We start from the raw sequence: 55,880 nt of genomic DNA, 5'->3' as shown, positions 1-55,880 counted from the left end.
TGACCAGGAGCTGCCATGAGCGCTGTGACCCCCGCTGGAGGCGAATTCAGGGCGGGCCTCCCCCTGTCTTCCGCCGGGGGGACCCCCACCTGGCCCGCCGTCCTGGACGGGCTGCTGACCGGCCGCGACCAGAGCGCGGAGGACACCGCCTGGGCGATGGACCGGATCCTGCGGGGCGAGGCCACCGACGCCCAGATCGCCGGCTTCGCGGTCGCGCTGCGCGCCAAGGGCGAGACCGTCGAGGAGATCACCGGCCTCGTCCGGACGATGTACGAGCACGCCAACCTCATCGAGGTCCCCGGCCCGTCCGTGGACATCGTCGGCACGGGCGGAGACGGCGCCAAGACCGTCAACATCTCCACCATGTCCGCGATCGTGGTGGCCGGCACAGGCGCCAAGGTCGTGAAGCACGGCAACCGGGCCGCGTCCAGCGCGAGCGGCGCCTCGGACGTCCTGGAGAAGCTCGGCGTCAATCTGGAGCTGACCCCGCGGCGGGTCGCCGAGGTCGCCGAGGAGGCCGGGATCACCTTCTGCTTCGCGGTGAAGTTCCACCCGGCGCTGCGCCATGTGGCCGCGGCCCGCAAGGAGCTCGGCATCCGGACCACCTTCAACTTCCTCGGTCCGCTCACCAATCCCGCCCGCGTCAGGGCCCAGGCGACCGGCGTGGCCGACGCCCGGATGGCCCCGATCATGGCCGGGGTGCTCGCCGAGCGCGGCTCCTCCGCGCTCGTCTTCCGCGGCGACGACGGTCTTGACGAGTTGACGACCACCGCCACCTCGCGGGTGTGGGTGGTACGCGACGGGGCGGTGCGCGAGGAGGCGTTCGACCCGCGGGACGTCGGCATCGACCTCGTACCCGTGGAGGCGCTGCGCGGCGCCGACGCCTCGTACAACGCCGATGTGGCCCGCCGGCTGCTCGCGGGCGAGACCGGTCCGGTACGGGACGCCGTCCTGCTCAACTCGGCGGCGGCGCTCACGGCGCTGGAGCCGGGCGAGGGCACCCTGGCGGAGCAACTGCGCGCGGGAATCGCGAAGGCGGCCGAGTCGATCGACTCGGGAGCCGCCCGCAGGGCGCTGGAGCGCTGGATCGCCGCCAGCAACGCGTGAGAGGAGGAGAGGGCCCCGCCGCGGCGGGGCCCTTTTCCGTTCCGGAATCCGGACACGGGTTGCGCCGCGGCGATCACGTGGCATAGCTTCTCTGCCAGGTCATGAGTGACAGCTACGAAGCCCCGGCTTGCTGTCCGGCAACCCTCCGTCCGTGGCGGGGTGCCCCGGGTGAAGACCAGGCCGTAGGCAGCGAGGTCTACGGCAAGCGCGGACCCCTCGAAACCTTGGGGTCCTGGTCCTCAGGGAGCCTCTTGTGAGCAAGCGAATGCGATAGGGCCTTCTCGCCCCTTCTTCGCGCACCCTTTCTTCTCTTCCCCAGCGCTGCCGCGTATCCGCCGGCGCGGGAATTCGCCTGCCTTGTACGGGAGTTCGCCATGTCTGCCACCACCGCTGCCGCCGACCAGTCCGTTTGTGCCCCTCTGCCCGTTCTGGGACGGGACGTCACCGTGCCGCTCGTCACCGGGGGCGAGGTCGCCTACGCCGCACTGGACTACGCCGCCAGCGCGCCGGCCCTGCAGCGGGTGTGGGACGACGTCGCCGCCTACGCGCCCTACTACGGCAGCGTGCACCGGGGCGCCGGGTACCTCTCGCAGCTCTCAACCGACCTGTTCGAGAACAGCCGCGTCACCGTCGCCGAGTTCCTCGACTGCCGCCCCGACGACCAGGTGGTCTTCACCCGCTCCACCACCGACTCCCTCAACCTGCTCGCCGCCGCGCTCCCCGCCCACTGCCAGGTCTTCGTCTTCGAGACCGAGCACCACGCCTCGCTGCTGCCCTGGCAGGACGCCCGCGTCACCTACCTCAACGCGCCGCGCACCCCCGCGCAGGCCGTCGAGACCCTGGAGCGCGCCCTCGCCGACCGCGACCCCTACGGTCCCGCCCTGGTCTGTGTCACCGGGGCGTCCAACGTCACCGGTGAACTGTGGCCGGTGCGCGAACTCGCCGCCGCCGCGCACGCCCACGGTGCCCGGATCGTCCTCGACGCCGCCCAGCTCGCTCCCCACCACCCCGTCTCCGTGCGGGAGTTGGACGTCGACTGGGTCGCCTTCTCCGGGCACAAGCTGTACGCCCCGTTCGGCTCGGGCGTCCTCGCCGGCCGCGCCGACTGGCTCCAGGACGCCGAGCCGTACCTCGCCGGCGGCGGCGCCTCGCGCAAGGTCGCCCGCCGCACCGACGGGGGAGTGGACGTCGAGTGGCACACCACCGCCGCCCGCCACGAGGCCGGCTCCCCGAACGTCATCGGCGTCTACTCCATCGCCTCCGCCTGCAAGGCGCTGACCGAGGCGGGATTCGACTCCCTCGTCGCCCGCGAGCGGCAGCTGATCGCGAAGGTCCGGGAGGGCCTGGCCGAGGTGCCCGAGGTCAAGGTGCTCTCGCTCTTCGGCGACGACGCCCCGCGCGTCGGCGTCATCTCGTTCGTCGTCGACGGCTGGAACAGCTCGCACTTCGCCGCCGCGCTCTCCGCGGAGTACGGCATCGGGGTGCGCGACGGTCTCTTCTGCGCCCACCCGCTGGTCCGCACGCTGCTCGGCGGCGACCCGCAGGACGTCGGCGAGTGCGGGGCCCCGGAGGCGGAGCCGGGCGAGAAGTCGCTCAACGCCATCCGGGTGAGCTTCGGCGCCGGGACGCCGGACGAGCACGTGGAGCGTTTCGTACGGGCCGTGCAGGAGCTGGTCCGGCACGGGGCGCGGTGGAAGTACCGCACCGAGGACGGCCGCTGCGTCCCCGACCGCGGCTGAGCACCCACTCGTACGGGTGAAGGGGGCCTCCGAGCGGGGCCCCCTTCGTCATGCCGTTCAAGCAGTCGGGTGTCAGGACTCCAGACCGATGGCGAAGGCCGCTTCCAGGTCGTGCTGGGAGTACGTACGGAACGCGACGTGCGTGTCCGTGGCCTCGACGCCGGGGATCTTGCTGATCCGGCCGGGGATCACGTCCGCCAGGTCGTCGTGCCGGGGCACCCGGACCATGGCGATCAGGTCGTACGTACCGGTCACCGAGAAGACCTCGCTGACGCTGTCGAGCGCGGCGATGGACTCCGCGATCTCGGGGATGCGGTCCACGCTGGTCTTGATGAGCACGATCGCGGTGATCACGGCTGGCTTTCTCCCTCGGTCGCCGCGGCTGGGGCCTTCACTCTAGCCCGCCCGTCTCCCGCCACCACCCTTCCAGGGAAGCGCTGCCCGCACCCCCTTCCGGTGGTAGCGGCCCCAGGCGTAGAGGAAGCCGACGCAGAAGCCCACCACGTGCGCGAGATAGGCGACGCCCGGCCCCGGCTCGGCCGAGCGGGCCGCCAGCCACTGCACCACGAACCAGAAGATCAGCACGATCCAGGCCGGTAGGCGCAGCGGCAGGAAGAAGAGGAACGGGAACAGGCTGGTCACCCGGGAGCGCGGGAAGAGATGGAGGAACGCCCCGAGCACCCCCGAGATCGCCCCCGAGGCGCCCACCAGCGTCTGCTCGCTGCCGGAGTGGGCCACCGCGTACCCGATCAGGGCGACGTAGCCGCAGCCGAGGTAGAACAGCGCGAACGGCACCGCGCCCATCCGCTCCTCGGCCATCGCGCCGAAGACATAGAGGAACAGCATGTTCCCCAGCATGTGCAGCCAGCTGCCGTGCACGAAGAGCGCGGTCAGCGGGGTGAGCAGCGCGCGCGGATCGCCGCTCGTCAGCTCGGCCGGGACGACCCCCCAGCGGTGGAAGTACACGCTCTGCGCCGCGAGCAGCGTGTCCCCGGTGCCGTACACCGGATTGAAGCCCGACACCGGGCTGATCAGGAAGGTGAGGCAGCAGACGGCGATCAGGCCGTGCGTCACCGCCGGTCCGTTCCGCGCGCCGTGCCACGCACCACGGGTCGCTCGCCGCCAGTCGATCATGGACAGATCATGGCGTAACGGGGCCCATCCGGGCAGAGTGCCTCGCCGGGACGCGGGGTAGCCGCGAGGCCGTAGGGTTACGGGCAGTACCTCCGCAGTTCGACGGCGCACCGCGGCTCCCGCATCCCGTACATGAAAGAGGACGGCACGATGACGACGGTTCCCCTGCCGACCGCCGAGACCCGCTGGCGCTGCACACTCTGCGGCAATCTGACCCGGTTCGATGTGACTCGTTCCTCCAAGGTCGTCGAGTACGTCCATCTGGACCTCGCCGGGGAGCCGAAGGTGGAGGAGCGCGAGGTGGTCAGTGAGACCATCGAGTCGGTCCGCTGCCGGTGGTGCAACGCGGTGGACCAGATCGAACTGGTGGACAGGCCGGGCACCGCCTCCTGACGGAGCGGTGCGAACGACAGTGGGGTGACGGATCGTGGAGCAGCCCGCGCACGGTGGTGAGCCGGCCGGCGCGGCAGGTGACGCTGCCGAGGCACTCGACCGCCCGTTGCCGGAAGGCGTACGGCGGCGGGTCGTCGCGCTGGTGTCGGACGCCTTCGGCGGGCTGACCGTCGCCGAGCTGCCCGGACCCCTGCGGCAGTACGCGCGCTTCACCCCGAGCCGGCGGGCCAAGTTCGCCGGCAACGCCATGGCCGCCGCCCTGGAGAGCGACCCGCTCTTCCGGCAGCGGATCGGCGAGCGCTTCAAGGAGGCCCAGCCGGAGCTGGCCGGAACCGTCGAGTCCGGTGCCCCGCCCGCCGCCGCCGATCCCGTCGACGTCGCCGCGGCCGCCTATGTTCTGCGCCCCACGGGCTGGGTCAAGCTGGTCGCGGCCGCGGGCGAGGAGGTCCAGCGGGCGGACGCCGAGCGGGCCGACGAGGCCGGGCGGCGCGAGCTGGAGCGGCTGCGCGAAGAGGTCGCCGCGGCCAAGGAGCGCGGCCGGGGCGAGATCGAGCAGCTGCGCCACGACCTGGAGGCGGCCCGCAAGGAAGCCGAATCGCTTCATCGCAAGCTGCGCAGCGCTCAGAGCGACGTGAAGCGGGGCGAGGCCGCCCTGCGGCGCACCCAGGCCGAGATCGACGCCGTCAAGGCGGAGGCCGCGGCCCAGGTCTCGGCCGCCGAGAGCGAGAGCCGCCGGCTCAAGGCCCGGCTCGGCGAGGTCGAGGCCGCTCTGGAGGCCAGCCGCCGGTCCGCCCGCGAGGGGCGCTCGGTGGAGGACATGCGGCTGCGGCTGCTGCTCGACACGGTCCTGGACGCCGCTCAGGGGCTGCGCCGCGAGCTCGCCCTGCCGCCCGCCTCCGTCCATCCCGCGGACACCGTCGACGCCGTGCAGCCCGGCCGTATGTCGCCGAAGGACATCGCGGCCCGCGCCCTGTCCGAGACCGACCCGGCGCTGCTCGACCAGCTGCTCGCGCTGCCCCAGGCCCATCTGGTCGTGGACGGCTACAACGTCACCAAGACCGGCTATCCGACCATGCCGCTGGAGAAGCAGCGGCTGCGGCTGCTCGGTGGGCTCTCCGCGCTCGCGGCCCGTTCGGGCGCCGAGGTCACCTGTGTCTTCGACGGTGCGGAGCTGGCGGCCCCGGTGCTGCTCGCGCCGCCGCGCGGCGTGCGGGTGCTGTTCTCCAAGCCCGGCGTCACCGCCGACGAGTTGATCCGTCAGCTGGTGCGCGCCGAGCCGCCGGGCCGTCCCGTCGTGGTGGTCTCCACCGACCGCGAGGTCGCCGACGGTGTCGCCAAGTCCGGTGCCTGGCCGGTCGCGTCCGCATTGTTGCTGAAGCGGCTTTCGCGTGTCTCGTGACACCTGTTAACTCCTGGGCATAATGCCCGAATTCTTATGGGCGCACCGTCAAGTGCCCATCACTGCCTGTGTGGTGCGTGTAAATAAAGTGCCTCGTGGGTGAGATTTTGCCCATGAGGATTTGAACTGATCACAAGTTGGTCACTAGGGTCAGGCCTCGAACCTTCGCGCGGTTGATCATCCATCGGGGATGACAGCGAAGGAACCGCCTGCCGCACCCTGGTTGGGCGGCTCGAGGAAGAAGGAGCTCGCCTTCGTGGCGTCCCACCGTCGTCCCAAGCAGCCGAGCCGCACCCGCGTGACCGTGCTCACCGCCACCGCCGCGGCTGCTGTCGCGCTCTCCGCCCAGACCGGTGCCCAGGCGGCTCCGAAGCCGAAGATCGACGACGTGAAGTCGAAGGTCGACAAGCTGCACCACGAGGCCGAAGAGGCCACGGAGCAGTACAACCTGGCCGAGGAGCGCCGCGGCAAGCTCCAGAAGGAGATCGGCGCCCTTCAGGACAAGGTCGCCCGCGGTCAGCAGGAGCTCAACGCCCTGCGCGACAACATCGGTTCGGTCGCCAGCGCGCAGTACCGCTCCGGCGGCATCGACCCGGCGATCCAGCTCTTCCTCTCCTCCGACCCGGACACCTACCTCGACAAGGCGTCCGCGATCGACCAGCTCGGCGCCAAGCAGGCCGACGTGCTCCAGTCGATCCAGGCCAAGCAGCGCACCCTCGCCCAGCAGCGCGCCGAGGCGACGACGAAGCTCGCCGACCTCGAGGACGTCCGCAAGACCCTGGGCGAGAAGAAGAAGAAGTTCCAGGGCAAGCTCGCCGAGGCACAGAAGCTCCTCAACACCCTGACCGCCGCCGAGCGCGCCAAGATGCAGCAGGAGGAGCAGCGCGCCAGCCGGGCCGCGGGCGACCGTGTCGACCTCGGCAACGAGGTCCCGGCCTCGCAGCGCGGTGCCGCCGCCCTCAACGCGGCCGCCACCCAGATCGGCAAGCCGTACGTCTCCGGCGCCGAGGGCCCCAACTCGTACGACTGCTCCGGTCTGACGCAGTGGTCCTACCGCCAGGCCGGCGTCGGCATCAGCCGCACCACCTACACCCAGCAGAACGACGGCGTGAAGATCGGCCGCAGCCAGCTCAAGCCGGGCGACCTGGTCTTCTTCAACGGCCTGTCCCACGTGGGCCTGTACGCGGGAAACAACACGATCCTGCACGCCCCCAAGCCGGGCGCCTCGGTCCGCTACGAGTCCATGGACTACATGGGCACCTTCCAGTTCGGTGTGCGCATCTGACGCCTCCGACCGCCTCCCGCGGCCTGACGCCCGAACGGGTGGTTCGCCGCACCCCCAGCTGACGTGACGCCCCGCCGGTGACCTGTGATCTCCGGCGGGGCGTCACTTTGTATGCCCGGCACCTTCGTTGGAAGCCGTGTGATCAACGGCTACTGTCTGCCGCGCCAGTCTGCGTACAGCTGAACGGAGCGCGATACGTGGCGTCCCAACGACGACCCGTGAGGGTCACCGTCCTGACCGCCGCCGCGGCCACCGCGGCGACGGCCCTCGGCGCCGTCCCCGCGAGCGCCGACCCGAGCGGCACCCCCGAGGCCACCAGGGCCACGGTCGACCGGCTCTACGAAGAGGCCGAACGGGCCACCGAGGGCTACAACAAGGCCGACGAGCGGGCGGACACCCTGCGCGGGACGCTCTCCGAGGCGCAGGACAGCGTGGCGCGCGGCCAGGAGCGCGTCAACCGCATGCGGGACGCGCTCGGTTCCGTCGCCGGCGCCCAGTACCGCTCCGGCGGTATCGACCCCGCCCTCGCGCTGCTGCTCTCCTCCGACCCCGACTCGTACCTCGACCGGGCCTCCGTCCTCGACCGGGTCGCCTCCCGGCAGAGCGTGGCGCTGACGCAATTCCAGGGCGAGCTGCGCAGGCTGGGACAGGAGCGGACGGAGGCGGGGCGGCTGCTCGCCGAGCTGGAGCACAGCCGGTCGCAGGCCGCCCGGCACAAGCGCACGGTCGAGCGGAAGCTCGCCGAGGCCCGGCGGCTGCTGGCCTCCCTCACCGCCGAGGAGCGCGCGTCCTTCGACCGGGCCTCCCGGTCCGCCCGCGACCAGGACCTGCCACCGCTCGGTGACCTCGGCCCGGCCTCCTCGCGGGCCGCGGCAGCCGTCGCCGCCGCCCGCAGCGCGATCGGCCGGCCGTACGTCTGGGGCGCGACCGGCCCCTCCGCCTTCGACTGCTCGGGCCTGATGGTCTGGTCGTACCGGCAGGCGGGGATCAGCCTGCCGCGGACCTCCTCGGCGCAGCGGTACGCGGGACGCCAGGTGCCGCTCTCCCAGGCACAGCCCGGCGACCTGGTGACGTACCGCGACGACGCCAGCCATGTCGGCATCTACGCCGGCGACGGTCAGGTGATCCACGCGCCGTATCCGGGGGCGCGGGTGCGTTCCGACCCGGTCGGGATGATGTCGCACGCCACGGTGACCCGGGTCTGACCGTAGGTCGTGTCCGCAACGTCTCGCCTGGCCCGCGGACGCGACCTGGGACCGGCCGTACGACTGCCCGTACGATCGAGGGCGTGGCAGGTCAGGGGCGGGGAGCGGCGCGACGGGCGGGCGTGTGTTCGGCGGTCGCCCTCCTGGCCCTCGCGGGGTGCGGCGCGCCCCCGCCCGACTCCGCGTCCCGGGAGATCCAGAGCATGCTCGACCGTCGGGCACGGGCGCTGCTCGCCCGCGACGAGGCGGCCTACGCCGTCGGACTCGACACGTCGCTCGCCCCGGCCGCGCTGAAGGAGTTCGACCACCTCGCCGAGGTGCCGCTCGGCTCCTGGGACTACCGGGTGAAGGACGTGGACCGGACCGGCCGGGACCGGGCGACGGTCCGCGCGGAGCTCGGCTACCGGGTCAGCGGCTACGACTCGGGTCCCGTCACCACTGAGCGCGTTCTCGACCTGATCGAGCGGGACGGGCGGTGGTACGTCACCGCCGACCGGCCCGGCGCGGACGCTGCCCAGCAGCTCTGGCAGCAGGGCGACGTGGAGGCGGTGCGCGGAGCGCGCAGCCTCGTCCTCGGCGTCGGACAGCCGGAGGAGCGCCTCCGGGCGATCGCGGCGGCGGCGGACCGGGCGGTGCCCGCGGTCTCGGCGGCCTGGCCCTCGCCCTGGGCGGGCCGGGTGGTCGTCCTCGTCCCCGCCTCGCTGGACGCCATGGGCGGGCTGCTCGGGGCGCCCGGGGCCTCCTACCGGGGCATCGCCGCCGTCACGACCGGCGAGGTCCGCGGCGGGCCGGACGCGCCCGCGGACCGGGTGATCGTCAACCCCGAGGCGTACGGCGTGCTCGGCGCGTTCGGGCAGCAGATCGTTCTCACCCACGAGACCACCCATGTGGCCACCCGCGCCGCGACCTCCCCGGCCACTCCGGTCTGGCTCTCCGAGGGCTTCGCCGACTGGGCCGCCTACCGCGGCACCGGCCGCACGGCCGCCCAGGCCGCCCCCGAACTGCGCCGCGCGGTCCGGGCGGGCGACCTCCCGGCCGCGCTCCCCGACGACAAGGCCTTCGCCTTCGGCGGCGACGCGGACGCGCTGGCACGGGCCTACGAGGGCGCCTGGCTGGCGTGTGAGCTGATCGCCGAGCGCTGGGGCGAGGAGAAGCTGACCGAGTTCTACCGCGCGGTCGGTGCCCACCCGTCCCGTGAGGGCGCGGTGGAAAAGGCCCTGCACGAGGTGCTCGGCACGACCCCGGAGGACTTCACCGCGGCCTGGCGCGCCCACCTCGGGGCGCGACTGGGCTGAGGGGCGGCCGTCAGACGTCGTCCGGGGCCGCCGCGGCCTCCAGTTCCTCGAGCGCCTCCGCCAGCCACTCCTTCTCCGCCGTGCCCGTCGCGCGGGCGATCCGCAGCATGCCGCGGCGGAAGAGGTCCGGTTCCCGCTCGGCGCGCACCGGGACGCCGTCCTCGTAGAAGAAGCTGGCCGGGGTGTTCAGGAACGCCTGGCGGCGGCGGAGGACGGCCGCCTGGTCCGCCGGGTCCGGGAGGTGGCCCAGGAAGGCGAGCAGGGTGAAGAAGCGCTGGCCGTCGGTGATCTCGGCCTCCTTGGGGTCGCGCAGCCGGGAGAGCAGTTCCGCGCGGCCTTCCGGGGTCAGCGAGAGCGTCCGCCGAGGTGCCGCGCTCGCGCCCGGTTCCGTACGGCTCTCCAGCAGGCCCGCCTTCACCATGCGGGTGATCGCCGGGTAGAGCGCCCCGTCGCTGACCGGGCGGACATGGCCGCTCAGCCCGTGGATCCGGTCCTTCAACTCGTATCCGTGCAGCGGTCGCTCGTACAGAAAGCCGAGGATCGTCAGCTCCAGCACCCGGCCGCCTCCTTCGCGCTTGTCCCGGACCGGTCCGTCATGCTACCTCTTTTCGCGGCACCTCGAATCGAGGTAGCTCGTTTCGAGGGGAGTGGGGCATGGGGCACCGGCGGTCACTGATACGGCTCGCGTATCCGGTCTACTTCGAACTCCTGGCCTCGGTCGCCGCCGGGATCATCAACATGGTGTGGGTGGCCCGTCTCGGCGGGGCCGCCGTCGCGGCCGTCGCCGTCGCCACCAACGTCGAGAACGTCCTCCTCGGCGTCGTGCTCATGGCCGCCTCCGGCACGACCGTCCTCGTCGCCCGGGCCCGCGGCGCCGACGACCCGGGCGCCCTGCGGTCCGCCGTCCGCGGCGGCTGGACCCTCGGCGCGCTGCTCGTCCCGCCCCTCGCGATCGGCGGGTACCTGCTGCGCGAACCGCTCGCCCGGCTCGTCCTCGGCGGCGACGACACCCCCGCGCTCGCGCTCGCCACCGCCTACTTCGCGATCTCGCTGCCGGGCACGGCCGTCTTCTTCGCCACCCACGTCGTCGACGGGATCCTCAAGGGCGCGGGCGACACCCGCACTCCCATGCGCCTCGCGTTCCTCGCCAATGGACTGATCCTCATCCTCGATCCGCCGCTCATCCACGCGTACGGAGTGCGGGGCGCCGCCCTCGCCACCGTCATCGGCCGGAGCGTGGCCCTCGTCGCCGGGCTCGTGGCGCTGGGCCGCGACCCGCACCTTCGCGCGGCGGGCTCGGCCCCACCGGCCGAAGGCACCTCCGCGGCCCTCCGCCGTACCGCCTCCACCGGACTGCCCATCTCCCTCGACTTCGTGGTCCGGATGGCCGGCGCCCTCGCCCTCGTCGCCGTCGTGGCACGGCTCGGAGTGACCGAGGTCGCCGCGTACGGCATCGCCACCAAGGCCATGTACGTCGCGACCATGGCGTTCTACGCCGTGCGCCAGGCCGCCGCCATCCACACCGCCCATCTGCTCGGCGCGGGCCGCGACGAACGCCGGGCCGTCGGCCGCCAGGCCCTGCTCCTCGGCGGTGTCCTCGGGACCGCGGCCGCCGGACTGCTGCTGCTCACCGCCGACCTCGTCATGCGCTCCTTCGGGGCCGGCCCGGACGTCGCGGCCGCCGGCGCCCTCTTCCTGCGCTGTCTGGGCCCCAGCCTCGTCCTCACGGCCGGGTTCATCGCCCTCGCCGGGGTCTTCGAGGGCAGCGGCGGCAGCCCCCGGCTCGCCCGGATCACCGTCGCCGGTGTCCTGGCGCAGCTCCCGCTCGCGTACGCCCTGTCAGGGCTCGGGCTGCCCGGGATCTGCCTGGCGATGGCCCTCGCGATGGCCGGGCAGTGCGCGGCCCTGGCCCTGCTGCACCGCCGTACGCCCCTCCGTCAGGAGGCCGACATCGTCTTCTCGCGGTCCGGGTCCGCCTGAACCGGCAGCGCCGGTACCGCGAGGCGCGGCTCCACCACCGTCTGCCGCCACAGGATCCGGCAGGCGCTGAGCGTCGCCGCGACCAGCAGGCCGTTCCGTACCACCAGCAGCGCGATCCCCAGCGGATCGCTGTCCGTCACGTGCGAGAACCACACCGGGAACTCGAACTGCGTCACCGCCGTCGCCCACACCACGAGATGCGCGGGCCGCCGCATCCGGCTCGCGCGGTAGGCCAGGCACACGGCGGCCAGACCGACGAGCCAGATCATGTACTGCGGGCTGATCACCCGGCTCGTGGTGGTGAACAGCAGCACCGCCACGAACGCCGCGTCCGCCGGAGTCGCGGTCGTGAAGGACCGCGCCCGGATCCGCCACAGCAGCAGCCAGCCGAAGGCGGCCACGGTCAGGACCATCGCGGCCGTGGAGACGGTGGAGACGTACGGGCCGAGGAACTCGATCGAGCCGTAGTTCATCCGCGCCTCGCCCTCCCAGCCGAAGTGCCGCGCCACATGGAAGACCAGCGCGCCCAGCGACTCGACCTCCGTGCCCCGGTCGCGCTGGAAGCTCAGGAAGGCCAGCGCGCCCGGCGCCGCGAGCGTGCACAGGAGCAGCAGGCCGGCCGCCGCGCCCGCCGCCGTCGACCAGGAGCGGAAGGTGGCACGCCCGCGCGGGGTGCCCGCGAGCAGCAGCACCGGCCACACCTTCAGCATCGCCCCGAAGCCGGCCAGCGCCCCCAGCACCCGGGGATGACGCGGAGCGGCGAGCAGGGCGGTGACGGCGACGGCGGTGACCATCAGGTCGTACCGGGCGTACGCGGTCGGGCCCAGCAGGGGGACACCGGCGATCCAGATCCAGGCGCCGCGCAGGGCACGGCCGGGGCGCCGGCCCGTGTACAGCAGCAGGCCGAAGACGACCGCGTCGCACAGGAAGGCGAGGACGAAGAAGGCCGAGGAGTACCCCAGGAACGGCAGCAGCGCGGGGGAGAGGATCGCCAGCGCGGCGCCCGGCGGGTACTGCCAGGTCACGTCGGAGAGCGGGTACGTGCCCGTCCGTAGGATCTCGTACCAGCCCTGGTAGATCACCTCGATGTCGCTCGTGACGTCCGGGCCGGGGACCGTGACGACCTTGAAGACGCACAGCAGCAGAACGACCCTGGTCAGAGCCCACAGAGCGAGTGGGAGCCGCAGCCTCGTGATGCCGTTCGTGACGCGGGTCGTGCCGCTGTTCCCGCCCGCGCGCGGTGCGCCCAGTACGCCCGTCATTCCTACCTCGTCCTTGTCCTGTCGGTCCGCTGTCGCGGAGGTGGTGCCGGGCGGAGGGTGCGGCCACGGTACATTCGGCCACGATGTACAAGACCTTGATCGTAACGAACGATTTCCCGCCACGGCCCGGTGGAATCCAGGCGTTCTTGCACAACATGGCGCTGCGCCTGGATCCCGAGCGGATCGTGGTCTACGCCTCCACGTGGAAGCGCGGCCGTGAGGGGATCGAGGCGACCGCCGCGTTCGACGCGGAGCAGCCTTTCACGGTCGTCCGGGATCGCACCACCATGCTGCTGCCGACCCCTCGGGTCACCGCGCGGGCGACCGCGCTGCTGCGCGAGCACGGCTGCGAGTCGGTCTGGTTCGGGGCCGCGGCACCGCTCGGCCTGATGGCTCCGGCCCTGCGCAGGGCGGGAGCGCGGCGCCTGGTCGCGACCACGCACGGCCACGAGGCGGGGTGGGCGCAGCTGCCCGCCTCGCGCCAGCTGCTGCGGCGGATCGGCGAGGGCACCGACACGATCACGTACCTCGGCGAGTACACGCGCTCGCGGATCGCGGCGGCGCTGACACCCGCCGCGGCCGGGCGGATGACGCAGCTCCCGCCGGGCGTGGACGAGAAGACCTTCCACCCCGGCTCGGGCGGCGACGCGGTACGCGAGCGGCTCGGGCTCAGCGACCGCCCCGTGGTCGTGTGCGTCTCCCGGCTCGTCCCCCGCAAGGGCCAGGACACGCTGATCAGGGCCCTGCCGCGGATCCTGCGCCGGGTGCCGGACGCGGTGCTCCTGATCGTCGGGGGCGGCCCGTACGAGAAGGATCTGCGGCGACTCGCGGCACAGACCGGTGTGGCCGAATCCGTACGGTTCACGGGTGCGGTGCCGTGGGAGGAGCTGCCGGCCCACTACGGAGCCGGCGACGTCTTCGCCATGCCCTGCCGCACGCGCCGGGGCGGCCTCGACGTCGAGGGCCTCGGCATCGTCTACCTGGAGGCCTCGGCCACCGGCCTCCCGGTGGTCGCAGGCGACTCCGGCGGCGCCCCGGACGCGGTCCTCGACGGCGAGACCGGCTGGGTCGTGCGCGGCGACGCCCCCGAGGAGTCCGCGGACCGGATCGCGACGCTGCTCCTCGACCCGGAACTCCGCGCGCGCATGGGGGAACGCGGCCGCGCGTGGGTCGAGGAGCGCTGGCGCTGGGACCTGCTCGCGGAACGGCTCAAGGAACTGCTCTGAGGCGACCCGCGGCGACCGGGCCTGCCAGGACGGGACCCGTCGCCGCGGGACCCGTCGCCGCGGAACCCGCCAGGACGGAACCCGCCAGGACGGAACCCGCCAGGACGGGGCCTGCCAGGACGGGGCCTGCCAGGACGGAACCCGCCGGGACGGGACCCGCCGCGGCGCGGCCCGCTCCGACGGCACCTGCTGTGACACGGCCCCGACGTCAGCCGGCCGGCTGGGCGGGCAGGTAGTCGGTCAGGGCGCAGCCGTCCACCAGGAGCTCCTCCTGCCGGTACCCCTGCGGGATCTTGAAGTCCTTCTCGCAGGTGAAGAGCAGCGTGCCGGAGGCCTTGAGCTTCTCCGCGACGCGGTCGTTGCCCGGGACGATCGCGAAGTCCTGGCCGACGAAGAACCGGCCGCCGCCCCCCTGGGCCGCGGCCTTCCGGTTCGCCTCCTGGAACTTCTCCATGTCGGTGACGGTCAGCAGGGTGAGGGTGTCGTCCCGGTCGTCACCGCACACCGCGCGCTGCCCTATGCCCCAGGAGGGGTTCTTGGCCTCCTCGTTCATGGAGCCGTCCCCGGAGGCGGCGCGCAGGTCGCTGCACATCGTGTGCTTGCTGACGATCCGCTCGATCCCTGCCAGGTCGCCCGCCTTCGGCAGGCCGGCGTCCTCTCCCCAGCTGCTGCTGCAGCCCGAGACCGTGACCAGCGCGGTCAGGGCCGCCCCCAGCACGGCGATGCGCTTGAGCCGCATGAAATCCCTGCTCCTCTTCCTGTCGGTGTCTTCGTGTGTTCGACGTCGTGGACATCTTCTCCGGAGCGTTCGGTGCGACGGAACGCTCTTGGGACCGCGCGAACGCTCCTGAGACCGCGCGAACGCCCCCGGGACCGCGCGAACGCCCCCGGCGGCCCGCGACGCGGGCCTGCCAGGGGCGTTCTGAGCGACCGTCAGGCGCGGTAGATCGCCTCGATCTCGTCGGCGAAGTCCTTCGCCACCACGTTGCGCTTCAGCTTCAGCGACGGCGTGATGTGCCCGGCCTCCTCGGTGAACTGGGAGTTCAGAATCCTGAACTTCCGCACCGACTCCGCCTTCGACACCGCCGCGTTGCCGTCGTCCACCGCCCGCTGGACCTCCGCGAGCAGCTCCGAGTCCTCGCGAAGCGTAGCCGCCGTCGAGCCCGCCGGCTTGCCGTGCTCGGCGGCCCAGCGGCCCAGGAACTCCTCGTCCAGGGTGACCAGCGCGCCCACGAACGGCCGTCCGTCGCCCACCACCATGCACTCCGCGACCAGCGCGTGCGCCCGGATCCGGTCCTCGATGACCGCGGGGGCGACGTTCTTGCCGCCCGCCGTCACCAGGATCTCCTTCTTCCGGCCGGTGATCGCGAGATAGCCGTCCTCGTCGAGCGTGCCGATGTCACCGGTGTGGAACCAGCCGTCGGCCAGCGCCTCGGCCGTCGCGGACTCGTTGTTCCAGTAGCCCGAGAAGATGTGCTCGCCGTGCAGCAGCACCTCGCCGTCGTCGGCGATCCGCACCACCGAGCCCGGCAGCGGCTGCCCGACCGTGCCGATCTTCTGCCGGTCCCACGGGTTGAACGCCGTCGCGGCGCACGACTCGGTCAGGCCGTAGCCCTCCAGGACCGTGAAGCCGATACCGCGGAAGAAGTGGCCGAGCCGCTCGCCCAGCGGCGCGCCGCCCGAGATCGCGTACTCGCCGCGCCCGCCGAGCACCGCGCGCAACTTGGAGAAGACCAGCTTGTCGAAGATCTTGTGCTTGATCCGCAGACCGAGCGACGGGCCCTGCGGGGTGCCGATGGCGCGGCTGTACGCGATCGCCGTGTGCGCGGCCTTGTCGAAGATCTTGCCCTTGCCGTCCGCCTGCGCCTTGGCGCGGGCGGAGTTGTAGACCTTCTCGAAGACCCGCGGCACACCGAGGATCAGCGTCGGCCGGAAGGCCGCCAGCTCGTCGGTGAGGTTCTTGATGTCCGGCACACAGCCCAGCTTGATCGGCGCCATCACGGAGGCGACCTCGACCAGACGCCCGAAGACGTGGGCGGCGGGCAGGAAGAGCAGCACCGAGCACTCGCCCGTACGGAACAGGGGCTTGAGGCGCGCCACCACGTTGCCGCACTCGGCGAAGAACGCGCGGTGCGTCAGCACGCAGCCCTTCGGACGGCCCGTGGTGCCCGAGGTGTAGACGATCGTCGCCGGGTCGTCCGCGTGCGCGGACGACATCCGCTCGTCGAGCAGCTCGTCGGAGACGTCCGCGCCGCTGGCGGTGAGCTGCGCGACCGCGTCCGCCTCGATCTGCCACACGCCCTTGAGGGCCGGCAGGTTCGCCCGTACCGACTCCACCGACTCCTGGTGGGCCGCGGACTCCACGAGGACCAGCGAGGCGCCCGAGTCGCCGAGGATCCACTGGATCTGCTCCGGCGAGCTGGTCTCGTACACCGGCACGGTCACCGCGCCCGCGCTCCAGATCGCGAAGTCCAGGAGCACCCACTCGTAACGGGTCCGGGACAGCAGTGCCACCCGGTCGCCCGGCTCGACACCGGCGGCGATCAGACCCTTCGCGGCACCGCGCACCTCGGCGAGGAACTGCCGGGCGGTGACGTCCGTCCAGACGCCGGCCACCTTGCGTCCCATCACGGCGACATCTGGGTGCTGAGACGCGTTGCGGCGGATGAGATCGGTCAGATTGCCGTCCGTGGGGACCTCGTACAGGGCCGGAAGGCTGAACTCGCGCAAGACTGCTGCTCCTCATCGGGCGCCGGCGCCACGGCTCTGTGTGATGCACCGGTGAAGTCCAAGATCGGGCAGGTGCTCAGTGGGGGTGAGCACGACTGGACTGCCCGGACGTTACCCATCAGTACTCGGTTCCCGATAGGGGGTTCAGGTCAGATGTTCCGTGCGTCACACATGCGTGGCGGTGCTTCGCGCACAGTAGTCCACACCTTCCCGGACTCGGAAGTAACCGCAGGTCCGACGCCATAAGGTGGGTCCATGCCAGGCATGAGAGTCCATGTCGTCAGTGATGTGCACGGGAACACCGGCGCCCTCGCCAAGGCGGGGGAGGGGGCGGACGCCCTGATATGTCTCGGTGACCTCGTGCTCTTCCTCGACTACGCCGACCACAGCCGAGGGATCTTCCCCGACCTCTTCGGCGTCGAGAACGCCGACCTGATCGTCGAACTGCGCACCGCCCGCCGCTTCGACGAGGCCCGTGAGCTGGGGCGACGGCTCTGGTCCGAGCTCGAGGTCGACCGCGAGACGGCGATCGAGTCCGCGGTGCGCCGCCAGTACGCGGAGATGTTCGCCGCCTTCCCGACCCCGACCTACGCCACCTACGGCAACGTCGACATCCCGGGCCTGTGGCGCGAGTACGCCCGCCCCGGGACCACCGTCCTGGACGGCGAGCGGATCGAGCTGGGCGGCCTGGTCTTCGGCTTCGTCGGCGGCGGACTGCGGACCCCGATGCGCACCCCGTACGAGATCTCCGACGAGGAGTACGCGGCGAAGGTCGAGGCCCTCGGCGACGTCGACGTGCTCTGCAGCCACATCCCGCCGGACGTGCCGGAGCTGACCTACGACACGGTGGCCCGGCGTTTCGAACGCGGCAGCCGCGCCCTCCTCGACGCCATCCGCCGCACCCGCCCCCGCTACGCCCTCTTCGGGCACGTCCACCAGCCGCTGGCCCGGCGGATGCGGGTCGGTGCCACGGAATGCGTGAACGTCGGCCACTTCGCCGCCACCGGGCGACCGTGGGCCCTGGAGTGGTGAGAGTCCGGTCCCGGGGGCGCGATAGCCTTCGGTCGGCACGTTCGTGCCCTTGACTTCCGCCGGACCGCACAGTGGAGGAGCCACCGCGATGGCCGAACACACCAGCTCGAGCATCACCATCGAGGCGGCACCGGCCGACGTCATGGGTGTGATCGCCGACTTCGCCCGGTACCCCGAGTGGACCGGCGAGGTGAAGGAGGCCGAGGTCCTGGAGGCGGACGCGGCCGGCCGCGCGGAGAAGGTCCGGCTGCTGCTCGACGCGGGCGCGATCAAGGACGACCACACCCTGGCGTACACCTGGACCGGCGACGACGAGGTCTCCTGGACGCTGGTCAAGTCCCAGATGCTGCGCGCCCTGGACGGCTCCTACCGGCTGGCACCGGCGGCCGGCGGCAAGCACACCGAGGTGACGTACCAGCTGACGGTCGACGTCAAGATCCCGATGCTCGGCATGATCAAGCGCAAGGCGGAGAAGGTCATCATCGACCGCGCGCTGGCGGGCCTGAAGAAGCGCGTGGAATCGGGCGCGTAAGCCCTCACGGGACCGCTGTGGGCCTCCTCCCGCCAGGGCGGCGCCCACCCCTCGCCCCTTGTTGTAGGCATTCGTTCCGCAGGGGCGGAACGGGTGGGCACAACGGACGGTGCCCTTGCCGGGGCCAGGCTCCCCGTGCCCGCGATTCCCACGGGTGCGGAGCCGTCGCGGGGGGCTGTGCCCACCCGTTCCGCCCTGCGGAACGCCTGCCCACAACCCGCGGGGAGGGAGAAGGTGGGCACTGCCCTGGCTGAGGCGCATGCCCGCAACCCCAGGGGTGGGCACCGCCCCAGCGGAGTCGGTGCCCGGGGGCGGTAACGTTCCCCCGCATGCGGATCATCCTCGTCACCGGCCCCGGCGGCGCCGGGCGTACCACCGTCGCCTCGGCGACCGCCCTCGCCGAGGCCAAGGCCGGCCGCCGCGTGCTGCTGGTCTCGGCCGAGGCCGACCCGGCCCTGGGCGGGGGTCACCTCCGGATCCGCCGTCCCGACCCCGCCGCCGACTTCCGCCGTGAGTTCCTCGACCTCCAGGCCCGCTCCGCCACCGCCCTCGACCTCCTCGGCGCCGCCCCTCTCGAGGACGCCGAGCTGACCGAACTCCCCGGCAGCCACCAGTTCGCCCTCCTGCGCGCCCTGCGCGACGCCGCCGCCGGCGACCGGGACCTGGTCGTCGTCGACATGCCGCCGCTCCTCGACGCCCTCGCCGTCCTCGCCCTGCCCGAGCAGCTCCGCCGCTATCTGCGCCGTCTGCTGCCGGCCGAGCGCCAGGCCGCCCGCGCCCTGCGCCCCATGCTCGCCCAGCTCGCCGGCGTCCCCATGCCCGCACAGTGGCTGTACGAGACCACCGGCCGCTGGGAGGCCGAGCTCGCCGCCGTCCAGGCCGTGGTCGACGCCCCGGACACCACCGTCCGCCTCGTCGTCGAACCGGGCCCCGCCGCCCTCGACGCGCTGCGCACCGCCCGCCTCGGGCTCGCGCTCCACGGCCTCGCCCTCGACACGGTCGTCGCCAACCGGCTGCTCCCGGCCGACTCCCCGGACCCCTGGTTCGCCGCGCTGACCGCCCAGCAGCACCGGCACCTGGACCGGCTCCGTACCGCGTACGACGGAGCGGTGCACGCCCTCCCGCACCTCGGCCGGGACCTCCGCGGCCCCGAGGACCTCGCCCTCCTCGCCGTCGACGAGAAACCGGCACCCGCCCCCGCGCCCGAGTGGACCGTCGAGGACCGCCGGGACGAGGACGGCATTTTCGTCTGGCACCTTCCCCTGCCCGGCGCCGTCAAGGACGAGCTCTCCCTGGTCCGCCGCGGCGACGAACTGCTCCTCGCCGTCGGACCGTTCCGCCGCAACGTCCCGCTGCCGCCCGTCCTGCGCCGATGCACCGTCTCCGGCGCCGGCCTCGTCGACGGCGATCTCAGGCTCCGCTTCACGCCGGACCCCGGTCTCTGGCCGAAGACGTCGTAACGGAGGCCGCGACGCCGTGTACCGTCGACGGTAGAAGCCGTAAGGAGTACGCCATGAGCGATTCGGATGCCTGGGCCAAGGCGTGCGCCGAGGACCTGGAGGCCGAGAAGGCCCGCCGCCGTGCGGCCGCCGGCGCCGAGCCCGGATCGGCCGCGGAGGAGTTCCGCAAGCTCTTCGACGCGGTCGCCGACAAGGTCTCCTCGCTGCGGGGCCCGCTGACGGGAATGGCCGGCCAGGGAGCCGTCCAGCAGACCGTGCAGCAGCTCGTCAGCCAGGCGAAGGCCGCCGTCGAGCCCGTCATCGAACGGAACCCGGAGGTCTTCGACCACCTCGCGGCGGCGGGCAACGAACTGCTCGCCGCGTACCGCTCGGCGGTCGAGAGCCACGAGACCCGCTGGACGCGCGACGAGAGCCGCCCGGAGCGCGACGACCCGCGGACGGCGCCGCGCGCCGACAGTCCCGACGATCCCCGTGACGAAGGCCCCGGAACCGGACAGCCCATCGACCTCGACTGACCGGGAGGGTCGCCCCCCTCGGGTACGGTTGGCCATAGCGGGGCTCGACCGAAAACTGAGGGACACATGGGACTCACCATCGGCGTCGACATCGGCGGCACGAAGATCGCGGCCGGCGTGGTCGACGAGGAGGGCAACATCCTCGACACGCACAAGGTGCCCACCCCGCCGACCCCCGAAGGCATCGTCGACGCGATCTGCGCCGCGGTGTCCGAGGCCGGCAAGGGCCACCAGATCGAGGCCGTCGGCATCGGTGCGGCGGGCTACGTCGACGACAAGCGCGCCACCGTCCTCTTCGCGCCCAACATCGACTGGCGGCACGAGCCGCTGAAGGACAAGGTCGAGCAGCGGGTCGGCCTTCCGGTCGTCGTCGAGAACGACGCGAACGCGGCCGCCTGGGGCGAGTACCGCTTCGGTGCGGGACAGGGCCATGAGGACGTCATCTGCATCACCCTCGGCACCGGTCTCGGCGGCGGCATCATCATCGGCAACAAGCTGCGCCGAGGACGCTTCGGCGTGGCCGCGGAGTTCGGGCACATCCGGGTCGTCCCCGACGGCCTGCTGTGCGGCTGCGGCAGCCAGGGCTGCTGGGAGCAGTACGCCTCCGGGCGCGCCCTCGTCCGGTACGCCAAGCAGCGCGCCAACGCCACCCCGGAGAACGCCGGGATCCTCCTGGGGCTCGGCGACGGCACGCCCGAGGGCATCCAGGGCAAGCACGTCAGCGCCGCCGCGCGGCAGGGCTGCCCGGTCGCCGTGGACTCCTTCCGCGAGCTGGCCCGCTGGGCGGGCGCCGGCCTCGCGGACCTGGCGTCGCTGTTCGACCCGTCGGCGTTCATCGTGGGCGGCGGCGTCTCGGACGAGGGCGAGCTGGTGCTCGACCCGATCCGCAAGTCCTTCCGGCGCTGGCTGATCGGCGGCCAGTACCGTCCCCACGCGCAGGTCCTCGCGGCGCAGCTCGGCGGCAAGGCCGGCCTGGTGGGGGCCGCCGACCTGGCCCGCCAGGGCTGACACCCCCGGGCCTGCCCGACCTGATCCACCGGACAGGCCGTGGTCCGCTACGACTCCGCCCGCCGCGCCCCCCGGGGTACGGCGGGCGGTTGTCGTATGTTGCAGGACATGGCGATCAGTGAGCTGCCCAACTCCCGCACCGAGGCGGACGGTTCGGCCGTCATCCGGGTGCTGAGCTACAACGTCCGCTCCCAGCGGGACGACGAGGACGCCCTCGCCCGGGTGATCCGGGCCTGCGCTCCGGACCTCGTCTTCGTCCAGGAGGCGCCGCGGTTCTTCCGCTGGCGCAAGCACGCCGCCCGGCTCGCCGCCAAGAGCGAGCTCTATGTGCTGACCGGCGGCGCCACCGCCGCCGGACCGCTGCTGATGTGCTCGCTGCGCGCCACCGTCGAACGCACCGAGGACGTCCTGCTGCCGCTCACCCCCGGCCTGCACCGCCGGGGCTTCGCGACGGCGGTCGTACGGTTCGCGGGCGCCAGGGTCGGGCTGATCAGCTGCCACCTGAGCCTGCGGGAGTCCGAGCGGTACGCGCAGTCGGGGATGCTCCTGGAACGGGTCGCGGCCATGGACGCGCCCCACACGATCGTCGCAGGCGACCTCAACGAGCGCCCGGACGGGCGGAGTTTCACGCGCCTGGCGAAGGAGCTGCAGGACGGCTGGGCGGTCAGCCCCTGGGGCGGCGAGTACACCTCGACGCCGGCCGACCCGCACCAGCGCATCGACGCGATCCTCGCCACCCCGGGCGTCGAATTCCTCGGCTGTGGCGTCCCGACGGACCTCCCGAAGGCCGACCTCGAGGCGGCGACCGACCACCTGCCCGTCCTCGCGGCGGTCAGAATCCCGGCGAGCTGAGCCCGGCCCGGCCGGACCCCGTCACACCACCGCGCCCCGGCCCGGGTCGTCGTGGCCGTCCTCGTCGTCGTCGTGCTTCATCCGGGCCACCAGCGTCGCGAAGCCGCCCAGGAAGCCGCCCACGCACAGCGTCGTCAGCCACCACGTCATGTCCCACCGGAACAGCACCGCCACCAGCATCAGCACCGGGCCGCCCACCACGCCCAGCCACGCGAACTTCGTCGTCGCGTCCGCCTCCGGCAGCGGAGGCGGCTCCGGCGGCACGAAGTGGCCCTCGTCGTCGTCCTCGCCCTTGCCGGACTTGCCGGACCTGCCGTCCGCTCGGCCCTGCTCCGGCTCCTCGTCCGGATCGGCGAGCCGGTAGTCGCGCGGGCCGCCGCCCACCCTCACACCGGGCGCGAAGACGATCGAGCTGCCGAGGGCCGGCTTCTCCGGGTCCTCGTCCTCGTCGTCCTCGTCGTCCTCGTCGTCCTCGTCGTCCTCGGCGTCGCCGTCGTCGTCATCGGCGTTCTCGCCCTCCACGGGCTCGGGAAGCGCCAAGTCCTCCACCGATCTGAAGGGCCTGGACCCCGGAGGGTCCGCCGGCTCCTCGCCGTACCCGGCGACGATCGCCGCCCACGCGGCCTCCTCGTCGATGGGCTGCGGCTCGCGCTCCCCGTCCTGCTGCTCAGCCACCGCTCGTGCTCCCCTTCTCCCCGACGACGTCCGGAGCGAGCCGGCCGATGAACGCCCAGCTCTCCTCGAAGATCCGCTCCGCGTCGTGGTCCAACGTCGCCACGTGGTAGCTCTGTTCCAGCAGGATCTCCTTCACGTCCGTCGAGGAGACCCGGCTGAGGATCCGCGCCGAGTCCGCCGGCGGGACCACATGGTCCCGAGGGCTGTGCAGCAGCACCATCGGCTGGGTGACCTGGGGCAGCTCCGCGTCCACGGTACGGAAGAACCGCCGCAGTGAGTGGGCCGCGTGCAGCGGCACCTTGTCGTACCCGATCTCGGCCACGCCCTCCTTGGCGATGTCGCTGGCGATGCCGTTCGTCGTACGGACGAAGTGGCGGACCACCGGCAGCGCGTGCGCCGCCACACCGTGCACCTTGTTGCCGGGGTTGACCAGGACGAGGCCCCGCACCGCGTCCCCGTGCCGTGCCGCGAGCCGCAGTGCCAGCGCCCCGCCCATGGAGAGCCCGAAGACGAAGACCCGCTCGCACCGCGCGAGCAACTCCCGCAGCGCCCGGTCGACCTCCGCGTACCAGTCCTGCCAGGTGGTGAGCTGCATGTCCTCCCAGCGGGTGCCGTGCCCGGGCAGCAGGGGCAGCGACACCGTCAGTCCGCGCTCGGCCAGGTACTCGGCCCAGGGGCGCAGCGACTGCGGGGAACCGGTGAAGCCGTGACAGAGAAGGACGCCGACCTCTCCGCCCTCATGGCGGTACGGCTCGGCTCCAGGAAGGACCGGCACGGGGTCTCCTGTTCATGGGTTCGACGAAGCAACGACAAAGAGGGAAGGACCTTCACCGTACGCGACCGGACCGACACCGACCAGGTCCGTTCGCACGAAGGTGCCCCGCCGTGGGCCGCTCCGGCGCGGGAGTGCGGGACAAGGCGGGATAAGGTCTTTCCGACGGCACACGGAAGGTATTCGAGTTGATCTACGGCGCAATGAAGTTCTCCATCGGAGGGTCGCTGAAGCTCGCCTTCAGGCCGTGGGTGGAGGGCCTCGAGAACATTCCCGCCGAGGGGCCGGCGATCCTCGCGAGCAACCATCTGTCGTTCTCGGACTCCTTCTTCCTGCCCGCCGTCCTCGACCGCAAGGTCACCTTCATCGCCAAGGCCGAGTACTTCACGTCGCCCGGGGTGAAGGGCAAGCTCACCGCCGCCTTCTTCAAGGGCGTCGGCCAGCTCCCGGTGGACCGCTCCGGAGCGCGCGGCGCCGGCGAGGCGGCGATCAAGGCCGGTATCGAGGTCATCGAGAAGGGCGGACTCTTCGGGATCTATCCCGAGGGCACCCGCTCTCCTGACGGCCGGCTCTACCGCGGCAAGCCGGGCGGCCTCGCGCGCGTGGCGCTCGCCACCGGCGCGCCCGTGATCCCGGTCGCCATGATCGACACCGAGAAGATCCAGCCGCCCGGCAAGGTCGTCCCCAAGCTGATGCGCCCGGGGATCCGGATCGGCAAGCCGCTGGACTTCAGCCGCTACCAGGGCATGGAGGGGGACCGCTTCATCCTCCGCTCGGTGACCGACGAGGTCATGTACGAGATCATGAAGCTGTCCGGCCAGGAGTACGTCGACATCTACGCGACGGCCGCCAAGCGTCAGATCGCCGAGGCGGAGAAGGCCGCCAAGGAGGCCGTCAAGGCCGAGATCGCGGCACGGGAAGAGTCCGGCGCCTGACCCCTGCCGGGGGCGCCGTGGGGTGGGGGAGATGGCCAAGCGCGAGCGTGTCGTGCGGATGTCGGTCGAGCAGCCGCTGTGGCGCGCGCTCACGGCGTACCGCGTCCTGACGATGATCTACGCGGTCCTGCTCTTCGCCTTCTCCCGGGACCGCTACGAACGGCCGTGGGTGGCCGTCGCCTTCCTCGCCGTGCTGTGCGTCTGGAACCTGGCCACCCTCCCCAAGGTGGCCAACGCGGCCAGCTGCACCAAGCGCTTCCTGGGCGCCGACCTCACGGTCGCGCTCACCGGCATCCTGCTCACCCCGCTGGCCGACGCGCAGGCCCGGACCGTCGACGGCCCCACCCTGCCGTCGATATGGACCGCCGGAGCCGTCCTCGCGTACGCGATCAAGGGCGGCTGGCGCTGGGCCGGCTTCGCCTCCTCGCTGGTCGCCGTCGCCAACATCATCGAGCGCGGTCACCCGAGCCGCGACACCCTCCACAACGTGCTTCTGGTGTGGGTGGCCTCCATCGCCATCGGGTACGTCGTCGAGGTCGCACGCGCCTCGGAGCGCACCCTCGCCCGCGCCCTGGAGATCGAGGCCGCGACCCGCGAGCGGGAGCGGCTGGCCCGGGACATCCACGACAGCGTGCTCCAGGTCCTCGCGATGGTGCAGCGGCGGGGCACGGCGCTCGGCGGCGAGGCCGCCGAACTGGGCCGGATGGCGGGGGAACAGGAGGTCGCCCTGCGCACGCTGGTCGCCGGCGGCCTGACCCGGCCGTCCCTGGTCTCCGAGGACGAGTCCGAGGGGGCGGTGGTCCGGTTCGTCGACGACCCCGATGACCCCGACGACGCGGCCGGCTCCCCGGTCGATCTGCGGACGCTGCTCGCCCCGCGCGCCGGAGCGCGGGTCACGCTCTCCGACCCCGGCGCCCCGGTCCTGCTTCCGCCGGCCGCCGCCCGCGAACTGGCCGCCGCTGTCGGTGCCGCCCTGGACAATGTCCGGGTGCACGCGGGCGAGGGCGCGCGGGCGTGGATCCTGGTCGAGGACTGGCCGGACGAGGTGATCGTGACGGTACGGGACGACGGCCCCGGCATCCCGGAGGGGCGGCTCGCGCAGGCGGAGGGCGAGGGCCGGATGGGCGTCGCCCTGTCCATCCGGGGGAGACTGCGGGATCTGGGCGGCACGGCCGAGCTGATCTCGGTCCCGGGCCAGGGCACGGAAGTCGAATTGAAGGTCCCGCGCGAGCGCGGGACGCACGGGGGAAGGTGAACGGACAGATGAGCGAGCAGCAGGCGGCACCGCAGGTGGAACAGCAGCAGACGGCCGGACCGATCAAGGTGATGGTCGTGGACGACCATCCGATGTGGCGGGACGCGGTCGCCCGCGACCTCGCCGAGGCGGGCCTGGACGTGGTCGCCACGGCCGGCGACGGCGAGCAGGCGGTGCGCCGCGCCAAGGCGGTGGGCCCCGACGTCCTCGTCCTCGACCTCAACCTGCCGGCGAAGCCCGGCGTCCAGGTCTGCAAGGAGCTGGTCGGCGCCGACCCCCGGCTGCGGGTCCTGGTCCTCTCCGCGAGCGGTGAGCACGCCGACGTCCTGGAGGCGGTCAAGTCCGGGGCCACCGGCTATCTCCTCAAGTCCGCCAGCACGGCCGAGCTGATCGACGCGGTGCGCCGCACCGCCGTGGGAGACCCGGTCTTCACCCCCGGCCTCGCGGGCCTGGTCCTCGGCGAGTACCGCCGCCTCGCCTCCGAACCCGCCCCGGCCGCCGGGGCCGACGAGCCGAAGGCCCCGCAGCTGACCGAGCGCGAGACCGAGGTCCTGCGCCTCGTCGCCAAGGGCCTGAGCTACAAGCAGATCGCGGAGCGCCTGGTCATCTCGCACCGCACCGTGCAGAACCACGTCCAGAACACCCTCGGCAAGCTCCAGTTGCACAACCGGGTGGAACTCGTCCGGTACGCCATCGAGCGCGGCCTCGACGACGCCTGACGAGGATCCACGCGCAATTCACCCTCCGTGCCGTGTCGGAGTGACCCACGTCACTACTAGCGTGGGCCTCGCATCCCGTCCGCCACGGCGAAGGAGAGCTCCATGCGCGTCGGCGTACTGACCGGGGGCGGCGACTGCCCCGGTCTCAACGCGGTCATCCGCGGCATCGTCCGCAAAGGCGTCCAGGAGTACGGCTACGACTTCACCGGCTTCCGCGACGGCTGGCGCGGACCGCTGGAGGGCCACACCGTGCCTCTCGACATCCCCGCCGTCCGCGGCATCCTGCCGCGCGGCGGGACCATCCTCGGCTCCTCGCGCACCAACCCGCTGACGGTGGAGAACGGCATCCACCGCATCAAGGAGAACCTCGCCAAGAGCGAGGTCGACGCGTTGATCGCGATCGGCGGCGAGGACACCCTCGGCGTCGCCGCCCGGCTGGTCGACGAGTACGGCGTCCCGTGCGTCGGGGTTCCCAAGACCATCGACAACGACCTCTCCGCCACGGACTACACCTTCGGCTTCGACACCGCCGTCGGTATCGCCACCGAGGCCATCGACCGTCTCCACACCACCGCCGAGTCCCATATGCGGGTCCTGGTGGTGGAGGTCATGGGCCGGCACGCCGGCTGGATCGCCCTCCACTCCGGCCTGGCCGGCGGCGCCAACGTCATCCTCATCCCCGAGCAGCGCTTCGACCTCGACCAGGTCTGCGCCTGGGTCACCTCGCGCTTCAAGGCCACGTACGCCCCGATAGTGGTCGTCGCCGAGGGGGCGATGCCCCGGGACGGGGACATGGTCCTCAAGGACGGGACGCTCGACTCGTACGGGCACGTCCGGCTCTCGGGTGTGGGGGAGTGGCTCGCCAAGGAAATCGAGCGGCGGACCGGCAAGGAGGCCAGGACCACCGTCCTCGGCCATGTGCAGCGGGGCGGCACGCCGAGCGCCTTCGACCGCTGGCTCGCCACGCGGTTCGGTCTGCACGCCATCGACGCGGTGCGCGACGGCGACTTCGGGAAGATGGTCGCCCTGCGCGGCACCGACATCGTCCGCGTCCCGATCGCGCAGGCCACGGCCCGCCTCAAGACGGTCGACCCGGCGCTCTACGCCGAGGTGGGGGTCTTCTTCGGCTGAGGCCCCCGGCCGAGACCTTCGCCCGGGACGGGGACGGAACGCGAAGCGCCTCCGGGAGTCGTATATTCGCCGGGTACGAGACATATCCGGCAGAACCCGGAGGAGCTCCGTGGAGATCCTGGCGTTCGGTGTGCAGGCGGACGAGAAGCCGCTGCTGGAGAAGGCCTTCCACGGCCACCACGACATCCGCTGCCTGGACGTCTTCCTCACCGAGGACACCGCCCCCATCGCGGCCGGCCACCCGATCGTGTCCACCAGCGTCAACGCCGACCTCGGCGCCCGGGTCCTGCGCATCCTCGCCGACGGCGGGACGAAGATGATCGCCCAGCGCTCCACCGGCTTCAACAACATCGACCTCGACGTCGCCGAACGGCTCGGGCTCACGGTCGCCCGGGTGTCGTACTACTCCCCGTACTCCGTCGCCGAGTTCGCCTGGACGCTGGCGATGGCGGTCAACCGGCGGATCGTCCGCGCCTCGAACCGGACCCGCGACTTCGACTTCCGGCTCGACGGTCTCATGGGTCGCGACCTGCGCGGCCGGACGGTCGGTGTCCTCGGCACCGGCAAGATCGGCGAGGCCTTCACCCGGATCGCCCACGGCTTCGGCATGAACCTGCTCGGCTGGGACGTCGCCCCGAACCCGGCCTGCGCCGCACTCGGCATGGAGTACGTCGAGAAGGAACGGCTCCTCGCCGAGTCCGACCTGATCAGCCTGCACGTACCGCTGCTGCCGGCCACCCGGCACCTCATCGACGCCGCCGCCCTCAAGAAGATGAAGGACGACGCCATCCTGGTGAACTCCAGCCGCGGCGGCCTCGTCGACACCGAGGCGCTGGTCGTCGAGCTGCGCGCGGGCCGCTTCGCCGGTGTGGGGCTCGACGTGTACGAGGCGGAGGCCGGGCTCTTCTTCCTCGACAAGTCCCTGGAGGTCGTCGAGGACGACACCCTGGCCCGCCTGGTGACCTTCCCCAACGTCGTGGTCACCTCCCACCAGGCGTACTACACGGCCGACGCGGTCGGACAGATCATCGACACCACCCTCCAGAACGTCCTCGACCACCTCGCGGGCCGACGCGGCGAGAACGTCCTGGTCCCGGCGGCTCCCTGAACCTCAGACCAGTACGGCCGCGAGCAGGGACGCCGTCAGCTCCGCCCCCTCCCTCGTCAGCACCGACTCCGGGTGGAACTGGACGCCCGCGAAGCCCGGGCCGCGCAGCGCGTGGACCTCGCCCGTGCCGGCGTCCCGGCTCACCTCGATCCGGTGCAGCGCCAGCTCGGTGGCGGTCCGGTCGTCGCAGCGGGCGGTGAAGCTGTTGTAGAAGCCGACCGTCCGTTCCTGTCCGAAGAGGTCGATCCGCACCTGCGCGCCCTGGAACGGGACCCGCTTGCGGACGATCTCCAGGCCCAGCTCGGCCGCGATCAGCTCATGCCCCAGGCAGACGCCGAGCAGGCCGTGGCGGTGGTTCCGTACCAGCTCGGCGGTCAGTCCGCGCAGGAACCGCATCTTCGGATCGGCCGCGTCGCCCGGGTCGCCGGGGCCCGGGCCGAGCACCACCGGACCGTCGTGCGCGAGCGCCAGCTCCCGCAGCCCCGGCTCGTCGTAGCGGACGACCGAGACCTCCAGGCCGGAGGAGCGCAGCAGATGGGCGAGCATCGCGGTGAAGGTGTCCTCCGCGTCGATCACCAGGGCATGGCCGGACAGCTCCGCCGACCGCACCTGCATCTTCAGCCAGAACGGCGCCAGGTCGGCCCGCCGCGCGTCCAGCGCCGCCCGCACCCGCGGGTCGTCGGCCAGCCGCGGCGCCAGGGGCGACTCGTCGCGGGGCCGCCCTTCCCGTACCCCCAGGGCGGCGAGCACGCCCGCCGCCTTGGCGTGGGTCTCGGCGACCTCGCCCGCCGGGTCGGAGTGCCGGACCAGCGTCGCGCCGACCGGCACGCGCAGCCGTCCGCCGGCGGAGATGTCGGCGGTACGGATGAGGATGGGGGAGTCCAGCGTCTGGGCGCCGTTCTCGTCCTGACCGAGCAGGGCCAGAGCGCCGGCGTAGTAGCCCCGCCCCCCGGCCTCGTGGCGCTCGATGACCCGGCAGGCGTTCTGCACCGGCGAGCCGGTGACGGTCGCCGCGAACATGGTCTCCCGCAGCACCTCCCGTACGTCGAGGGACGAACGGCCGCGCAGCTCGTACTCCGTATGGGCGAGATGGGCCATCTCCTTGAGCCGCGGCCCGACCACCACCCCGCCCATGTCGCCGACCGTGCACATCATCTTCAGCTCCTCGTCGACCACCATGGAGAGCTCCTCGGTCTCCTTGCGGTCGGCGAGGAAGGCCAGCAGATCGTCGGCGGTCGGCGCGGCGCCGGACGGGTAGCGGTAGGTGCCGCTGATCGGATTCATCACGACCGTCCCCCCGGACATCCGCACGTGCGCCTCCGGACTCGCGCCGACCAGCGTCCGGTCCCCGGTGTGGACGACGAAGGTCCAGTACGCGCCCCGCTCGCCGGTGAGCAGCCGCCGGAAGAGGGCCAGCGCGTCGGCGCGCCCGAAGCCCGGGATCTCGCCGGTGTAGGTGCGCCGGATGACGAAGTTGGCGCCCTCGCCGGAGCCGATCTCCTCGTCGATCACCCGCCGCACGGTCTCGGCGTACGAACCGTCGGACACGTCGAAGCCGCCGTCCTCCACCCGTACCTCGTGCGCCGGAAGCCGGGCGAGTGCGTCGGCGAGCGGCAGCTCGTACGCCTCCTCCGCGACCAGCACGGAGAGCGGGGTGCCGTCGTCACGGACCTCGAAGCCGCGCTCGCGGATCTGCCGGAACGGCACCAGGGCGAGGGTGGGCAGCGCGCCGACGGGCAGCTCGGCGAGGCGCTCGGCCTCGTGGACGGAGCCGATCAGCACCTCGACGGTGTCGTGGTCACGGCCCGGGGTGCGGCGGCGCAGCAGCGCGAACGGGGGGCTGGAGTCGTCCAGGAGACGGGAGAGGTCCATCGTTGCGTTCCTTCCGTGGAGCGGAGAGGAACGGCCCGGGAAACAGAAGAAGGCCGCCCCTCGGGCGGCCTTCGCGTGTTCGGAGTACGCGCAGTCAGTGGGCCGCCGGATGAGCGGTCCACCACCAGTTCTGGGTCGTCTGCGCGAACATGTCGGCGATCGTAGCCCATGGATCCTGTCGTGTCCGTCTCATCCGTCTCACCCAGCGGTCACTGGCTTGGACGTCGCTTTTCGCCACGTACTGTTGGTTGCGTGACCGTGAACGCTGAATCCCACGCCGTCGCCAAGGCGACCTGGCGAGACCTGCCCGCGGCGCAGCAGCCCGAGTACCCCGATGCCGAGGCTCTGCGCGATGTGATCGCGGACCTCGAGTCGTATCCCCCGCTCGTCTTCGCGGGCGAGTGCGACCAGCTGCGCGCCCGGATGGGAGCCGTCGCCCGTGGCGAGGCGTTCCTGCTCCAGGGCGGCGACTGCGCCGAGGCCTTCGACGCCGTTTCCGCCGACCACATCCGTGCCAAGCTCAAGACGCTGCTCCAGATGAGCGCCGTCCTGACGTACGCGGCCTCCGTGCCCGTCGTCAAGGTCGGCCGCATCGCCGGGCAGTACTCCAAGCCCCGCTCGAAGGGGACCGAGACCCGCGACGGCGTGACGCTGCCGACCTACCGCGGCGACTCGGTCAACGGCTTCGACTTCAACGAGAAGGCCCGCGTCCCGGACCCGGAGCGCCTGAAGCGGATGTACAACGCGTCCGCCTCCACGCTCAACCTGGTGCGCGCCTTCACCACCGGCGGCTACGCCGACCTGCGCCAGGTGCACGCCTGGAACCAGGACTTCGTGAAGTCGTCCCCCTCGGGCCAGCGCTACGAACAGCTGGCGCGCGAGATCGACAACGCCCTGAACTTCATGAAGGCCTGTGGCACCGACCCGGCCGAGTTCCGCGCGGTCGAGTTCTACGCCTCCCACGAGGCGCTGCTGCTCGACTACGAGGGCGCCCTCACCCGTACCGACTCGCGGACCGGCAAGCTGTACGACACCTCCGGCCACATGGTCTGGATCGGTGAGCGCACCCGTCAGCTGGACCACGCCCACATCGAGTTCGCCTCGCGGATCGCGAACCCGATCGGGATCAAGCTGGGGCCGACGACCTCGGTCGACGAGGCGCTGACGTACATCGACCGCCTGGACCCGGGGCGCGAGCCGGGCCGGCTGACCTTCATCGTCCGTATGGGCGCCGACAAGGTCCGGGACAAGCTCCCGGAGCTGGTCGAGAAGGTCACCGCCTCCGGCGCGACCGTCGCCTGGGTGACGGACCCGATGCACGGCAACACCTTCGAGGCCGCCTCCGGCCACAAGACCCGCCGCTTCGACGACGTGCTCGACGAGGTCAAGGGCTTCTTCGAGGTCCACAAGGCGCTGGGTACGCACCCGGGCGGCATCCACGTCGAGCTCACCGGTGACGATGTCACCGAGTGCGTGGGCGGCGGCGACGAGATCTTCGTCGACGACCTGCACCAGCGCTACGAGACGGCCTGCGACCCGCGGCTCAACCGCAGCCAGTCGCTCGACCTCGCGTTCCTGGTGGCGGAGCTCTACCGCGACTAGCGGTCGCGATCAGTAGGTGTGTTCCTACGACTGTGGGGCGCGGATCCATGTGATCCGCGCCCCACAGTCGTTGACAGGGCTTTTACCCGCCAGAGGCGCCGGGTAAGGTTAGGTTAGCCTTATCGATCTCGGCGGGAGGTGAACCGCGTGTACGTCTGCTCATGCTTCGGTGTCACGGAGAAGCAGGTCAAGGAGCACGCGGACGCGGGCGCCTGCACGCCTCGCCAGATCGCCTCCGCCTGCAAGGCCGGAACCGACTGCGGCTCCTGCGTGCGGCGGATCCAGGCCATCCTCGGGCGCGGCAACTGCCCTCGACGGGAGCTGCTGGACCAGGGCATGCCTGCCCTGGCGACGGACCTCTCCGTTCCCGACGGGCTCTCTGAGGCCGCCTAGGCCGCTCTGCGGGCGCTCCGGACCGCCCTGTGCCGAGTGGGCGGCTAGCTCGGCTGCTCGATCAGCGTCGAGAGGTAGAGCGCCTCGCCGAGCTTCTCGATCAGCTCCAGCTGGGTGTCGAGATAGTCGATGTGGTGCTCCTCGTCGGCGAGGATCTCCTCGAAGAGGTTGGCCGAGGTGATGTCGCCCTTGGTGCGCATGACCTCGATCCCCCGCTTGAGGCGGTCGATCGCCTCCACCTCCACCTGACGGTCCGCCTCGAACATCTCCTTGACCGTCTGGCCGACCCGCACATGGAAGAGCCGCTGGTAGTTGGGCAGGCCGTCCAGCATCAGGATGCGTTCGGTCAGCTTGTCCGCGTGCTTCATCTCATCGATGGACTCTTCGCGGGTGTACTTGGCGAGCTTGGTCCAGCCCTTGTTGTCCTGGATGCGGTAGTGCAGCCAGTACTGGTTGATGGCCGTCAGCTCGCCGGTCAGCTGCTCGTTGAGGAACTCGAGGACCTCGGGGTCGCCCTGCATCGCAGAGGCTCCTTCCACGCATGTCTACGTCGTGACTGGGCAGGATGGCCGCATCTTTGCACCACGGATGGGGGGCGTCCAGTAAGTGCAGGCTTAGTGGGACTTGCCCGGATACGGCACTGCGGGCGCGTTCACTGGTCATGACCACCCCTCGCCGTCTGTCACCATGGATGACATGGGTCAGCCGGAGAGCGGAGTACACCGGGAAGCGGGGCAGTCGGATCTTCCGCCGGGACAGCGGCTGCAGCGCGGCTGGCCGGTCACCCACTACGGCCCCGTGCCCAAGTTCAAGCCGGACCGCTGGGAGTTCCGGGTCTTCGGCGCGACGGCCGACGGCGACAAGCGGTGCTGGAATCACGAGGAGTTCTCGGCGCTGCCGTTCTCGACGGTCGTGGCCGATCTGCACTGCGTGACGAAATTCAGCATGCTGGGGGCCGAATGGGGGGGTGTGCCCGCCCGTACGATCCTCGAACTGGCCCCGCCGGCCGCCAATGTCACCCATGTGATGGTCTGGGCCGAGTACGGCTTCAGCGCCAATATGCGGCTCTCCGACTTCGCCGCCGAGGGCACGATCTTCGCCACGCACAAGGACGGCGAGCTGCTCACCGCCGAGCACGGCTTCCCGCTGCGGCTCGTGGTGCCGCATCTGTACGCCTGGAAGGGGCCCAAGTGGGTCCGGGGCGTGGAGTACATGACCGCCGACCGCCGTGGCTTCTGGGAGGAGCGCGGCTATCACAACATCGGCGACCCCTGGACCGAGCAGCGCTACTCCTACCAGGAGGAACCGGGAGACGGCCCGGAGCTGTAGCCGCCCCGGACCGTCCGCCCCGATCGGTCTCAGTGGTGGTACTGGTGGACCACCGCATGGCCCTTGCCGCGGCCGATCATCCACTTGTTGAACGGCGTGGTGATCAGGAAGGCGACGAGGAAGGCGAAGGCCAGCGCGCCCCAGAAGAGTCCGTCGGTGAGGTGCGCGTCCATGGCGCCCGGCACCAGCAGCAGGACGCCGTTGTCGACGACCTCCATCACGGTGATGGAGAGGGTGTCGGCGGCGAGCGCGACGCCGATGGCCGCCTTCAGGCTCAGCCCCGCGCGGACGACCGCCCAGAGGGTCAGCGAGTAACCGAAGAAGAAGGCCAGGACGATGGCGAGCGCCATCGTCGGTGCGTTGCCCCAGCCGAGCGCGGTTCCGATGATCATGCCGAGGACCTCGCCGATGGCACATCCGGTGAGGCAGTGCAGCGTCGCCTTCATCGCCATGGACCAGCTGACCTTGCCACCGCCGTGGTGCTGGTGGGCGCTGTGATGGGCGTGGCTGCCGTGGCTGTTGTGGACGGCGTGGTTCTCGTGGTTCTCGTGGCTGGGGTGGTGGGTGTGCGCTTCGTGCTGCATGACGAGCCCCCAACGACGGGTAGCGGTTCCTGCCTATGCAAGAACCGTATACCCCCCTGGGGTATTCCTCAACAGGAAATCACTCCCGGAGCTTCTTCAGCAGCTCCACGTCCGCCACATGCCCTTCCTTCCCGCCCGGCGTCTCGATGACCAGCGGCACGCCCTCGGTCTCCGGGTGGCGCATCAGCGCGCGAAACGCCTCCTGGCCGATGTGACCCGCCCCGATGTTCGCGTGCCGGTCCTTGTGCGCGCCGACGACGTCCTTCGAGTCATTGGCGTGGATCAGCTTCAGCCGGCCCTCGCCCACCGACTCGACCAGCAGGTCGAGGGTCTGGATCGCGCCGTGCGGCCCCGCGAGGTCGTGGCCGGCGGCGAAGATGTGGCAGGTGTCCAGACAGACGCCGAGCCTGGGGTGGTGGTCGAGCGCGTCGAAGTACGGCCCGAAGTCCCAGGTTCGCGAGCAGAGCGAAGAGCCCTGGCCGGCCGTCGACTCCAGGAGCAGGAAGGGGTCGTCCACGTGCGTCAGCTCGTCGAGCAGCGGCAGCATCCGCTCCCGTACCTGCGCCAGCGCCTCCCCGCGCGGACGGCCTCCGGTCGCCGAGCCGGTGTGGACGACCACGCCCTTCGCGCCGATCTCCCGGGCGCGGCGCAGCGAGTGCCGCAGCGACTCCACCGACCGCTCGACGGTGGCCTCGGTGTGGGAGCCGAAGTTGATCAGGTAAGGGGCGTGGACCCAGGCCGAGATCCCGGCGGCCTCGCACTCGGTGCGGAACCGCTCGTCCTGTACCGGGTTGCCGACCGGGGTGGCCCAGCCGCGCGGGTTGGCGACGAAGACCTGGACGGCTTCGGCGCCCAGGTCGCGCGCGTAGGCGAGACCGGTGGTGGCGAGGCCGCCGGCCACGGGGACATGGCCGCCGACGGGGTTGCGCATGAGTCTCTACAGTCCCTTGATCGTGAGGGTGATGGTGGAGCCCTCCGGGGCGGTGGAGCCGCCCTCGACGGACTGGCTCGCGACGGTGTCGCCGAGGAAGGGGAAGGTCTTCTCGACCTTCACCTCGAAGCCCGCGTCCTCGAGCCGGTCGCGTGCCGCGTCGGCCTTCTCACCCGTGACGTCGGGGACGGCGACCATCCGCGGGCCCTTGGAGACGGTGAGGGTGATCGTGTCGCCCTCGGCGGCGCGGCTGCCCTCGGCGAGCGACTGGGCGGCGACCGAACCGGCCGCCTCCGGGGAGTGGATCCGCTCCGCCGCGATCTTCACGGTGAGACCGGCGTCCTGGAGCGTCTCGGTGGCGTCGGCCACCGACGCCCCGGCCACGTCGGGAACGTCGATCGGGATGCCCTTGCTGACGACCAGCGCGATGGCGGAGTCGGGGGCGCGCTCGGTGCCGGGCTCGGGGTCGGAGCTGATCACGGCGCCCTGCGGGATGTCCTGGCTGAAGGCCTCGGTGACCACACCGGGTGCCAGACCCTCCTCCGCGAGCAGTCGCTTGGCCTCCGTGAGCGGCTTCCGCTTGAGGTTGGGGACCTTCACGACCTCGGGGCCCCGGGACAGGGTCAGGGTCACCGTGCCGTTGCCGCGTATGCGTTCGCCCGGGGCGGGATCGGTGGCCATGACCGTGCCGCGTTCGTAGACCTCGCTGAACGCGCGCCGGGTCTGCCCGACGTCCAGACCCGCGTCCCTCAGCCGCTCGCCGGCCTGGGCCTCGGTCTGGCCGAGCACGGCCGGGACGCGGGTGAACTGGCCGGAGTTGATGTACCAGACACCGCCGCCGATCCCGAGGGCCAGCAGGACGGCGGCGAGGACGAGGAGCGGGCCGCGGCGAGGAGCACGGCGGGGCCGTCGCTCCGGCGGCGGTTCCGGCGGCATCGTGATCCGGCTGGTGTGCCGCGGCACCGCGCGCGGGATGACGCTGGTCCGGTCCTCGGAGCGGTCGTGGTCCCGCACGCCCCCTTCGATGCGCGCCTGCGGCGGTACGGCGTCGAGCTGCTCCTCACCGAGCGTCGCGCGGGCGTCCAGGCTCAGCGCGAGGAGCGCGACGGCGTCGTGCGGACGGACATCGGGGTTGCGGGCCGTGGCGCTCGCCACCAGCTCGTCCAGTTCGAGGGCGAGCCCGGGGACGACGGCGGAAGGGGCCGGTACGTCGGTGTTGAGGTGCCGGTAGAGGACCTGGGCGGGCGTCTCCCCGTCGTGCGGCTTGCCTCCGGTCAGCATCTCGTACAGGACGACACCGCAGGCGTACACGTCGGCGCGGGTGTCGGCGGTGCCGTGCTCGATCTGCTCGGGGGCGAGGTACGAGACGGTGCCGAGGACGGAGCCGGTGGTGTCCGTGGCCGAGCCGACGGCCCGTACGAGACCGAAGTCGGCGACCTTGACCCGGCCGTCGTCCCCTATCAGGACGTTCTCCGGCTTCATGTCCCGGTGTACGAACCCGGCCCGGTGCGCGGCGCCGAGGGCGGCGAGCACGGGCTCCAGGATGTCGAGCGCGGCCCGGGGCTGGAGGGCGCCGCGCTCGCGCAGCACGTCGCGGAGGGTGCAGCCGGCGACGTACTCCATCGCGAGATAGACGTACGCGCCATCGGCGCCCTGGTCGAAGACCCCGACGACATTGGGGTGGGAGAGGCGCGCGACCGACTTCGCCTCGCGGATGAACCGCTCGACGAAGACGGCGTCGGCCGCCAGCGCCGGGTGCATCACCTTGAGCGCGAGCACCCGGTCGAGACGGGTGTCGACGGCCCGGTAGACCGTGGCCATGCCTCCGACGGCGACGCGTGCGTCGACGCGGTAGCGGCCGTCGAGCAGCTGCCCGACGATGGGGTCTTCCCAGCCCGAAGGGCTGGGGGACGGGTCCTGGAGGGTCGTGTCCACGGGCTCGAGTCTACGAGCCCCCACGGACGCCCGGTCCCGGCCGCCGCCCGACTGCAGCGCACCTGTGACGGGCGGGGCGGGGACGGGGATGGGGACGGGGTCTAAAGGGCTCGGTTCACCTCCGGCGCGCTCTCAGCGTCCGTCGACGGACGACCGTGCTCACCCGCTCGTTCCTCGCGGGCTGCGCGCGCTCTCCCTTTCGACGGCCGCGCGCCCCTTCGACTCACTCGCCGTCCGGCCGGGGCCGTCCGGGCGGGCGGTGTGACGCGGTGAAGGTCACACGGTCAGAACGCCGGGCGTTCCGGGTCCAGGGCGGCGAGGCCCTCCGTCGGGGACGAGGCCTCCGCGAAGTGGCGGCGCGGGATGCGGCCGGCCCGCCACGCCAGCCGGCCCCCCTCGACGGCGTGCCGCATCGCCGACGCCATGAGCACCGGCTCCTGCGCCCGCGTCACCGCCGACGCCAGCAGCACCGCCGCGCACCCCAGCTCCATCGCCAGCGCCGCGTCCGACGCCGTCCCCGCCCCCGCGTCCATGATCACCGGCACTCCCGCCCGCTCGACGATCAGCTGGAAGTTGTGCGGATTGCGGATGCCGAGCCCGGAGCCGATCGGCGACCCCAGCGGCATGATCGCCGCGCATCCCACGTCCTCCAGCTTCCGGGCGAGCACGGGGTCGTCGTTGGTGTACGGAAGGACCGTGAAGCCGTCGTCCACCAGCGTCTCGGCCGCGTCGAGCAGCTCGACCGGATCCGGCAGCAGGGTCCGCTCGTCGGCGACGACCTCCAGCTTGATCCACTCCGTGCCCAGCGCCTCCCGGGCGAGCCGGGCGGTCAGCACGGCCTCGCCCGCCGTGAAGCAGCCCGCCGTGTTGGGCAGCACCTGGATGCCGAGCCGGTCCAGGACCGACAGGATCGAGCCCTGCACGGTCGGGTCCAGGCGGCGCATCGCCACCGTGGTCAGCTCCGTACCGCTGGCGATCAGCGAGCGCTCCAGCATGTCCAGGCTGGGCGCGCCGCCCGTGCCCATGATCAGACGCGAGGAGAACTCCGTACCGCCGAGAAGGAACACGTCGTCGGACATCGCGCTCAGCCTCCCTGCACCGCTGTGAGGACCTCGACGCGGTCGCCCTCGCCGAGGAAGGTCGCGGACCACTGGCCGCGCGGCACGACGGTTTCGTTGACGGCCGCGGCCACCCCCGAGGGGGCCGCGGTCAGGGTGGCGACGAGGGCGTCGAGCGAGACGGGGCCGGGGAGCTCGCGCGGCTCCCCGTTCACGGACACGTTCAGCACGTTCATGCGGGCTGCTCCAGACGTACGGGAGAGAAGCGGCGGGGGGTGAAGGGGCGGGCCTCGTCCGGGAGCGTGCCGGTGGTCAGCACCTCCGCCATGACGTCGCCGGTGACGGGCGTGAGCAGCACCCCGTTGCGGTAGTGGCCGGTGGCCAGCTGGAGGCCCGGCAGCGCGCTCGGGCCGAGCAGCGGCGCGTTGTCCGGGGACCCGGGCCGCAGACCCGCCCGGGTCTCGGTGAGCGGCAGCTCGGTGATGCCCGGCACCAGCTCGTGCGCGTCGCGCAGCAGCTCGTACACCCCGCCCGCCGTGACCGTGGTGTCCCAGCCGAGCTCCTCGCTGGTCGCGCCGACGACCAGCTCGCCGTTCTCGCGCGGCACCAGATAGACGTGGCTGCCGCGTACCACGGCCCGGACCGTGCGGGACAGGAACGGCGCGTACGCGGGCGGCACGGTCAGCCGCAGCACCTGCCCCTTGACGGGCCGTACCGGAGGCAGAGCCTCCTCCGGTACGCCGCCGAGCCGGCCGCTGAGGCTGCCCGCGGCCAGGACGACCTGGTCGGCCGCGAGCTCCGTGCCGTCCGCGAACACCGCTCCCGCGGCCCGGTCGCGCACGACCGTGAGACGGTCGGCGACGCTCCGGTGGAAGACCACACCGGCGCGTTCGCAGGCGACGACCAGCGCGGCGGCGAGCCGGCGCGGATCGACCTGGTGGTCGCCATCGACCCGGAGCCCGCCCCGCACCCCCGGAGCGAGCATCGGCTCGAGCCGGCGGCAGTCACGCCCGCTGAGCCACTCCGACTCCAGACCGCAGCGGGTCTGCAGGGCGTGCAGCTCCCGCAGATGCGCCCGGTCGTCCGCGTCGAGGGCGACGGCGAGCGTCCCGCACGAGCGGTAGCCCACGTCGTGGCCCGTGGCGTCGCTCAGTTCGGCGACGAAGGCCGGGTAGCGGCGGGCGGAGGCGAGGTTGAGCCCGAGCAGGGTCTCCTCGCCGTAGTGGAGTTCGGTGACGGCGGCGAGCATGCCGGCCGCGACCCGTGCGGCCCCGCCGCCGGGTTCGGGGTCGGCCACGGCGGTGCGCAGCCCGCGCTGCGCCGCGCGCCAGGCCGTGACGAGGCCGATGATCCCGCCCCCGATGACGAGGACGTCACAGGACGTACGGACGTGTGGCATACGTGATGGCATGGGCGTCCAGCCCCTCCCTTCGCCGGCATGACCCGGATCAGGTTCGTACGGTCGGAGGCCGGTCAGCCTCCCTCTCAGCCCGGTGCGTCCGGGCTCCCGTGAGTGCTCTACGTTGACGGTCAGACTATCCCCCGCCCTTCGCGCCGAGTAGGGAGCCTCCGCCATGGGACCGACGTCACTCCCCGGGCGCGTTCGGCGGGAGCCGTGCCGGGCAGGGGAGTCCCTGGAAGGTTCCGGCACCGGCTCGGTGGAGCGGCCACCTTCCTGACGTCCCGTCAGATGCGTAAGGTGATCGGGTGAGCGAGCAGAAGCAGGCACAGCAGCACGTCGTGATCGTGGGCGCCGGCATGGCGGGAGTGCAGACCGCCGTCGCCCTGCGCGAGCAGGGCTTCGCGGGCCCCGTCACCCTGATCGGAGCCGAGCCCCACCAGCCCTACGACCGGCCCCCGCTCTCCAAGGCGGTACTCCTGGGCAAGGCCGAGGACTCGGCCTTCGACGTCGACTTCGAAGCACTCTCCATCGAGCTGCGCCTCGGCCTCGAAGTGACCGGCCTGCGCGCCGAAGCCCACGAGATCGACACCGAGGCCGGGCCGGTGCCCTACGACGTACTGGTCGTCGCCACCGGAGCCCAGCCGGTCACCCTGCCCGGCACCGAGGGCGTGCCCGGCGTCCACCTGCTGCGCACCCTCGACGACGCCGCCCGGCTCAAGCCCGTCCTTGAGCGGCGCCACGACATCGTGGTGGTCGGGGCGGGCTGGATCGGCGCCGAGTTCGCCACCGCCGCGCGCGAGGCCGGCTGCGCCGTCACCGTCGTCGAGGCCGCCGACCGGCCGCTCGCGGGCGCGCTGCCCGCCGACGTCGCCGCCCCGATGGCCCGGTGGTACGAGGAGAGCGGCGCCGCTCTCCTCACCCACGCGCGCGTGGCGCGGATCGAACCCGGCAGTGTCGTCCTGGCCGACGGCCGGACGCTGCCCGCCGACGCCGTCGTCGTCGGCATCGGGGCCCGGCCCGCCACCGACTGGCTCGACGGCTCCGGCATCGCCCTGGACGCGGGCGGCTCGATCACCGCCGACGACCGGCTCCGGACCTCCCTGCCCGACGTGTACGCCGTCGGCGACTGCGCCTCCTTCCCCTCCGCCCGCTACGACGAGCGGCTCCTGGTCCACCACTGGGACAACGCCCTCCAGGGACCGCGCACGGTCGCGGCCGACATCATCGGCGAGACCCCCCGGGTCTACGACCCGGTGCCGTACTTCTGGTCCGAGCAGTTCGGGCGCTTCGTCCAGTACGCCGGGCACCACACGGGCGCCGACGAGCTGGTCCGGCGCGGCGACCCGGCCGGCGCCTCCTGGTCCGTCCTCTGGCTGCGCGCCGGCGTCCTGGTCGCCCTGCTCGCCGTCGGCCGCCCCCGCGATCTGGCCCAGGGCCGCAAACTGATCGAGGCGGGCATGCGCGTCGCCCTGGAGCGGGCGACCGACCCCTCCGTACCCCTGAAGGCGGCCGTCGAATAGGGCCCGGCTTCCGACTGTCGGTCCGGGATGGCAGGCTGGTCCCGTGACCGAGATTGACGCAAGAATCGATGCTCTCGTCCCCGCCTGGCTCTACCTCCCCGACATCGCGGAAATGCTCGATGTCGAGGTGACGCGCGTACGGCAGCTGGTCAAGGAGGGCCAGCTCATCGCCGTGCGCCGCGGTGAGAACAGGGCGCTTCAGGTCCCCGCCGCCTTCATCGACGGCGACAAGGTGGTCAAGGGTCTCTCCGGGACCCTGACGCTCCTGAAGGACGACGGCTTCACCGACGAAGAGATGCTGGAGTGGCTCTTCACTCCCGACCCGACCCTGCCGGGCACGCCCGCGCAGGCCCTCAGCGAGAATCGCGGCACGGAGGTGAAGCGCCGCGCCCAGGCGCTCGCCGTCTGACGCACCCAAGACACCACAGGAGATCCCGTGGGGCCGGGCCCGCCCGGCCCCACGGGACCGCCGCAGCCCCCGGGGGAGCACCCATGTCCACGCCACGCGCACAGCTCGCCGACGCCCGGCTCTACCTCTGCACGGACGCCCGCAAGCGCCAGGGCGACCTGCCCGCGTTCCTCGACGCCGTGCTCTCCTCCGGCGTGGACATCGTGCAGCTCCGCGACAAGGGCATGGAGGCCGGCGAGGAGCTGGAGCATCTCGCCGTCCTCGCCGACGCCTGCAGCAGGCACGGCAAGCTGCTCGCCGTGAACGACCGGGCGGACGTCGCCCACGCCATCGGCTCCGACGTGCTGCACCTGGGCCAGGGCGACCTGCCCGTCCCCGCGGCCCGGGCCGTCCTCGGCGACGAGGTGCTGATCGGCCGCTCCTGCCACGCCGAGTCCGAGGTGGCCGCGGCCGCCGCCGAACCGGGCGTGGACTACTTCTGCACCGGGCCCTGCTGGCCCACCCCCACCAAGCCCGGGCGGTACGCGCCGGGACTCGGGCTCGTGCGGTACGCGGCCTCCCTGGAAGCCGAAGGACAGGACCGGCCCTGGTTCGCCATCGGCGGGATCGACGAGACCACCCTCGACGAGGTCCTCGACGCGGGCGCCCGCCGTGTCGTCGTCGTCCGGGCGATCACCGAGGCCGACGACCCGGCCGCGGCGGCGGCCCGGCTGGCCAAGCGGGTCCGCGAAAGGGCGAACGGATGATGTCCATCTTTCGGACTCTGCTCCATCGGCGGCGGCACCCCGTCTAACCTGCCCGTATGGCCCTTGGTACCGCTTCCACCCGCACGGACCGCGCACGCACGGTCCGTGACATCCTCGCGTCCGGGAAGTCCTCGTACTCCTTCGAGTTCTTCGCGCCCCGGACCGAGAAGGGCGAGCGGAGCCTGTGGAACGCCCTGCGAAGAGTCGAGGCGGTCGGACCGAGCTTCGTCTCCGTGACCTACGGCGCCGGCGGGTCCACCCGTGGCGGGACGGTCAAGGCCACCCAGCAGATCGCCGCCGACACCACCCTCACCCCGGTGGCGCACCTCACCGCCGTCGACCACTCGGTCGCCGAGCTGCGCAACGTCCTCGGCCAGTACGCCGACGCCGGGATCCGGAACATGCTCGCGCTGCGCGGCGACCCGCCGGGCGACCCGCTGGGGGAGTGGGTGGAGCACCCGGAGGGCGTCCAGTACGCCGCCGACCTGGTCCGGCTGATCAAGGAGTCCGGCGACTTCTGCGTCGGCGTCGCCGCCTTCCCCGAGATGCACCCGCGCTCCACCGACTGGGACACGGACATCCGGCACTTCGTGGACAAGTGCCGCGCGGGCGCCGACTACGCCATCACGCAGATGTTCTTCGACCCGGAGAACTATCTCCGGATGCGCGACAGCGTGGAGAAGGCCGGCTGTGACACGCCGATCATCCCCGAAGTCATGCCCGTGGTGAACGTCAGGACCCTCGACCGGCTGCCCCAGCTGAGCAACGCGGTCTTCCCCGCGGCTGTGAAAGAGAGCATCCTCGCCGTCAAGGACGATCCCGCCGCTGTACGCTCCATTGGCATCGAGTTCGCGACGGAGTTCTGCGCACGTCTGCTCTCCGAGGGTGTCCCCGGACTGCACTTCATCACGCTGAACAACTCCACCGCGACGCTCGAGATCTACGAAAACCTCGGACTGCACGAGCAGCCGTGACCGGCGTACCCGCCCCAGACCCGCGGCGGTGGCCGTAGGAGAGGGGCGGGCATGGGGTGGACGGTCCTCTACATCGCGTTCGGTGTCGTCGCGTTGTGGCTGTTGGGTGAGGTGCTGCTGCAGTACAAGGCGCGGCTGCGCTGGCGTGTGCTCGCCTTCTGCGGCTTCCTGGGCGTCGTCCTCGGCGTCCTGCTGCCGTCGGTCGCGGTGATCATCGCCGGGGCCGTGGCCTTCGCCGTCGGGCAGACCTATGTGACGCTCTCCTTCCGTCGCGGCTTCTCCACCGGCTGGGCGCTCGGCGGCAGGCCCGGCGTGAGCCGCCGCCGCAGGTCCGCCGCCGCACCGGCCGGGGCCGCGGGCCCCACCCTGGAGGTCACCGAGGTCTCCTACGAGCCGGTGGACCCCGAGCCGGCGGCCGCCGAGACCACCGCCGTCTACGAGCCCCAGCCGATGCCCGACGAGACGGGCCAGTACGGCGTCTACACCCCCGCGTACGACCACGCCCCCGCCCAGCCCGAGGCGCAGACCGCCTACGGCACGGGCTACGACCCCTACGCGACGCCGGGCTACGAACAGCCCGCCTATGAACAGCCCGCCTACGACTACGGCACCGAGCAGCAGCAGTACGCCGCCTACTCCGACCCGTACATCGGCCCGGGCACCGACGGCCAGCAGTACACCTCGTACGACTACGGCACGGCGGGCCCCCAGCCGTACGCCGACCCCTACGCACCCTCCTACACCTACGACACCCCGCCCGGCGGCGTCTGGGTGCCGCAGCAGCGGGACGGCGAGCAGCCCGCCGAACAGCAGGGCCAGGAGTACTACGGCAACGGCAACGACCAGCAGTACCGCTACTAGCGCCTATCGCGAGCCGCGGAAGTCCGCGCCCTCGACGATCAGCCCGGCCACGAGCGCGCCCGACATGCCGGCGTGGGCGAGCCCGCCGCCGGGGTGGGCCCAGCCGCCCGCGAAGTAGAGGCCGGGGAGCGGGGAGCGGTTGGCGGCGGGCAGCAACCGGCCGCCGTCACCGGCGAGCGCGGGGCCGGGGACCTCGCGGACGCCCGTCTCCCCCAGAGTGTCGTCCGGGGTGCGGACCTCCTGCCAGAGGAGCCGCTCACGGAGCCGGGGAACGGCCGGTTCGGCCTGCGCCAACACGCGGGCGGCGACCGCCTGCCAGTCCTGCTCCGGTGAGGTGGTCACCGCCGCGGTGACCGTCACCGACTCATGACCGTCGTCGGGTCGCAGCGCCGGGTCGTCGGGCCGCAGCACGGTCACGGCGGGCCGGTCCCCGGCCGCGTGAACGACGGTGCGGTGCACCGCACCGGCCTCCCGGGACCCGCGCAGGGCCAGACAGACCGTCACCCGGCCGGTGCCGAGGAGCTGGTGGCGCGGCAGGTCGTCCTGGCGGTCCCACGCGACGACGTGGTCGCGGTGGAGTGCGGGCACCGGCGCGCCCGAGACCACATGGTCCGCCTCGACCGTCTCGCCCCCCTCCAGCCGGATCCCGCTCGCCCGGCCGTCCTTCTCCAGCACCTCTTCGACGCGCGCGTCGAAGACGAACTCCACCCGGCGCTTCAGGCACCGCTCGTACACCGCGTCCGCGAGCGCCCGGATGCCGCCCTTCACGTACCAGGTGCCGAAGGTCTGCTCCATGTACGGCAGGACGGCGGCCGCCGCCGGGGCGGTGGCGGGATCGAAGCCGTACGCCGTCGCGTACGAGTCGAGGAGCGCGGCGAGCCGGGGATCGCGCAGCTCCCGCGCGCCGATCCGGGCGAGCGTGGTCGTGGGGCGCCGCAGGAAGCCCGCCTTCAAGGCCGGGTAGGGCTCGCGGCCCAGGGCGGCGGGATCCTCCGGCTGAGGCTCCTCCAGGAGCGGGCGCCGGGTACGGTCCCAGGCCTCGCGGGCCCGGACCATGAAGTCGCCCCAGCGCTCTCCCGCACCGGAGCCCAGCGCCGCGTCCAGGGCGGAGACCGTGCCCGCGCGGGAGGCGTTGGGGAGGTCGACCGTCGTGCCGTCGGCGAAGACATGGCGGCTCGCCGGGTCGACCTGCGTCAGTTCGACGCGGTCCTCCAGCGGTTCCTTGCCGGTCTTGACGAACAGGTCGCGGTAGACGGCGGGCAGGTGCAGCAGGCCGGGGCCCGTGTCGAAGCCGAAGCCGTCGCGCTCGAAGCGGCGCACCGCGCCGCCGTAGGTCTCCGCGCGTTCGTACACCGTCACCCGGTGGCCCGCCACGGCCAGCCGGGCGGCCGCCGCCATGGCGCCCATGCCGGCGCCGATCACCACAATCCGTGCCATGCCAGGGACTTTATCCGCCGGGGCTCCGAGGGCCGTCGGCAGCCTGGGAGGCGGCCAGCCGCCTCTCCTCGCGCCGTTGGGCCCTGCGGCGCAGGAAGCGCCGGATGCGGTGGGCGAGGAAGGCCAGGAGGACCAGGCCGAGGACGAGCAGCACGGCGGCGATGATCGCCGCCACCTCCGGGTTGAAGATCGCGAAGGTGATGATCCCGCCGACCCCGAGGTCCTCGGCCGTGCTCAGAGCGATGTTGGAGAACGGTTCCGGCGAGGTGTTGACCGCCATCCGCGTCCCGGCCTTGACGAAGTGACTCAGCAGAGCGGTGGAACCGCCCACCGCGCCCGCCGCGAGCTCCGGCAGCGAACCGGACTCCCCGGCGAGCAGGGCGCCGACGACGGCGCCGGAGAGCGGCCGGATCACCGTGTGGACGGAATCCCAGACGGAGTCGACGTACGGGATCTTGTCCGCCACCGCCTCGCAGAGGAACAGCACTCCCGCGGCGATCAGGACGTCGGTGCGCTGCAGCGACTCGGGCACCTCGTCGCTGAGGCCGGTCGCGCCGAAGATGCCGAACAGCAGGACCACCGCGTACGCGTTGATCCCGCTCGCCCAGCCACTGGTGAAGACCAGGGGGAGTACGGACACGGAGGCGATCGTAACCAGCGGGCGCCACGCGCGCGTGGGGACCGGCGCGCACACCTGAGTATCCGTACTCAGACGGCGAGATGAGTAGATGCGCGGATGGGCTTTGACCTGCGGGGACGAGAGAGTGGGGACCACGGAAGGGGCGCGGCTCCGCAACCGCCGACACGGGGCGGCGGATCGGGGCCGTGCACCATCCGGAACGGGGGTGCACGGGGGTGCACGGGGGCACGGGGGAGTGCCACGGGGGTACGGAAAGATCGCCGGTCCGGCGAGGCTCGGGGGGATCGAGCCTCGCCGGACCGGCGTTTTCTTGTTCGGGTACTTGCCCGGGGTCGGGGGCGACCGGCGTCTTTTCGTACGCCCCCGTGGCCGGGCCAGGACCGCCGGCCGGGCGTCAGCGGCCGCTCACGCGCCCGTGCAGCAGCCGGGAGAGCGCGCTGTGGACGTCGTCGATCGAGCGCTCCCGCTGGAACGCCTGCCAGTCGAGGGCGGCCACCAGGACCATTCCGACCAGCGCCGCCGCCGTCAGCGGGATGTCGATCTCCTCGCTCAGCTCGCCGGCCTCGACACCCCCGCGCAGTACGTCCTCCACGACCGCGACCGCCTGCTGACGGACCACCAGGAGGGTCTCGTTCCAGGCCCGGTTCGTCCGCCAGAGCTCGGCGACGTACAGCTGGGTGAAGGCCGGATAGCGGTCGATGAAGACCAGACCGGCCCGGATCATCGCGTCCAGCGCCTCGACCCGGCTTCCGCCCCGCTCCGCCGTGCCGTCGGCCGCGTCCCGCAGGGACGCGGTGAGCAGCCCGACGCCGTGCCGCAGCAGCTCCTCGAAGAGCTCGGTCTTGCTCTTGAAGTTGTAGTAGACCGTGCCCTTCGCGACGCCCGCGCGCTCCGCGATCTCGTCCACCGTCGTCGCCGAGAAGCCCTGCTCGGCGATGAGGGTGACGGCGGCCTCGTAGAGCTTCGCGCGCGTGGCCTGGCGTCTGGTGCTGCTGCTGTCCATGGGCTCGATTCTCACAGGTCCGGCGGGTGTCACAGGGACGGTCTCACAGGGACAGTTCGGGGTGGAGCCGGTCCAGGGTCCACACCTGCTTGCGCCGGGCGGAGACGGCGGTCAGCGCCAGCGCGCCCACCGTGAACGCGGTCAGCACGGCGACCGCCTGCCAGACCGGTCCGATCCCGCCGCCCGTGATCAGCCGCCGCAGCGCCTCGACCACGTAGCTCATCGGCAGGAAGGGGTGGATGGCGTTGAAGAAGCCCGGGCTGGTCTGGACGGGGTACGTGCCGCCCGCCGAGGTCAGCTGGAGCATCAGCACGGCGAGGACGAGGATCCGCCCCGCCGCCCCGAAGCGGGCGTTGAGCCACTGGATGATCGCGGCGAAGCAGCAGGTCACCAGGGCGAGGAAGCCGACCGTCCCGGCGGCCCTGGCCATCTCCAGGCCGAGCCCCCAGTGCAGGACGGACATCAGCGCCGCGACCTGGAGCAGCCCGATCGCCGCGACCGGCAGCCAGCCGGCCAGCGCGATGCGCCAGGCGGAGGCGCCGGCGGCGAGGGCGCGCCGGTTGAGCGGCTGGATCAGCATGTACGCCACCATCGCGCCGACCCAGAGGGAGAGCGGGATGAAGTAGGGGGCGAAACCGGTGCCGTAGTTGGGCGCCTTGTGCAGCGACTGGGAGGCGAGCTCGACCGGGTCGGCCATGACCTCGGTACGGCGGTCGCGGTCGTCCTTGTCGTAGTCCGGGATCTTGGTGACTCCGTCGCTGAGTCCGGTGGCCAGCTCGCCCGAACCGTCGACCAGCTTGTACAGCCCGCCGTCGAGGTCGCCTGCGCCCTTCTTGAGCTTGCCGACGCCGGTGTCGAGCCGGGTGGAGCCGGACTTCGCGGCGGTGAGGCCGGTGTGCAGCTCGTCGGCGCCCTTGGCGACCTTCTGGGCGCCGGTGTTGAGCTTGTTGATCTTCTTGACGGCGCCTTCGAGGTCCTCCTCGAGGTTCGGCGCGGCCTTGGCGAGGTCCTCGGCCTGCTTCTGCAGGGTGGCGAGCTGCCCGTCGAGCTTCTTCAGATCGCCGCTGTTGTCCTTGGTCAGCTCGTGCAGGTCGTCCGCGATCTTCGCCACGTCGTCGGCCGTCACCTTGGCCTCCTTGAGCGTCGGGCACGTCCGGGGGTTCGGCAGCGGGTTGTCCACGCACTCCTGACGGTGGAGCGCCTCGAGCTTGTCGTCGGCGACGTGCGCGGCGCTGCGGGCCACGGGGGCGCGCTTGACCAGGTCGTCCAGGTTGTGGCGGACGGCCTGGGTGGAGTCGGCCACCAGGCGGGCCGTGTCACCGATCGTCTTGCCGTTGTTCTTCAGATACGGGCGGAGCTTCGAGGCCTTGCCGTTGACCTTGTCGGCCAGGGCCTGGGTGCCGTCGGCGACCTGCCGGGCACCGGTCTCCAGATCGCCCGCGCCCTTGTCGAGCTTCTTCATGCCGGAGGCCAGGTCGCCGCTGCCCTTCTTGGCGTTCGTGAGCCCGTCGGCCAGGCTCTTGGAGCCCTTCTTCGCCCGGTCCGCGCCGTCCTTGAGCTGTCCGGCGCCCTTGGCGGCCTTCTCGGTCGCGTCGTGGATGTCGGAGAAGGAGATGAAGATCCGGTCCAGGAAGGAGCGGGAGGACTTGGTGGAGGCCGCGGTGCGGACCTCGGAGAACACCGTCCGGGAGATCTGCCCGACGATGTAGTTGTTGGCGTCGTTCGTACGGACCTTCAGCGCGCCCGTCTCGGGGGCGTCACCGGAGCTGGAGGCGATCCGGGTGCTGAAGTCGCCGGGCATGGTCAGCGAGAGGTAGTACGTGCCGTCCTCCACGCCCTCGCGGGCCTCGGCGTCGCTCACCTCGTGCCACTCGAAGACCTTGCTCTCGCGCAGGCCCTTGGTGATGTCCTCACCGGCGTTGATCTTCTTTCCGGCGGCCGTGGCGCCCCGGTCCTCGTTGACGAGCGCGACGGGTATCCGGTCGAGCCGGCTGTACGGGTCCCAGAAGGACCACAGGTACAGCGCGCCGTAGAGCAGCGGCAGCAGCAGGATCGCGACGAGCGCGGCCCGGGGCAGCTTCCCCCTGCCGAACCGCTTGAGCTCAAGCGCGGCCAGTTTCGGCGAGCGCATCGGCCGTCCCCTCCTCGTTGGTGTCTTCCTCGGCGGTGTCCGCGTCGGTGTCGTCCGCGTGTGCGTCTGCGTCCGCTGCGGCCGTGTCGTCCGCGGGTGCGTCTGCGTCCGCTGCGGCCGTGTCGTCCGTGTCGGCGGTGTCGTCCTCGGCGGTGGGGCCCGCCTCGGCCGCGCGGGGCGTCGTGGAGATCCGCAGGGCGTCCTCGGGCGCCTCGCTGCAGACGGCGAGGACGGTCGTGCCCGCGTCGGCGATCGACCGCAGCAGCGCCCAGGCCTCGGCCCGGTCCGCGTCCGGGAGCTTGAGATCCGCGTCGTCCAGGGCGAGCAGCCGGGGCCGCCCGATCAGCGCCAGAGCGACCGAGAGACGCAACGCCTCCAGTCGTTCCAGATCCCGTACGGACGTCCGACCGGCCTTCGGGAGCGCGTCCAGGTCGAGCCCGGCGGCTTCCAGGGCCTCCTCGATCCGGGCCTTGGTGGCGGCAGCCCTCTCGGCGGGCGGGCGGAGCAGGGCCCGGACGGAGCCGTCGTAGCGGCGCTGGAGCAGGGCGCGCTCGCGCAGGTGTTCGGCAACGGTGAAGGCCGGGTCGAGGTCGCTGACACCGGGCACCGGGCCCAGTGCGCTGATCCGCCGGACGGCGGCCATCTTGCGGGGCAGCCGGAAACCGGCGACCTCGGCGTGCCCCTCGTGCGGCTTCATCCGGCCGGTGAGCGCGAGCAGCAGGCAGGTGCGGCCCGAGCCGGACGGTCCCTCGATCGCGACCAGCGAGCCCGGCTCGGCCCGGAAGCCGACGTCGCGGAAGGCCCAGCCGCGCGGTCCCTTCAGCCCGAATCCGTCCGCGACGACGGCGGCGCCGTGCGGCTCCGCAGGGTTCGCTTCCACGGATCCCACCCCCACTCTCCCCGAATTGAACTGACCGGTCAGTGCAAAAACTTAGCGCTGAACCGCAGTTCAGGCAAAAGCCCAGGTCAGCGCGATTGTCAGTGGGGGCGTACACGATGGACACATACGGCCACAGTGCCGTCACACGACGACAGGAGGCTCGTCATGGTCAGCTCCTCCGCGGCAGCCGCGCCCCGGCGCCGCACCGGTACCTCCCATGCCGAAGGCCATGGGCAAGGCCGCCCCGCCCCCGCACCGGTCGGACCGCCGTCCGACGTCCATCCCGTCCTGCGCCGCACCTCGGCCCCGCCCGCCGCCCTCGACCTGCTCGCCAAGGCCCACGCCGGGCTCGACGAGGCGGCCACGTACGACGTGCCCAACGAGCGGTACGCCACCGCCCACCTCGCCGCCCTGCGCACCGCCGCGGCCGTCCTCGCCGCCCGGGGCAGGCCCGAGACCCATCCGCGCAAGCGGCAGCGCATACGCAGCACCTGGGAGGTGCTCCCCGAGATAGCGCCCGAACTCACCGAGTGGAGCGCCCTGTTCGCCTCGGGCGCCGAGCGGCGGGCGAGGGCGGAGGCGGGCATCGCCGGTGCGGCGAGCCGGCGCGACGCCGACGACCTGATCAGGGCCGCCGCGATGTTCCTGCGCCTGGTCGAGCGGAAGCTCGCGCTCCAGCCGGTGCTGCCCCGCCAGCCCGGTGCGGGCGAGGCCACGCAGTGATCGGCGCGCGGCGTCCGAGGCCATAGGGTAGGGGTGTTCGTACCTGTCACCGAGGAGTCAGCAGCCGTGTCGGACCCTTCCCCTGTCTTCGGTCGAGAGGCGTCGTCGCGCCCGTCGCGCGCCTCCCTTCGCACCGCCGTCGTCTGGGACGTCCTCAAAGACGCCCTCGACCGTCGGGCCGAGGCGAGCGGCAAGGACAGCCTCGACGTCCTCGACACCGGCGGCGGCTCCGGCAACTTCGCCGTGCCGGTGGCCCGCCTCGGCCACCGGGTCACGGTCGTCGACCCCAGCCCCAACGCCCTGTTCGCGCTGGAGCGCCGCGTCGCCGAGGCCGGCGTGGCCGACCGGGTGGAAGGCGTCCAGGGCGACATCCACGGCCTGTTCGACGTCGTCGGGCGCGAGGGCTACGACGTGGTGCTCTGTCACGGCGTCCTGGAGTACGTCGACGACCCGGCCGAGGGGGTACGCAACGCGGTCGCCGCACTGCGCTCCGGCGGCGCGCTCAGCCTGCTCGCCGCGGGCGTCGGCGGCGCCGTCCTCGCCCGCGCCCTCGCCGGTCACTTCACCGAGGCCCGCACCGCCCTGAGCGACCCGGCGGGCCGCTGGGGCGACGGCGACCCGGTGCCCCGGCGCTTCACCGCGGACCAGCTCACCGAGCTGGCCGACCAGGCCGGTCTGGACGTCGGCGCCGTGCACGGCGTCCGGGTCTTCGCCGACCTGGTCCCCGGGGTCCTGGTCGACACCGAGCCCGGCGCCGCGGAGGCCCTGCTCAAGCTGGAGGCGGCCGCCGCCGAGCTGCCGTCGTTCCACGCCATCGCCACCCAGCTGCACGTCCTGGGCGACAAGCGCGCCTGACGTCCGCCCGGCGGTGCGTGCCCGCCGGGGCCCCGGCGGGCACGCACCGTGCTGATCAGCGACGCAGCCGCACATGGAGTACGCCACAGACCCCCCGGTCGAAGGCTTCGCCCCGTATGATCGGGGGACACCATCCGGCATGACAGGAAGGACGCTGGGGAATCAACGCCTCAGCAACCGAACCGCATGGCGGCCCGGAATGGCGATTAGGCGTTGAGGGCGGGTTTCACGGGGGCGATTCCCTGCCTATCCTGAAAGGGCCGCAAACCGGTCGCCCCCGCGACCGACGACTAGGAGGACTCCGTGCCGCTCTCGGAGCACGAGCAGCGAATGCTCGAGCAGATGGAGCGAGCGCTGTACGCCGAAGATCCCAAGTTCGCGACAGCGCTCGAGGGAAGCGGACTGCGTACGTACACCCGGCGACGGGTCTACCAGGCAGTCGCCGGCTTCCTGGTGGGTATCGCGCTCCTCATGGCCGGAATGGTCGCTCAGCAGATCTGGATCAGCGTGGTGGGGTTCCTCGTCATGCTGGGCTGCGCGGTCCTGGCGGTCACCGGATGGCGTAAGGCGCCCAAGCCGGGCGAACAGCAGGCTGCGGCGGGTGGGACGGCCGGCGGCCGTCAGCCCCGACAAGCGCGTCAGCGTCGCTCGATGATGAACCGGATCGAAGAACGGTGGCAGCGTCGCCGCGACGAACAGGGCGGCGGCCACTGACGGCCCCCTAGCGGGGGCGCGCCCCCTATACGACCCCGAGCCCCGTAGGCCGGCACCTCCCAGGTGCCCGAGCCTCGCGGGGCTCGTCGCATTGCCGGGGCCGTTGGGCCTTCGTCCGCCGGGGCTGCGGCCCCCTTCCCCCGGTAGTGGGCGATCGTCCCGCAGGCGGGACGGGTGGGTAGCACGGGACGGCGCCCTCGCGGGCGCTTCCGCCCCTGGGCCCCAGCACCACGAGGGCCTCGCATGCCGCGGGGCTCCGCCCGCGCCCCGACACCGGCGCCCGAGGTGCAAGGCCCTCCCGAGGGAGACGGGCAATGGCCGCCCACCGGTACGCGGGCGCAGTCCCGCCACGCCGGCCTCCAGCGCCCGGAGGAGGCCGGCGCGACCGGCCGCCCGGGGCCCTTGGGACCGTCCCCGAGATCCGGCAGGCCGTCAGCCCCGCTGGCGGGAGACCCGTCGGAACGCCGCCGTCGCACGGGCGGTCACGTCGCCGCGCCACGCCGACCAGCGGTCCGTCGCCGCCGACCAGCGCGCCGAGGCCGCCCACAGCACGCGGACGTTCGAGCGCGGCGCGAGCAGCGCCCGCAGCCTGGACCGGCGGCCCGACACCGCGTGGAAGCCGGCCCTGACCAGGGCGACCTCCTCCGCCAGGCCCGTCGCCGGGCGCGGCTGCGGGGCATAGAGCACCTGCTCCACCGCGCGCGCGACCCGGTGGACCGCGTTCGCCGGCTCGCCCTCCAAGGTGCCCAGGCGGACGATCCGCGCCGCCGCCTTCCGGGGCGTCATCGACTCGTTCGGCACCACCCCGTGGTCCCAGGCCGTGTCGTTGATCTCCCGCCAGACCGCCAGCGTCCGGGCCGACGCGTCCTCGGCGGTACGGCCCATGGAGCCGAGCCGCAGAGTCCGTACCCGCGTACGCCACAACAGAGGCGACAGCGCCAGCAGAATCACCAGCGCCACACCCAGGCACCACAGGAGCACCTTCAGGGGATCCACGCCGCCGCCGTCGGAGGCGTCACCCGCCGCCGCCGTGTCGGGGCCGCACTCGCCCAGGCGGCGCAGCTGCGCCGGGCAGCTGTCCGAGGCGCTCGGCGTCACCGACGGCAGCGCGGAGGCGCCGGCTTCCGGCTGAGCCGATCGGGTCGGCGTGCCCGTCGGGGCCTGTTGCCGGGTGTACTCCGGCGTGGAGCCGCGCGTCGGCGTCGGCTCGAACCGGACCCACCCCGCCCCCTCGAAGTACAGCTCCGGCCAGGCGTGCGCGTCCCGTATGCCCACCGACATGGTGCCGTCGGACTGCGCGGAGCCCGGCATGAAACCGACGGCGACCCGGGCCGGGATGCCCAGCACCCGGGCCATCGCCGCCATCGAGAAGGAGAAGTGGACGCAGAAGCCCTCCTTCTGCTTCAGGAAGCGGGAGATCGCCTGTACTCCCGTCCCCGATTCGACGTCGACGTCGTAGCGGAAACCGCCGTCGAGGGTGAACCAGTCCTGAAGCTTGACGGCCCGCTCGTAGTCGTTGTGCGCGCCGCTGGTGACCGCCAGCGCCGTCGACCTCACATCGGCCGGCAGCGAGCCGGGGACCCGGGTGTACTCCGACAGGAGCTTGGCCGGCGGCGGCGAGGCCGCGGCCAGCTGCCCGGCCGTCGGCTGCAGGTCCAGGCTCGTCACCGTGTACCGCGCGCCCCGGGTGGTCTGCCGGTCGTCGCCGACGAGCATCCGCCCGGCCGGCTCGTACCGCCAGCGGCCGTCGATGTCGACCTTGGCCGCCGGGTAGGGCATCGGCAGCCACTTCTGCTCGTACGTCGTGGAGGCCACGAAGTTGCCCGTCACCTCGGTCGAACGGACCTCGTCGCTGAGCCCGTCCGGCCGCGGCAGCCGGTCCGGCACGTCCTCGATCGGGCGGACCGAGGACTTCCAGGAGGTGCCGTCGAACTGGTCGAGCGCCACCAGCCGCAGATACATGCCGTTGACGTCGGGCGCGTTGGTCCGGTAGCGGAGCACCTCGCGGTCCTCGGGCTGCCGGAGGTTGTCCTGGAGCGAGACCAGCGGGTTGACCGCCGAGATGGTGCCGCCCTTGCCACCCGTGCCCGGGCCTTCGCCCGGACCGTCGAACAGTCCGCCGCTGAGCGCGGGCAAGGCCGCCGGCACCACCAGCGCGATGCCCATGGCGAGCACACCGATCCGCCGGCCGGTCCGCACCGGGGCGAGGGCCTGCCCGCTGTCGGCGCCCCGGGCTCCCGTGCGCGGCGCGCCGCCGAACACCCGCCCCCACTGGGAGAGCCGGTCACGCCCCTCCGACAGCAGGAGCAGCAGATAGCCGGAGGCCGCCAGCAGGAACCACAGCCAGCTCGCGCCGCCGTCGGAGAGCCCCGCGGCCACCGAGTACAGCGCGAGGAGCGGCAGGCCGGAGGCGGCGGCGCTGCGGAAGGTCACCGCGAGCGTGTCCACCAGCAGGCCGATCACGAGCACGCCACCGACCACCATCAGCCGGATGCCCTCGGTGTCCGGCGCCGGGATGGCGTACCGGCCGATGTCGGCGGCCCCCGCCTCGAACAGCGCGGCGAAGTGCGCGAAGGCCTGCGGCCCGGGCAGGAAGCCGAGCAGCGCGTGCCCGGAGGCGAAGACCAGGGTCACCGCCAGCAGAGTCACGACGGCCTGGGCCGCGACCGTCAGCGGCCTGGCCAGCGGCACCCGCCGGGTGAACACACCGACTCCGCTCTGCACCGCGAGCAGGATCGCCGCCGTGAAGATCCATGTCACCGGCCTCACCAGCGGAAGCATCGCGCTCGCCGCCATCAGCGTGGCGGCGTACGAGCCGAGCGTCAGGCGCCCGCGACCGCTCATGACCGTCCTCCCAAGGTGTCGCCCGCGGGGCTGTCCACCGGCATTCCGCCGGCCTGTCGCCACAGGTCGGCGAGCCGTGCCCCCGGGGGCACGGCCAGCGCCGTCCAGCCGGCCTCACGCAGCTGCCTCAGCCGCTCGTCGACCGTCCCGCTCACCGCGCCGCCGGTCAGCCAGCTGTCGCTGTCCAGGACGAACGCGACGGCCGCGCCGCTGCGCTGCCGCATACGGGCGGCCAGGGCGGCCTGTTCCTCGTCGATGTCGCCGACGAACGCGATCAGCAGACCTTCG

General features: G+C 72.3%; 54 protein-coding genes, 1 pseudogene and 2 riboswitches (1 of these 57 cut by a window edge). Of the genes and pseudogenes, 31 read left to right on the top strand and 24 right to left on the bottom strand.

What is annotated here, in order from left to right:
* Window positions 1-15 precede the first annotated feature (15 nt).
* Window positions 16-1,107: an anthranilate phosphoribosyltransferase gene (gene trpD, locus ABZY12_RS10905; RefSeq protein WP_356888967.1), complete on the top strand. Its 1,092-nt coding sequence runs from the start codon at window positions 16-18 to the stop codon at window positions 1,105-1,107.
* Window positions 1,108-1,204: 97 nt separating this feature from the next.
* A riboswitch (SAM riboswitch) is annotated at window positions 1,205-1,321 on the top strand.
* 160 nt (window positions 1,322-1,481) lie between these two features.
* Window positions 1,482-2,846 carry an aminotransferase class V-fold PLP-dependent enzyme gene (locus tag ABZY12_RS10900; protein ID WP_356888966.1) on the top strand — a complete coding sequence of 455 codons (1,365 nt, stop codon included), beginning with the start codon at window positions 1,482-1,484 and terminating at the stop codon, window positions 2,844-2,846.
* A gap of 72 nt (window positions 2,847-2,918) precedes the next feature.
* Here ABZY12_RS10900 and ABZY12_RS10895 read toward each other — a convergent pair whose 3' ends face one another.
* Window positions 2,919-3,200, bottom strand: coding sequence for an Lrp/AsnC ligand binding domain-containing protein (locus tag ABZY12_RS10895; protein ID WP_017238849.1), 282 nt, complete (start codon window positions 3,198-3,200; stop codon window positions 2,919-2,921).
* Window positions 3,197-3,980, bottom strand: a pseudogene (locus tag ABZY12_RS10890) (rhomboid family intramembrane serine protease). The gene ABZY12_RS10895 and the pseudogene ABZY12_RS10890 overlap by 4 nt, the downstream one beginning before the upstream one ends.
* 150 nt (window positions 3,981-4,130) lie before the next feature.
* Here ABZY12_RS10890 and ABZY12_RS10885 point away from each other — a divergent pair.
* The 5 genes from ABZY12_RS10885 (at window position 4,131) to ABZY12_RS10865 (ending at window position 9,557) form a co-directional block, all read left to right on the top strand.
* Entirely contained in the window at window positions 4,131-4,373 is a 243-nt protein-coding gene (locus ABZY12_RS10885; RefSeq protein WP_260228851.1) for a hypothetical protein, read from the top strand.
* A gap of 34 nt (window positions 4,374-4,407) precedes the next feature.
* A complete protein-coding gene (locus ABZY12_RS10880; RefSeq protein WP_356888965.1) occupies window positions 4,408-5,772 on the top strand; it encodes an NYN domain-containing protein in 1,365 nt (454 codons plus the stop codon).
* 256 nt (window positions 5,773-6,028) lie between these two features.
* Window positions 6,029-7,057, top strand: coding sequence for an NlpC/P60 family protein (locus tag ABZY12_RS10875; protein WP_356889016.1), 1,029 nt, complete (start codon window positions 6,029-6,031; stop codon window positions 7,055-7,057).
* A 218-nt stretch (window positions 7,058-7,275) separates the two neighbouring features.
* Complete coding sequence (locus tag ABZY12_RS10870) at window positions 7,276-8,262, top strand: C40 family peptidase (protein ID WP_356888964.1); 987 nt, start codon at window positions 7,276-7,278, stop codon at window positions 8,260-8,262.
* Between the two features lie 83 nt (window positions 8,263-8,345).
* Entirely contained in the window at window positions 8,346-9,557 is a 1,212-nt protein-coding gene (locus tag ABZY12_RS10865) for a hypothetical protein (RefSeq protein ID WP_356888963.1), read from the top strand.
* A 10-nt stretch (window positions 9,558-9,567) separates the two neighbouring features.
* Here ABZY12_RS10865 and ABZY12_RS10860 read toward each other — a convergent pair whose 3' ends face one another.
* Window positions 9,568-10,113, bottom strand: a complete 546-nt coding sequence (locus tag ABZY12_RS10860; RefSeq protein ID WP_356888962.1) for a PadR family transcriptional regulator — start codon at window positions 10,111-10,113, stop codon at window positions 9,568-9,570.
* 98 nt (window positions 10,114-10,211) lie between these two features.
* Here ABZY12_RS10860 and ABZY12_RS10855 point away from each other — a divergent pair, with 98 nt between their 5' ends.
* On the top strand, window positions 10,212-11,537 hold the full coding sequence (locus ABZY12_RS10855; protein WP_356888961.1) for an MATE family efflux transporter: 1,326 nt from the start codon (window positions 10,212-10,214) through the stop codon (window positions 11,535-11,537).
* Here ABZY12_RS10855 and ABZY12_RS10850 read toward each other — a convergent pair.
* Complete coding sequence (locus tag ABZY12_RS10850; RefSeq protein ID WP_356888960.1) at window positions 11,495-12,799, bottom strand: glycosyltransferase family 87 protein; 1,305 nt, start codon at window positions 12,797-12,799, stop codon at window positions 11,495-11,497. The two genes, ABZY12_RS10855 and ABZY12_RS10850, sit on opposite strands and share 43 nt — an antisense overlap.
* Before the next feature lie 83 nt (window positions 12,800-12,882).
* Here ABZY12_RS10850 and ABZY12_RS10845 point away from each other — a divergent pair, with 83 nt between their 5' ends.
* Window positions 12,883-14,025: a glycosyltransferase family 4 protein gene (locus ABZY12_RS10845; protein WP_356888959.1), complete on the top strand. Its 1,143-nt coding sequence runs from the start codon at window positions 12,883-12,885 to the stop codon at window positions 14,023-14,025.
* Between the two features lie 208 nt (window positions 14,026-14,233).
* Here the strand turns inward: ABZY12_RS10845 and ABZY12_RS10840 are convergent, their stop codons facing one another.
* On the bottom strand, window positions 14,234-14,764 hold the full coding sequence (locus ABZY12_RS10840) for a hypothetical protein (RefSeq protein ID WP_356888958.1): 531 nt from the start codon (window positions 14,762-14,764) through the stop codon (window positions 14,234-14,236).
* A gap of 194 nt (window positions 14,765-14,958) precedes the next feature.
* Entirely contained in the window at window positions 14,959-16,755 is a 1,797-nt protein-coding gene (locus tag ABZY12_RS10835) for an AMP-dependent synthetase/ligase (RefSeq protein ID WP_356888957.1), read from the bottom strand.
* Between the two features lie 264 nt (window positions 16,756-17,019).
* Here ABZY12_RS10835 and ABZY12_RS10830 point away from each other — a divergent pair, with 264 nt between their 5' ends.
* From ABZY12_RS10830 to ABZY12_RS10805, 6 genes are all read left to right on the top strand, one after another.
* Window positions 17,020-17,787 carry a metallophosphoesterase gene (locus tag ABZY12_RS10830; RefSeq protein ID WP_356889015.1) on the top strand — a complete coding sequence of 256 codons (768 nt, stop codon included), beginning with the start codon at window positions 17,020-17,022 and terminating at the stop codon, window positions 17,785-17,787.
* Window positions 17,788-17,875: 88 nt separating this feature from the next.
* A complete protein-coding gene (locus ABZY12_RS10825) occupies window positions 17,876-18,319 on the top strand; it encodes an SRPBCC family protein (protein WP_356888956.1) in 444 nt (147 codons plus the stop codon).
* A 329-nt stretch (window positions 18,320-18,648) separates the two neighbouring features.
* Entirely contained in the window at window positions 18,649-19,779 is a 1,131-nt protein-coding gene (locus ABZY12_RS10820) for an ArsA-related P-loop ATPase (protein ID WP_356888955.1), read from the top strand.
* Between the two features lie 53 nt (window positions 19,780-19,832).
* A complete protein-coding gene (locus ABZY12_RS10815) occupies window positions 19,833-20,294 on the top strand; it encodes a DUF5304 domain-containing protein (protein WP_356888954.1) in 462 nt (153 codons plus the stop codon).
* Window positions 20,295-20,360: 66 nt separating this feature from the next.
* Window positions 20,361-21,302, top strand: coding sequence for an ROK family glucokinase (locus ABZY12_RS10810; RefSeq protein ID WP_356888953.1), 942 nt, complete (start codon window positions 20,361-20,363; stop codon window positions 21,300-21,302).
* Window positions 21,303-21,410: 108 nt separating this feature from the next.
* On the top strand, window positions 21,411-22,154 hold the full coding sequence (locus ABZY12_RS10805; protein ID WP_356888952.1) for an endonuclease/exonuclease/phosphatase family protein: 744 nt from the start codon (window positions 21,411-21,413) through the stop codon (window positions 22,152-22,154).
* Between the two features lie 21 nt (window positions 22,155-22,175).
* On the opposite strand, the gene ABZY12_RS10800 is transcribed toward ABZY12_RS10805, so the two are convergent.
* Window positions 22,176-22,829: a hypothetical protein gene (locus ABZY12_RS10800; protein WP_356888951.1), complete on the bottom strand. Its 654-nt coding sequence runs from the start codon at window positions 22,827-22,829 to the stop codon at window positions 22,176-22,178.
* Window positions 22,822-23,604, bottom strand: coding sequence for an alpha/beta fold hydrolase (locus ABZY12_RS10795; RefSeq protein WP_356888950.1), 783 nt, complete (start codon window positions 23,602-23,604; stop codon window positions 22,822-22,824). Before ABZY12_RS10795 ends, ABZY12_RS10800 begins: the two co-directional genes overlap by 8 nt.
* Window positions 23,605-23,789: 185 nt before the next feature.
* Here ABZY12_RS10795 and ABZY12_RS10790 point away from each other — a divergent pair, with 185 nt between their 5' ends.
* The 5 genes from ABZY12_RS10790 to ABZY12_RS10770 all read left to right on the top strand — a co-directional run bounded on the left by ABZY12_RS10790 (window position 23,790) and on the right by ABZY12_RS10770 (window position 28,749).
* Entirely contained in the window at window positions 23,790-24,536 is a 747-nt protein-coding gene (locus ABZY12_RS10790; protein ID WP_356888949.1) for a lysophospholipid acyltransferase family protein, read from the top strand.
* A 31-nt stretch (window positions 24,537-24,567) separates the two neighbouring features.
* Window positions 24,568-25,791, top strand: coding sequence for a DUF5931 domain-containing protein (locus tag ABZY12_RS10785; protein WP_356888948.1), 1,224 nt, complete (start codon window positions 24,568-24,570; stop codon window positions 25,789-25,791).
* Between the two features lie 8 nt (window positions 25,792-25,799).
* Entirely contained in the window at window positions 25,800-26,510 is a 711-nt protein-coding gene (locus tag ABZY12_RS10780) for a response regulator transcription factor (protein ID WP_356888947.1), read from the top strand.
* Between the two features lie 102 nt (window positions 26,511-26,612).
* Window positions 26,613-27,641: a 6-phosphofructokinase gene (locus tag ABZY12_RS10775; RefSeq protein ID WP_356888946.1), complete on the top strand. Its 1,029-nt coding sequence runs from the start codon at window positions 26,613-26,615 to the stop codon at window positions 27,639-27,641.
* A 109-nt stretch (window positions 27,642-27,750) separates the two neighbouring features.
* Window positions 27,751-28,749: a 2-hydroxyacid dehydrogenase gene (locus ABZY12_RS10770; protein ID WP_356888945.1), complete on the top strand. Its 999-nt coding sequence runs from the start codon at window positions 27,751-27,753 to the stop codon at window positions 28,747-28,749.
* Between the two features lie 3 nt (window positions 28,750-28,752).
* Here ABZY12_RS10770 and ABZY12_RS10765 read toward each other — a convergent pair whose 3' ends face one another.
* Both ABZY12_RS10765 and ABZY12_RS10760 read right to left on the bottom strand, forming a co-directional pair.
* Window positions 28,753-30,621 carry an anthranilate synthase family protein gene (locus ABZY12_RS10765; protein WP_356888944.1) on the bottom strand — a complete coding sequence of 623 codons (1,869 nt, stop codon included), beginning with the start codon at window positions 30,619-30,621 and terminating at the stop codon, window positions 28,753-28,755.
* Window positions 30,622-30,715: 94 nt separating this feature from the next.
* Window positions 30,716-30,772 (bottom strand): trp operon leader peptide, encoded by a 57-nt coding sequence (locus tag ABZY12_RS10760; protein WP_078513512.1) that lies wholly within the window; start codon window positions 30,770-30,772, stop codon window positions 30,716-30,718.
* A 101-nt stretch (window positions 30,773-30,873) separates the two neighbouring features.
* Between ABZY12_RS10760 and ABZY12_RS10755 the strand changes: the two genes are divergently transcribed.
* Window positions 30,874-32,223, top strand: a complete 1,350-nt coding sequence (locus ABZY12_RS10755) for a class II 3-deoxy-7-phosphoheptulonate synthase (protein WP_356888943.1) — start codon at window positions 30,874-30,876, stop codon at window positions 32,221-32,223.
* Window positions 32,224-32,361: 138 nt separating this feature from the next.
* Complete coding sequence (locus tag ABZY12_RS10750; protein WP_356888942.1) at window positions 32,362-32,616, top strand: (2Fe-2S)-binding protein; 255 nt, start codon at window positions 32,362-32,364, stop codon at window positions 32,614-32,616.
* A 44-nt stretch (window positions 32,617-32,660) separates the two neighbouring features.
* Here the strand turns inward: ABZY12_RS10750 and bfr are convergent, their stop codons facing one another.
* On the bottom strand, window positions 32,661-33,137 hold the full coding sequence (gene bfr, locus ABZY12_RS10745) for a bacterioferritin (RefSeq protein ID WP_356888941.1): 477 nt from the start codon (window positions 33,135-33,137) through the stop codon (window positions 32,661-32,663).
* A 175-nt stretch (window positions 33,138-33,312) separates the two neighbouring features.
* Here bfr and ABZY12_RS10740 point away from each other — a divergent pair, with 175 nt between their 5' ends.
* Complete coding sequence (locus tag ABZY12_RS10740; protein ID WP_356888940.1) at window positions 33,313-33,945, top strand: sulfite oxidase-like oxidoreductase; 633 nt, start codon at window positions 33,313-33,315, stop codon at window positions 33,943-33,945.
* Window positions 33,946-33,974: 29 nt separating this feature from the next.
* Here the strand turns inward: ABZY12_RS10740 and ABZY12_RS10735 are convergent, their stop codons facing one another.
* The 6 genes from ABZY12_RS10735 to thiO all read right to left on the bottom strand — a co-directional run bounded on the left by ABZY12_RS10735 (window position 33,975) and on the right by thiO (window position 39,852).
* The gene (locus ABZY12_RS10735) at window positions 33,975-34,529 is read right to left on the bottom strand and encodes a DUF4396 domain-containing protein (RefSeq protein WP_356888939.1); all 555 of its coding nucleotides are present in this window, start codon (window positions 34,527-34,529) and stop codon (window positions 33,975-33,977) included.
* A gap of 79 nt (window positions 34,530-34,608) precedes the next feature.
* Entirely contained in the window at window positions 34,609-35,460 is an 852-nt protein-coding gene (locus ABZY12_RS10730) for a deoxyribonuclease IV (RefSeq protein ID WP_356888938.1), read from the bottom strand.
* A gap of 6 nt (window positions 35,461-35,466) precedes the next feature.
* Window positions 35,467-37,329: a Stk1 family PASTA domain-containing Ser/Thr kinase gene (pknB, locus tag ABZY12_RS10725; protein WP_356889014.1), complete on the bottom strand. Its 1,863-nt coding sequence runs from the start codon at window positions 37,327-37,329 to the stop codon at window positions 35,467-35,469.
* Between the two features lie 350 nt (window positions 37,330-37,679).
* Window positions 37,680-38,474: a thiazole synthase gene (locus ABZY12_RS10720; protein WP_356888937.1), complete on the bottom strand. Its 795-nt coding sequence runs from the start codon at window positions 38,472-38,474 to the stop codon at window positions 37,680-37,682.
* Window positions 38,475-38,479: 5 nt separating this feature from the next.
* A complete protein-coding gene (thiS, locus tag ABZY12_RS10715) occupies window positions 38,480-38,689 on the bottom strand; it encodes a sulfur carrier protein ThiS (RefSeq protein WP_356888936.1) in 210 nt (69 codons plus the stop codon).
* Window positions 38,686-39,852: a glycine oxidase ThiO gene (thiO, locus tag ABZY12_RS10710; protein WP_356889013.1), complete on the bottom strand. Its 1,167-nt coding sequence runs from the start codon at window positions 39,850-39,852 to the stop codon at window positions 38,686-38,688. The genes thiS and thiO overlap by 4 nt, the downstream gene beginning before the upstream one ends.
* Window positions 39,853-39,861: 9 nt before the next feature.
* Window positions 39,862-39,974: riboswitch (TPP riboswitch) on the bottom strand.
* Window positions 39,975-40,160: 186 nt separating this feature from the next.
* Here thiO and ABZY12_RS10705 point away from each other — a divergent pair.
* From ABZY12_RS10705 to ABZY12_RS10685, 5 genes are all read left to right on the top strand, one after another.
* Window positions 40,161-41,375 (top strand): FAD-dependent oxidoreductase, encoded by a 1,215-nt coding sequence (locus ABZY12_RS10705; protein ID WP_356888935.1) that lies wholly within the window; start codon window positions 40,161-40,163, stop codon window positions 41,373-41,375.
* 43 nt (window positions 41,376-41,418) lie between these two features.
* Window positions 41,419-41,784 (top strand): Rv2175c family DNA-binding protein, encoded by a 366-nt coding sequence (locus ABZY12_RS10700; protein WP_137989908.1) that lies wholly within the window; start codon window positions 41,419-41,421, stop codon window positions 41,782-41,784.
* 83 nt (window positions 41,785-41,867) lie between these two features.
* The gene (gene thiE, locus ABZY12_RS10695; RefSeq protein WP_356888934.1) at window positions 41,868-42,530 is read left to right on the top strand and encodes a thiamine phosphate synthase; all 663 of its coding nucleotides are present in this window, start codon (window positions 41,868-41,870) and stop codon (window positions 42,528-42,530) included.
* Window positions 42,531-42,586: 56 nt separating this feature from the next.
* A complete protein-coding gene (gene metF / locus ABZY12_RS10690) occupies window positions 42,587-43,504 on the top strand; it encodes a methylenetetrahydrofolate reductase [NAD(P)H] (RefSeq protein WP_356888933.1) in 918 nt (305 codons plus the stop codon).
* Window positions 43,505-43,555: 51 nt separating this feature from the next.
* Window positions 43,556-44,365, top strand: coding sequence for a hypothetical protein (locus ABZY12_RS10685; protein WP_356888932.1), 810 nt, complete (start codon window positions 43,556-43,558; stop codon window positions 44,363-44,365).
* Window positions 44,366-44,368: 3 nt separating this feature from the next.
* On the opposite strand, the gene ABZY12_RS10680 is transcribed toward ABZY12_RS10685, so the two are convergent.
* The 5 genes from ABZY12_RS10680 to ABZY12_RS10660 all read right to left on the bottom strand — a co-directional run bounded on the left by ABZY12_RS10680 (window position 44,369) and on the right by ABZY12_RS10660 (window position 50,456).
* Window positions 44,369-45,802 (bottom strand): NAD(P)/FAD-dependent oxidoreductase, encoded by a 1,434-nt coding sequence (locus ABZY12_RS10680; protein ID WP_356888931.1) that lies wholly within the window; start codon window positions 45,800-45,802, stop codon window positions 44,369-44,371.
* A 10-nt stretch (window positions 45,803-45,812) separates the two neighbouring features.
* The gene (locus tag ABZY12_RS10675) at window positions 45,813-46,442 is read right to left on the bottom strand and encodes a DUF4126 domain-containing protein (RefSeq protein ID WP_356888930.1); all 630 of its coding nucleotides are present in this window, start codon (window positions 46,440-46,442) and stop codon (window positions 45,813-45,815) included.
* A gap of 394 nt (window positions 46,443-46,836) precedes the next feature.
* Window positions 46,837-47,445 (bottom strand): TetR/AcrR family transcriptional regulator, encoded by a 609-nt coding sequence (locus ABZY12_RS10670; protein WP_356888929.1) that lies wholly within the window; start codon window positions 47,443-47,445, stop codon window positions 46,837-46,839.
* A gap of 43 nt (window positions 47,446-47,488) precedes the next feature.
* Window positions 47,489-49,576: a YhgE/Pip domain-containing protein gene (locus ABZY12_RS10665; RefSeq protein ID WP_356888928.1), complete on the bottom strand. Its 2,088-nt coding sequence runs from the start codon at window positions 49,574-49,576 to the stop codon at window positions 47,489-47,491.
* On the bottom strand, window positions 49,548-50,456 hold the full coding sequence (locus ABZY12_RS10660) for an ATP-binding cassette domain-containing protein (protein WP_356888927.1): 909 nt from the start codon (window positions 50,454-50,456) through the stop codon (window positions 49,548-49,550). Before ABZY12_RS10660 ends, ABZY12_RS10665 begins: the two co-directional genes overlap by 29 nt.
* 165 nt (window positions 50,457-50,621) lie before the next feature.
* Here ABZY12_RS10660 and ABZY12_RS10655 point away from each other — a divergent pair, with 165 nt between their 5' ends.
* From ABZY12_RS10655 to ABZY12_RS10645, 3 genes are all read left to right on the top strand, one after another.
* The gene (locus ABZY12_RS10655) at window positions 50,622-51,179 is read left to right on the top strand and encodes an SAV_6107 family HEPN domain-containing protein (protein WP_356888926.1); all 558 of its coding nucleotides are present in this window, start codon (window positions 50,622-50,624) and stop codon (window positions 51,177-51,179) included.
* 66 nt (window positions 51,180-51,245) lie between these two features.
* A complete protein-coding gene (locus ABZY12_RS10650; protein WP_356888925.1) occupies window positions 51,246-52,034 on the top strand; it encodes a methyltransferase in 789 nt (262 codons plus the stop codon).
* Window positions 52,035-52,337: 303 nt separating this feature from the next.
* Window positions 52,338-52,748, top strand: coding sequence for a DUF3040 domain-containing protein (locus ABZY12_RS10645; RefSeq protein WP_356888924.1), 411 nt, complete (start codon window positions 52,338-52,340; stop codon window positions 52,746-52,748).
* A gap of 432 nt (window positions 52,749-53,180) precedes the next feature.
* Here the strand turns inward: ABZY12_RS10645 and ABZY12_RS10640 are convergent, their stop codons facing one another.
* A complete protein-coding gene (locus ABZY12_RS10640; protein ID WP_356888923.1) occupies window positions 53,181-55,592 on the bottom strand; it encodes a DUF3488 and transglutaminase-like domain-containing protein in 2,412 nt (803 codons plus the stop codon).
* Window positions 55,589-55,880: the end of a DUF58 domain-containing protein gene (locus ABZY12_RS10635; protein WP_356888922.1), read on the bottom strand. Its footprint extends 1,082 nt past the window's final position; the window shows 292 of its 1,374 coding nt (coding positions 1,083-1,374); its start codon lies off the right edge, out of view; its stop codon occupies window positions 55,589-55,591. The genes ABZY12_RS10640 and ABZY12_RS10635 overlap by 4 nt, the downstream gene beginning before the upstream one ends.

The organism is Streptomyces sp. NPDC006551, from assembly GCF_040611675.1.
GTDB lineage: Bacteria > Actinomycetota > Actinomycetes > Streptomycetales > Streptomycetaceae > Streptomyces.
This window is presented reverse-complemented; position numbering and strand designations above follow the sequence as displayed.

Coding starts and splice junctions, on each gene's coding strand:
- ABZY12_RS10640 (WP_356888923.1), bottom strand. CDS start 55,592: ATGAGCGGTCGCGGGCGCCTGACGCTCGGCTCGTACGCCGCCACGCTG.
- ABZY12_RS10735 (WP_356888939.1), bottom strand. CDS start 34,529: ATGCAGCACGAAGCGCACACCCACCACCCCAGCCACGAGAACCACGAG.
- ABZY12_RS10680 (WP_356888931.1), bottom strand. CDS start 45,802: ATGGCACGGATTGTGGTGATCGGCGCCGGCATGGGCGCCATGGCGGCG.
- ABZY12_RS10850 (WP_356888960.1), bottom strand. CDS start 12,799: ATGACGGGCGTACTGGGCGCACCGCGCGCGGGCGGGAACAGCGGCACG.
- ABZY12_RS10665 (WP_356888928.1), bottom strand. CDS start 49,576: ATGCGCTCGCCGAAACTGGCCGCGCTTGAGCTCAAGCGGTTCGGCAGG.
- ABZY12_RS10785 (WP_356888948.1), top strand. CDS start 24,568: ATGGCCAAGCGCGAGCGTGTCGTGCGGATGTCGGTCGAGCAGCCGCTG.
- thiE (WP_356888934.1), top strand. CDS start 41,868: ATGTCCACGCCACGCGCACAGCTCGCCGACGCCCGGCTCTACCTCTGC.
- ABZY12_RS10825 (WP_356888956.1), top strand. CDS start 17,876: ATGGCCGAACACACCAGCTCGAGCATCACCATCGAGGCGGCACCGGCC.
- ABZY12_RS10855 (WP_356888961.1), top strand. CDS start 10,212: ATGGGGCACCGGCGGTCACTGATACGGCTCGCGTATCCGGTCTACTTC.
- bfr (WP_356888941.1), bottom strand. CDS start 33,137: ATGCAGGGCGACCCCGAGGTCCTCGAGTTCCTCAACGAGCAGCTGACC.
- metF (WP_356888933.1), top strand. CDS start 42,587: ATGGCCCTTGGTACCGCTTCCACCCGCACGGACCGCGCACGCACGGTC.
- ABZY12_RS10765 (WP_356888944.1), bottom strand. CDS start 30,621: ATGGACCTCTCCCGTCTCCTGGACGACTCCAGCCCCCCGTTCGCGCTG.
- ABZY12_RS10685 (WP_356888932.1), top strand. CDS start 43,556: ATGGGGTGGACGGTCCTCTACATCGCGTTCGGTGTCGTCGCGTTGTGG.
- ABZY12_RS10775 (WP_356888946.1), top strand. CDS start 26,613: ATGCGCGTCGGCGTACTGACCGGGGGCGGCGACTGCCCCGGTCTCAAC.
- ABZY12_RS10810 (WP_356888953.1), top strand. CDS start 20,361: ATGGGACTCACCATCGGCGTCGACATCGGCGGCACGAAGATCGCGGCC.
- thiS (WP_356888936.1), bottom strand. CDS start 38,689: ATGAACGTGCTGAACGTGTCCGTGAACGGGGAGCCGCGCGAGCTCCCC.
- ABZY12_RS10900 (WP_356888966.1), top strand. CDS start 1,482: ATGTCTGCCACCACCGCTGCCGCCGACCAGTCCGTTTGTGCCCCTCTG.
- ABZY12_RS10670 (WP_356888929.1), bottom strand. CDS start 47,445: ATGGACAGCAGCAGCACCAGACGCCAGGCCACGCGCGCGAAGCTCTAC.
- ABZY12_RS10780 (WP_356888947.1), top strand. CDS start 25,800: ATGAGCGAGCAGCAGGCGGCACCGCAGGTGGAACAGCAGCAGACGGCC.
- ABZY12_RS10830 (WP_356889015.1), top strand. CDS start 17,020: ATGAGAGTCCATGTCGTCAGTGATGTGCACGGGAACACCGGCGCCCTC.
- ABZY12_RS10885 (WP_260228851.1), top strand. CDS start 4,131: ATGACGACGGTTCCCCTGCCGACCGCCGAGACCCGCTGGCGCTGCACA.
- ABZY12_RS10840 (WP_356888958.1), bottom strand. CDS start 14,764: ATGCGGCTCAAGCGCATCGCCGTGCTGGGGGCGGCCCTGACCGCGCTG.
- thiO (WP_356889013.1), bottom strand. CDS start 39,852: ATGCCACACGTCCGTACGTCCTGTGACGTCCTCGTCATCGGGGGCGGG.
- trpD (WP_356888967.1), top strand. CDS start 16: ATGAGCGCTGTGACCCCCGCTGGAGGCGAATTCAGGGCGGGCCTCCCC.
- ABZY12_RS10820 (WP_356888955.1), top strand. CDS start 18,649: ATGCGGATCATCCTCGTCACCGGCCCCGGCGGCGCCGGGCGTACCACC.
- ABZY12_RS10730 (WP_356888938.1), bottom strand. CDS start 35,460: ATGCGCAACCCCGTCGGCGGCCATGTCCCCGTGGCCGGCGGCCTCGCC.
- ABZY12_RS10845 (WP_356888959.1), top strand. CDS start 12,883: ATGTACAAGACCTTGATCGTAACGAACGATTTCCCGCCACGGCCCGGT.
- ABZY12_RS10655 (WP_356888926.1), top strand. CDS start 50,622: ATGGTCAGCTCCTCCGCGGCAGCCGCGCCCCGGCGCCGCACCGGTACC.
- ABZY12_RS10805 (WP_356888952.1), top strand. CDS start 21,411: ATGGCGATCAGTGAGCTGCCCAACTCCCGCACCGAGGCGGACGGTTCG.
- ABZY12_RS10740 (WP_356888940.1), top strand. CDS start 33,313: ATGGGTCAGCCGGAGAGCGGAGTACACCGGGAAGCGGGGCAGTCGGAT.
- ABZY12_RS10720 (WP_356888937.1), bottom strand. CDS start 38,474: ATGTCCGACGACGTGTTCCTTCTCGGCGGTACGGAGTTCTCCTCGCGT.
- ABZY12_RS10815 (WP_356888954.1), top strand. CDS start 19,833: ATGAGCGATTCGGATGCCTGGGCCAAGGCGTGCGCCGAGGACCTGGAG.